Annotated in this window: 57 protein-coding genes (2 of these 57 only partly in view); 22 read left to right on the top strand and 35 right to left on the bottom strand. The window is 33.2% G+C overall.

Annotated features, from left to right (window positions below):
• The 6 genes from QMG60_RS13720 to QMG60_RS13695 all read right to left on the bottom strand — a co-directional run.
• A protein-coding gene (locus QMG60_RS13720) for a bestrophin family ion channel (RefSeq protein ID WP_348773895.1) crosses the window boundary here: on the bottom strand, positions 1 to 82 show its beginning. 866 nt of this gene lie to the left of the window's left edge; only the first 82 of its 948 coding nucleotides appear in the window; its start codon is at positions 80 to 82; its stop codon lies off the left edge, out of view.
• Between the two features lie 211 nt (positions 83 to 293).
• Positions 294 to 1,016 (bottom strand): hypothetical protein, encoded by a 723-nt coding sequence (locus QMG60_RS13715; RefSeq protein WP_057118392.1) that lies wholly within the window; start codon positions 1,014 to 1,016, stop codon positions 294 to 296.
• An 84-nt stretch (positions 1,017 to 1,100) separates the two neighbouring features.
• Entirely contained in the window at positions 1,101 to 2,483 is a 1,383-nt protein-coding gene (locus QMG60_RS13710) for a HAMP domain-containing sensor histidine kinase (protein ID WP_134141722.1), read from the bottom strand.
• Between the two features lies 1 nt (position 2,484).
• Positions 2,485 to 3,159, bottom strand: coding sequence for a response regulator transcription factor (locus tag QMG60_RS13705; protein ID WP_134141724.1), 675 nt, complete (start codon positions 3,157 to 3,159; stop codon positions 2,485 to 2,487).
• Positions 3,160 to 3,311: 152 nt separating this feature from the next.
• Positions 3,312 to 3,929 (bottom strand): outer membrane beta-barrel protein, encoded by a 618-nt coding sequence (locus QMG60_RS13700; protein ID WP_281865285.1) that lies wholly within the window; start codon positions 3,927 to 3,929, stop codon positions 3,312 to 3,314.
• A 127-nt stretch (positions 3,930 to 4,056) separates the two neighbouring features.
• On the bottom strand, positions 4,057 to 5,328 hold the full coding sequence (locus QMG60_RS13695) for a BamA/TamA family outer membrane protein (RefSeq protein WP_281865284.1): 1,272 nt from the start codon (positions 5,326 to 5,328) through the stop codon (positions 4,057 to 4,059).
• Positions 5,329 to 5,571: 243 nt separating this feature from the next.
• Between QMG60_RS13695 and QMG60_RS13690 the strand changes: the two genes are divergently transcribed.
• A complete protein-coding gene (locus tag QMG60_RS13690) occupies positions 5,572 to 6,051 on the top strand; it encodes a hypothetical protein (RefSeq protein ID WP_281865283.1) in 480 nt (159 codons plus the stop codon).
• Between the two features lie 70 nt (positions 6,052 to 6,121).
• On the opposite strand, the gene aspA is transcribed toward QMG60_RS13690, so the two are convergent.
• Positions 6,122 to 7,531, bottom strand: coding sequence for an aspartate ammonia-lyase (gene aspA, locus QMG60_RS13685; RefSeq protein ID WP_057118398.1), 1,410 nt, complete (start codon positions 7,529 to 7,531; stop codon positions 6,122 to 6,124).
• Positions 7,532 to 7,688: 157 nt separating this feature from the next.
• On the opposite strand from aspA, the gene QMG60_RS13680 reads away from it, so the two are divergent.
• Complete coding sequence (locus tag QMG60_RS13680; protein ID WP_281865282.1) at positions 7,689 to 8,267, top strand: pentapeptide repeat-containing protein; 579 nt, start codon at positions 7,689 to 7,691, stop codon at positions 8,265 to 8,267.
• Between the two features lie 145 nt (positions 8,268 to 8,412).
• On the opposite strand, the gene QMG60_RS13675 is transcribed toward QMG60_RS13680, so the two are convergent.
• The 4 genes from QMG60_RS13675 to glyA form a co-directional block, all read right to left on the bottom strand.
• The gene (locus tag QMG60_RS13675; protein ID WP_281865281.1) at positions 8,413 to 8,910 is read right to left on the bottom strand and encodes a GNAT family N-acetyltransferase; all 498 of its coding nucleotides are present in this window, start codon (positions 8,908 to 8,910) and stop codon (positions 8,413 to 8,415) included.
• Between the two features lie 3 nt (positions 8,911 to 8,913).
• Positions 8,914 to 9,954 carry a GMP reductase gene (locus QMG60_RS13670; RefSeq protein ID WP_281865280.1) on the bottom strand — a complete coding sequence of 347 codons (1,041 nt, stop codon included), beginning with the start codon at positions 9,952 to 9,954 and terminating at the stop codon, positions 8,914 to 8,916.
• A gap of 216 nt (positions 9,955 to 10,170) precedes the next feature.
• Complete coding sequence (locus QMG60_RS13665) at positions 10,171 to 10,764, bottom strand: tRNA-(ms[2]io[6]A)-hydroxylase (protein ID WP_113678404.1); 594 nt, start codon at positions 10,762 to 10,764, stop codon at positions 10,171 to 10,173.
• Between the two features lie 130 nt (positions 10,765 to 10,894).
• On the bottom strand, positions 10,895 to 12,169 hold the full coding sequence (gene glyA / locus QMG60_RS13660; RefSeq protein WP_057118403.1) for a serine hydroxymethyltransferase: 1,275 nt from the start codon (positions 12,167 to 12,169) through the stop codon (positions 10,895 to 10,897).
• A 109-nt stretch (positions 12,170 to 12,278) separates the two neighbouring features.
• Between glyA and fahA the strand changes: the two genes are divergently transcribed.
• Positions 12,279 to 13,562: a fumarylacetoacetase gene (gene fahA / locus QMG60_RS13655; protein ID WP_057118404.1), complete on the top strand. Its 1,284-nt coding sequence runs from the start codon at positions 12,279 to 12,281 to the stop codon at positions 13,560 to 13,562.
• 338 nt (positions 13,563 to 13,900) lie between these two features.
• On the opposite strand, the gene QMG60_RS13650 is transcribed toward fahA, so the two are convergent.
• A complete protein-coding gene (locus QMG60_RS13650) occupies positions 13,901 to 14,941 on the bottom strand; it encodes an agmatine deiminase family protein (RefSeq protein ID WP_281865279.1) in 1,041 nt (346 codons plus the stop codon).
• Positions 14,942 to 15,124: 183 nt separating this feature from the next.
• Here QMG60_RS13650 and QMG60_RS13645 point away from each other — a divergent pair, with 183 nt between their 5' ends.
• Both QMG60_RS13645 and QMG60_RS13640 read left to right on the top strand, forming a co-directional pair.
• A complete protein-coding gene (locus QMG60_RS13645; protein ID WP_134141737.1) occupies positions 15,125 to 16,642 on the top strand; it encodes a choice-of-anchor I family protein in 1,518 nt (505 codons plus the stop codon).
• Positions 16,643 to 16,842: 200 nt separating this feature from the next.
• Positions 16,843 to 18,102, top strand: a complete 1,260-nt coding sequence (locus QMG60_RS13640) for an OmpA family protein (RefSeq protein WP_057118407.1) — start codon at positions 16,843 to 16,845, stop codon at positions 18,100 to 18,102.
• Positions 18,103 to 18,223: 121 nt separating this feature from the next.
• Here QMG60_RS13640 and QMG60_RS13635 read toward each other — a convergent pair whose 3' ends face one another.
• From QMG60_RS13635 to clpB, 5 genes are all read right to left on the bottom strand, one after another.
• Complete coding sequence (locus tag QMG60_RS13635; protein WP_057118408.1) at positions 18,224 to 19,114, bottom strand: carbon-nitrogen hydrolase; 891 nt, start codon at positions 19,112 to 19,114, stop codon at positions 18,224 to 18,226.
• Positions 19,115 to 19,505: 391 nt separating this feature from the next.
• Positions 19,506 to 19,775: a hypothetical protein gene (locus QMG60_RS13630; RefSeq protein WP_281865278.1), complete on the bottom strand. Its 270-nt coding sequence runs from the start codon at positions 19,773 to 19,775 to the stop codon at positions 19,506 to 19,508.
• 111 nt (positions 19,776 to 19,886) lie between these two features.
• A complete protein-coding gene (locus QMG60_RS13625) occupies positions 19,887 to 20,297 on the bottom strand; it encodes a hypothetical protein (protein WP_281865277.1) in 411 nt (136 codons plus the stop codon).
• 338 nt (positions 20,298 to 20,635) lie between these two features.
• Positions 20,636 to 21,517 carry a DUF808 domain-containing protein gene (locus tag QMG60_RS13620; protein ID WP_281865276.1) on the bottom strand — a complete coding sequence of 294 codons (882 nt, stop codon included), beginning with the start codon at positions 21,515 to 21,517 and terminating at the stop codon, positions 20,636 to 20,638.
• A gap of 414 nt (positions 21,518 to 21,931) precedes the next feature.
• Entirely contained in the window at positions 21,932 to 24,529 is a 2,598-nt protein-coding gene (clpB, locus tag QMG60_RS13615; protein WP_281865275.1) for an ATP-dependent chaperone ClpB, read from the bottom strand.
• 206 nt (positions 24,530 to 24,735) lie between these two features.
• On the opposite strand from clpB, the gene ytxJ reads away from it, so the two are divergent.
• Positions 24,736 to 25,125, top strand: coding sequence for a bacillithiol system redox-active protein YtxJ (ytxJ, locus tag QMG60_RS13610; RefSeq protein ID WP_134141745.1), 390 nt, complete (start codon positions 24,736 to 24,738; stop codon positions 25,123 to 25,125).
• Positions 25,126 to 25,233: 108 nt separating this feature from the next.
• On the opposite strand, the gene QMG60_RS13605 is transcribed toward ytxJ, so the two are convergent.
• Together QMG60_RS13605 and QMG60_RS13600 are read right to left on the bottom strand one after the other, a co-directional pair.
• Positions 25,234 to 26,400, bottom strand: coding sequence for a hypothetical protein (locus QMG60_RS13605; RefSeq protein WP_281865273.1), 1,167 nt, complete (start codon positions 26,398 to 26,400; stop codon positions 25,234 to 25,236).
• Entirely contained in the window at positions 26,397 to 27,395 is a 999-nt protein-coding gene (locus QMG60_RS13600) for a DUF2157 domain-containing protein (RefSeq protein ID WP_281865272.1), read from the bottom strand. Before QMG60_RS13600 ends, QMG60_RS13605 begins: the two co-directional genes overlap by 4 nt.
• Positions 27,396 to 27,662: 267 nt before the next feature.
• Here QMG60_RS13600 and QMG60_RS13595 point away from each other — a divergent pair, with 267 nt between their 5' ends.
• Entirely contained in the window at positions 27,663 to 28,979 is a 1,317-nt protein-coding gene (locus tag QMG60_RS13595; protein ID WP_281865271.1) for a T9SS type A sorting domain-containing protein, read from the top strand.
• 81 nt (positions 28,980 to 29,060) lie between these two features.
• Here the strand turns inward: QMG60_RS13595 and argH are convergent, their stop codons facing one another.
• The 11 genes from argH to QMG60_RS13540 all read right to left on the bottom strand — a co-directional run bounded on the left by argH (position 29,061) and on the right by QMG60_RS13540 (position 40,629).
• On the bottom strand, positions 29,061 to 30,341 hold the full coding sequence (argH, locus tag QMG60_RS13590; protein WP_281865270.1) for an argininosuccinate lyase: 1,281 nt from the start codon (positions 30,339 to 30,341) through the stop codon (positions 29,061 to 29,063).
• Between the two features lie 229 nt (positions 30,342 to 30,570).
• Positions 30,571 to 31,641, bottom strand: coding sequence for a M20 family metallo-hydrolase (locus QMG60_RS13585; RefSeq protein ID WP_281865269.1), 1,071 nt, complete (start codon positions 31,639 to 31,641; stop codon positions 30,571 to 30,573).
• A gap of 258 nt (positions 31,642 to 31,899) precedes the next feature.
• A complete protein-coding gene (gene argB, locus QMG60_RS13580; protein WP_029269663.1) occupies positions 31,900 to 32,673 on the bottom strand; it encodes an acetylglutamate kinase in 774 nt (257 codons plus the stop codon).
• 102 nt (positions 32,674 to 32,775) lie between these two features.
• Positions 32,776 to 33,723: an N-acetylornithine carbamoyltransferase gene (locus QMG60_RS13575; RefSeq protein WP_281865268.1), complete on the bottom strand. Its 948-nt coding sequence runs from the start codon at positions 33,721 to 33,723 to the stop codon at positions 32,776 to 32,778.
• A gap of 75 nt (positions 33,724 to 33,798) precedes the next feature.
• Complete coding sequence (locus QMG60_RS13570; RefSeq protein WP_281865267.1) at positions 33,799 to 34,200, bottom strand: GxxExxY protein; 402 nt, start codon at positions 34,198 to 34,200, stop codon at positions 33,799 to 33,801.
• Positions 34,201 to 34,270: 70 nt separating this feature from the next.
• The gene (gene proB, locus QMG60_RS13565) at positions 34,271 to 35,032 is read right to left on the bottom strand and encodes a glutamate 5-kinase (protein ID WP_281865266.1); all 762 of its coding nucleotides are present in this window, start codon (positions 35,030 to 35,032) and stop codon (positions 34,271 to 34,273) included.
• Between the two features lie 93 nt (positions 35,033 to 35,125).
• Positions 35,126 to 36,319, bottom strand: coding sequence for a glutamate-5-semialdehyde dehydrogenase (locus tag QMG60_RS13560; protein ID WP_281865265.1), 1,194 nt, complete (start codon positions 36,317 to 36,319; stop codon positions 35,126 to 35,128).
• A gap of 150 nt (positions 36,320 to 36,469) precedes the next feature.
• On the bottom strand, positions 36,470 to 37,609 hold the full coding sequence (locus tag QMG60_RS13555; RefSeq protein WP_281865264.1) for an aminotransferase class III-fold pyridoxal phosphate-dependent enzyme: 1,140 nt from the start codon (positions 37,607 to 37,609) through the stop codon (positions 36,470 to 36,472).
• Between the two features lie 153 nt (positions 37,610 to 37,762).
• The gene (argC, locus tag QMG60_RS13550; RefSeq protein WP_281865263.1) at positions 37,763 to 38,740 is read right to left on the bottom strand and encodes an N-acetyl-gamma-glutamyl-phosphate reductase; all 978 of its coding nucleotides are present in this window, start codon (positions 38,738 to 38,740) and stop codon (positions 37,763 to 37,765) included.
• Positions 38,733 to 39,926: an argininosuccinate synthase domain-containing protein gene (locus QMG60_RS13545; protein ID WP_281865262.1), complete on the bottom strand. Its 1,194-nt coding sequence runs from the start codon at positions 39,924 to 39,926 to the stop codon at positions 38,733 to 38,735. Before QMG60_RS13545 ends, argC begins: the two co-directional genes overlap by 8 nt.
• Before the next feature lie 55 nt (positions 39,927 to 39,981).
• Positions 39,982 to 40,629: a GNAT family N-acetyltransferase gene (locus QMG60_RS13540; protein ID WP_057118427.1), complete on the bottom strand. Its 648-nt coding sequence runs from the start codon at positions 40,627 to 40,629 to the stop codon at positions 39,982 to 39,984.
• Between the two features lie 201 nt (positions 40,630 to 40,830).
• On the opposite strand from QMG60_RS13540, the gene QMG60_RS13535 reads away from it, so the two are divergent.
• The gene (locus QMG60_RS13535) at positions 40,831 to 40,998 is read left to right on the top strand and encodes a hypothetical protein (RefSeq protein ID WP_157848518.1); all 168 of its coding nucleotides are present in this window, start codon (positions 40,831 to 40,833) and stop codon (positions 40,996 to 40,998) included.
• A 100-nt stretch (positions 40,999 to 41,098) separates the two neighbouring features.
• Here the strand turns inward: QMG60_RS13535 and QMG60_RS13530 are convergent, their stop codons facing one another.
• Positions 41,099 to 43,369, bottom strand: a complete 2,271-nt coding sequence (locus QMG60_RS13530) for a M1 family metallopeptidase (RefSeq protein ID WP_281865261.1) — start codon at positions 43,367 to 43,369, stop codon at positions 41,099 to 41,101.
• Between the two features lie 186 nt (positions 43,370 to 43,555).
• Between QMG60_RS13530 and QMG60_RS13525 the strand changes: the two genes are divergently transcribed.
• The 3 genes from QMG60_RS13525 to QMG60_RS13515 all read left to right on the top strand — a co-directional run bounded on the left by QMG60_RS13525 (position 43,556) and on the right by QMG60_RS13515 (position 45,631).
• Positions 43,556 to 44,407: an aldose 1-epimerase family protein gene (locus tag QMG60_RS13525; protein WP_281865260.1), complete on the top strand. Its 852-nt coding sequence runs from the start codon at positions 43,556 to 43,558 to the stop codon at positions 44,405 to 44,407.
• 9 nt (positions 44,408 to 44,416) lie between these two features.
• Positions 44,417 to 44,965 carry a GNAT family N-acetyltransferase gene (locus QMG60_RS13520; protein ID WP_281865259.1) on the top strand — a complete coding sequence of 183 codons (549 nt, stop codon included), beginning with the start codon at positions 44,417 to 44,419 and terminating at the stop codon, positions 44,963 to 44,965.
• A 111-nt stretch (positions 44,966 to 45,076) separates the two neighbouring features.
• Positions 45,077 to 45,631, top strand: a complete 555-nt coding sequence (locus QMG60_RS13515) for a DUF3575 domain-containing protein (protein ID WP_281865258.1) — start codon at positions 45,077 to 45,079, stop codon at positions 45,629 to 45,631.
• On the opposite strand, the gene QMG60_RS13510 is transcribed toward QMG60_RS13515, so the two are convergent.
• On the bottom strand, positions 45,626 to 45,856 hold the full coding sequence (locus QMG60_RS13510) for a VF530 family protein (protein ID WP_057118431.1): 231 nt from the start codon (positions 45,854 to 45,856) through the stop codon (positions 45,626 to 45,628). The genes QMG60_RS13515 and QMG60_RS13510 overlap by 6 nt on opposite strands.
• 105 nt (positions 45,857 to 45,961) lie before the next feature.
• Positions 45,962 to 46,600 carry a hypothetical protein gene (locus QMG60_RS13505; protein ID WP_281865257.1) on the bottom strand — a complete coding sequence of 213 codons (639 nt, stop codon included), beginning with the start codon at positions 46,598 to 46,600 and terminating at the stop codon, positions 45,962 to 45,964.
• Positions 46,601 to 46,740: 140 nt separating this feature from the next.
• On the opposite strand from QMG60_RS13505, the gene smpB reads away from it, so the two are divergent.
• The 3 genes from smpB to QMG60_RS13490 all read left to right on the top strand — a co-directional run bounded on the left by smpB (position 46,741) and on the right by QMG60_RS13490 (position 49,050).
• Positions 46,741 to 47,196 (top strand): SsrA-binding protein SmpB, encoded by a 456-nt coding sequence (gene smpB, locus QMG60_RS13500; protein ID WP_057119835.1) that lies wholly within the window; start codon positions 46,741 to 46,743, stop codon positions 47,194 to 47,196.
• A gap of 81 nt (positions 47,197 to 47,277) precedes the next feature.
• Complete coding sequence (locus QMG60_RS13495) at positions 47,278 to 47,919, top strand: lipoprotein (RefSeq protein WP_134141768.1); 642 nt, start codon at positions 47,278 to 47,280, stop codon at positions 47,917 to 47,919.
• Between the two features lie 81 nt (positions 47,920 to 48,000).
• A complete protein-coding gene (locus QMG60_RS13490; RefSeq protein ID WP_057118434.1) occupies positions 48,001 to 49,050 on the top strand; it encodes a Fic family protein in 1,050 nt (349 codons plus the stop codon).
• A 30-nt stretch (positions 49,051 to 49,080) separates the two neighbouring features.
• Here QMG60_RS13490 and QMG60_RS13485 read toward each other — a convergent pair whose 3' ends face one another.
• Complete coding sequence (locus QMG60_RS13485; protein WP_057118435.1) at positions 49,081 to 49,722, bottom strand: protein-L-isoaspartate(D-aspartate) O-methyltransferase; 642 nt, start codon at positions 49,720 to 49,722, stop codon at positions 49,081 to 49,083.
• A 212-nt stretch (positions 49,723 to 49,934) separates the two neighbouring features.
• On the opposite strand from QMG60_RS13485, the gene QMG60_RS13480 reads away from it, so the two are divergent.
• From QMG60_RS13480 to QMG60_RS13445, 8 genes are all read left to right on the top strand, one after another.
• Positions 49,935 to 50,900: a Gfo/Idh/MocA family oxidoreductase gene (locus tag QMG60_RS13480; protein WP_057118436.1), complete on the top strand. Its 966-nt coding sequence runs from the start codon at positions 49,935 to 49,937 to the stop codon at positions 50,898 to 50,900.
• A 90-nt stretch (positions 50,901 to 50,990) separates the two neighbouring features.
• The gene (locus QMG60_RS13475; RefSeq protein WP_134141771.1) at positions 50,991 to 51,878 is read left to right on the top strand and encodes a 3-hydroxyacyl-CoA dehydrogenase NAD-binding domain-containing protein; all 888 of its coding nucleotides are present in this window, start codon (positions 50,991 to 50,993) and stop codon (positions 51,876 to 51,878) included.
• A 15-nt stretch (positions 51,879 to 51,893) separates the two neighbouring features.
• The gene (locus tag QMG60_RS13470) at positions 51,894 to 52,388 is read left to right on the top strand and encodes a hypothetical protein (protein ID WP_281865256.1); all 495 of its coding nucleotides are present in this window, start codon (positions 51,894 to 51,896) and stop codon (positions 52,386 to 52,388) included.
• 7 nt (positions 52,389 to 52,395) lie between these two features.
• Complete coding sequence (locus QMG60_RS13465) at positions 52,396 to 53,067, top strand: YggS family pyridoxal phosphate-dependent enzyme (protein WP_281865255.1); 672 nt, start codon at positions 52,396 to 52,398, stop codon at positions 53,065 to 53,067.
• An 81-nt stretch (positions 53,068 to 53,148) separates the two neighbouring features.
• Entirely contained in the window at positions 53,149 to 54,510 is a 1,362-nt protein-coding gene (locus QMG60_RS13460) for an exonuclease domain-containing protein (RefSeq protein ID WP_281865254.1), read from the top strand.
• A 29-nt stretch (positions 54,511 to 54,539) separates the two neighbouring features.
• The gene (locus QMG60_RS13455) at positions 54,540 to 55,379 is read left to right on the top strand and encodes an ion transporter (RefSeq protein WP_057118441.1); all 840 of its coding nucleotides are present in this window, start codon (positions 54,540 to 54,542) and stop codon (positions 55,377 to 55,379) included.
• A gap of 153 nt (positions 55,380 to 55,532) precedes the next feature.
• Positions 55,533 to 56,453: a tRNA (adenosine(37)-N6)-dimethylallyltransferase MiaA gene (miaA, locus tag QMG60_RS13450; protein WP_281865253.1), complete on the top strand. Its 921-nt coding sequence runs from the start codon at positions 55,533 to 55,535 to the stop codon at positions 56,451 to 56,453.
• A 58-nt stretch (positions 56,454 to 56,511) separates the two neighbouring features.
• Positions 56,512 to 57,258, top strand: a complete 747-nt coding sequence (locus QMG60_RS13445) for an acyl-ACP thioesterase domain-containing protein (protein ID WP_281865252.1) — start codon at positions 56,512 to 56,514, stop codon at positions 57,256 to 57,258.
• A 195-nt stretch (positions 57,259 to 57,453) separates the two neighbouring features.
• Here the strand turns inward: QMG60_RS13445 and QMG60_RS13440 are convergent, their stop codons facing one another.
• Positions 57,454 to 57,671, bottom strand: the end of a protein-coding gene (locus tag QMG60_RS13440; protein WP_281865251.1) for a hypothetical protein. It continues 316 nt past the right edge of the window; the window shows 218 of its 534 coding nt (coding positions 317-534); its start codon lies off the right edge, out of view; the stop codon is at positions 57,454 to 57,456.

The raw sequence follows: 57,671 nt of genomic DNA, 5'->3' as shown, positions 1-57,671 counted from the left end.
TGGTATAAGCCAATACTAGAACGATTTCTACTTTAATTTTCCCGAGAACGTACTTCATTGGTATTCTTTTCTTTAATAACATATTTTCGGTTTTAAATTAAATATTATAGCTTTTTTTTAGTTCTTAGTGATTAGTAATTAATCCTTAGTAATTAACTGTAGTTTAATAACAGCCTAAAAAAATATATTTCCTATTCTTACAGTACAAAACGGATTAATTATAAGTATTACTAAGAACTAATTACTAAGAGTTAATTACTAAGGACTAAGGACTAATTATTAATCACTAAGAACTAAACAATCTCTTCGTACAATGAAAGAACTGGAAGTCCCAGCTTCTCATTGATGTTTTCTTTTTTTACTTTTTTGAATTTGATTTTTTCGCCTTTTCGAGTTTCTACAAGCATGTCGATATTATGCTTTGAAATGGCTTCTGATAAAAATGGCGCAACATTCTCATAATTGTCTTCAAAATTGGCAGTCTGGCTTACTATTTCGAAAGAGAAATTTTCACTTAAATACTGCTGTACATCTTTTACATGAATGCTTTTGCTTGAATTTTCTACATAAAGAGCTTTGCTGAAAACTTCTTTATTAATTTCTGTGCTTAAATGGAGAATTGGACATTTTTGATTTCCAGCCAGCTGAACCAAATATTGATGAATTCTTTTGGTTTCTTGTTTATAAGAATGTGTTAGAATAACCAATTTCACAGAAAAAGCTTCGATAAGACGCTTGAAAATTGGAGCCGAAAGTCCGTATTGGTTGTGAACTTTCAGTTTTGTATTTGGAGAATGGTCGATAATATATCTGCAGGTTTCCAACACTTCTTCTTGGCTTCTGGTTAGCCCTGATCGCATTTCGCGTAAAAAACTTGAAGTCGAAAATGTATCTGGTGATTCTGAAACTAATACTAAAATAATTTCTGATTCAGTATCTTTTGACTGATTCACCGCAGATTTAACAGCCGAGATTGTGTCATCTTTTAAAGTCGTAGGTATAAGAAAATTTTTCATAAGTATAATTGTTTAGTTTTATACTTACAAAATAACTATCCGCTAATTATACCTTTATTAATTTAAAATTAGAATTTTCTAAGATTAAACATTAGATTTTTTAATCTTCAGTTTTTTAAAGATAATCGTGACGATTGTACCTTTATTCTGCTCAGACTGTACTTGCAATTCTCCATCGTGCATACGGATGATTTTAGAAGCCAGCGGCAATCCTAAACCGTAACCAATATATTTTGCCGCAATTTTACCTCTAAAGAAAGGTTCATACAAATGCGGAATATCTTCTGGCGGAATTCCTATACCGATATCATTAATCGTAATTTTAATCATTTCTTCGTTTGCCGAAAGATTTACGAATACTTCATTATTATCAGAATATTTAACACCATTGGTAATAATATTGTTGATTGCTAATTCCAACAATGGTTTGTTGCACGGAAGCAATAATAAATTAGAATCTTCTGGAGCAAAGTTAAGCTTAATGCTCACTCGGTTTCCTGGAAATATTTTATCCAAATCCGATTTTACATCCATTAGCAATTCGTCAATTCTGGCAATGTCAGATACTTGTTTTTGACCGTCATAACCTGTTTGAGTCAATTTCAAAAGGCTTTCCGTTAAGTTTCCTAATCTAGATGCCTGACTATAAATATTTTCTAAAGACTGTACATATTCTTGAACTTCTCGCTCTTTGAGCAGCATAATTTCTGCTTCGGCAATAATAGTTGTTATGGGCGTTTTTAATTCATGAGAAGCATTATTGATAAAATTAGCCTGGATTTCAAAAGATGTTTCCAGCCTGTCCAGCATATTATTAAAAGTATTGGTCAGATCTGAAATTTCATCAGAGTTTTTAACTTCAGGCAGACGATTATGAAGATTCGACGCACTAATTCTTTTTACTTCTTTGGTAATTCGCGCTACTGGATTAATGACACGTTTGGCTAAAAAACGTCCTAAAAGAAAGGCAAGAATCACAAAACCAATTCCGCCAAAAAGCATAATTTTGACAATATAAATAGTCGTATCTTTTCCTTTACGATCTCTAGCACCTACAATTACAATATATTTTTGTCCGTTTTCTTCAAAAATTTGACCTAAATAATATTTATTATCTTTTTCATATGAGTCTTTTCCTGTGCTTAAAATATTGGTATAAAAAGTATTCGGAAGATTAAGATTTGTATTATAATCAAAACTATTATGGCTGTTGATTTTTAATACATATTCTTCTTCTTCGATTAATTCTTCAAGTCCATTTTTTTGAAGATTCTTATAATATTTTATTTTTTCTGGATCTTTTTGAAAATGTATTGAAGCTACAATTTTTGACCTGTCATCTAAACGTTTTAAAAAGTGATAACGATTGTTTTCTCTAAACAAGAAAAAAACAATGATACACAATAGTGATGTACTAAAGGTAGAAAGGGCAACGTAGTTAAAAGTAATTTTTTTTCTAATGTCCATTTTACGATTTTATAACATAACCCAATCCTTTCATGGTATGAATAAGTTTGGTATCAAAAGGCTTATCAATTTTTCTTCTTAAATAGGTTATATATACATCAACAACGTTCGTATTCATGTCAAAATTAATATCCCAGACATTATCTAAAATCTGATCGCGCGAAACAATTCGACCCGTATTTTTTGCCAGATAATACAATAGTTTGAACTCTTTTGCAGTTAAAACAATGTTTTCTCCACCTCTCTTTACCGATTTAGCGCGTCCGTTGATCTCAAGATCACCAATTGTAATAGTATCAATTTTCTCTGTTTCTTGATGCGATCTTCTATAGAGTGCATTTACACGAGCATCTAATTCTCCAAATTTAAAAGGCTTTACCAAATAATCATCTGCGCCGGCGTTAAGACCAGTCACGATGTTTTCTGAAGTTCCTAGAGCTGTTAAAAGTAAAATAGGTACAAAATTCTTGCTGGCACGAAGTCTTCTGCAGATTTCAATTCCGTTAATATCTGGCAGCATTACATCTAAAACTACAACATCAAAAGTATAATTATGAATCATCTCCAGAGCAGTTTTACCGTCTAGAGCCACACTTACTTCATTATTATTTTCGGCAAATCCTTTACGCAGAATAGATAATAGATTTGGTTCGTCTTCGACTATTAGTAATTTCATCTTGAGAAGTTTGTATATACAACAAAAATAAGAATTGAATTTAACAAAAACGGCACATATTTACAAATTATGATTTAATTATGAAGAATAAAAAAAGCAGACCTAATAGCCTGCTTTTTGATATTTATCTTGCATTTAATGCCTTATAATTACTAATTTTTGAAATTAAAACTAACAACCGCTCCAAGTCCAAACTGATAAGTAGAAATATAATCTTCAAATGCTACTGGACCTACCCAATAGGACCAATAATAACTTTCACCCACTGCTGCCGACATGGATTGTAAATAAGCATTAATATTTACAGAAACAGATGATGCAGTTTTGATTTTTACCCCGCCCTTGACATCCCAGGCAAAATAAGTGCCACTTCCGCCTTGGGGTGATTCTACGATACCAACTCCAGCACCAGCACCCAAATAAGGCAGAAGATTTGAACCTGTATCAAAATAATGGGTGAAATCTGCTAAAATAAAATTAAATGCTCCCTTATCGTTCGTATTTATTTGAGCTCCAGAAGGATTATATAATGGTATTTTAACATCTGATCTTAAATACTTTAACTCCACTGAGTTATTGGTTGAAAAGAAATACTCAAACCCTGCTCCGTATTGAAAACCATCTTCTATTGTTGCAGAATAACCGTCGTAATCCAGCTTATCTGAAAAATTATAACCGCCATACAAATTAAGCGAAAAAGACCTTGCATCCTGAGCCTGCATTCCTATCGCCGACAGAAATACAACTAATAATAAACTGTACTGTTTCATAATTTTTGATTTTGATTGTTAATTGGATAATCAAATTTAGCTTTTTTCTTTCAAAAAAAGAATATTTTTAGAAAGAAAAAACTTAAATATTAAAGCTCAAATAATTGAATATTAAAACCTTAACAACCTAAAAAGTCTCTCCCGCATTTAAATAAAAAGCTTTCGAATTATTACCCCACGCATAATCTAAAATTAAATTTGTCTTTGTCGCTTTATCAATTAAAAGCCTCAAACCAATCCCAGCAGCCGGCTGAATCGATTTAAAAAGCTCCAAATTAGTATCTGAATTACTGGCAGTAACAAAATTGGTAAAAACAGTACCGCTTAATAATTGATTGCAGGTTATTGGAAATCTAAATTCTGTAGATAAATAAACCAAACCATTTCCTCTAAAAAGCCCTTGCGTATAGCCCTCCCCGCTCCTGCTTCGCTGATCCCAGCCAATTGCAGGCAAATTTAAATATGGAACTTTTCCTCGGGTTACAAACTGACCATAAGTCCAAATGGCTAAAATATAATTTGGATTTTTATGCGAAACAGGTATAAAATGCTTATACTCTGCAAACAATACACTACTATATTCCTGATTATTAAACAAAACAGGATTAAATCTATAATTGATATTTGCAAACCAGCCTCGCGAAGCATTTACCTGATTATCACGAGAATCGTGAACCAAATTCAAACTTACTCCATTTAGGAAATACTCTAAATTATCAAATCCGTATTTCTGACTGTAATTGTAATGATAGGTGAATACGCCACTTTCAACATCCAATTTTTTATCGTTAATGCTGGAATACCAGTCAATATTAATTCCTCCGCCTACATAATAATTTTCTTTTACTTCAAATGAAACGGTTTGGTGAAATTTCAAATAATTATAATCCATATCCTGTGCAATAGAATCAATACTAAAACTTGGACTCCTATCGCGTCTTGGCGGAATAATATCTGTTCCAAGTCCATAATTGGGCTGAGAAAACAAGTACAAACGATAATCGCCGCTCAAAAAGATTTTATTATTTTTTAGCAGGATATTGTTTTTGATATTAACCAGCCACTGATCTTTTAATGTATATGTAACCCCAACATTAGCAATGGAATATTTATCTTTCTCTTCTTTTCCTTTGAAAGTATACTGCGCTACAGCACCAAAAAAAAATCCAGTTGCTGGCTGTGAACCAATAGCTGGAATTACTAAAAAGAAATTATTTTTGGTGGGTTTAACGACTAAAGCATCGTCTTGTTTTTTAAAAATATCAAAAATAGTTTTGGGCGGACAGAGCTCTGGATTCGTTATTTCTTCTTGGCAATATAAATTAGATGAAATAAAAAACAATAATCCTAAGATGTTATACTTGTACTGAAAGGCATTATTTTTTAAAAAATTCACCATTTAAGAAAAGTTTATTTTAATAAAAACCAGTAACCTATAGTAAATATAGTATTTATTTTCAACATTTTACACAAAACAAATCTTTAGATTTTTCAGATTTATATAATAAAAAATCTTATTCTATTATTTTTTTGGCTTTTAGAAACATAATTGAAAATCAGCACAGAGTAATTTTGTAAAATATTTATAAAACAAGTATTGATCTCATTTTAAGAACATTAAAAAACAAAAAGCATACATAAAATGAAAAATAATTTTGAATTTACCCTGACAGATTTTCCAAATGACAAATTTGAATATGAAAATAATATATTTTCAGGAAAAGCAACTTTAAAACAAAATGGTGTTCTGGTAGAACAAAGCAAAGAAAAAGGAAAACCATTTTTAATAAAAAGAGCTAATGATGAAATAGTTAAAGCTTTTCCTAAAGCCAATATTCCTGATATTTCTGCACAATGCTTAAATATAAATGGTCAAAAATACCGCATGGCAGCGAAATTAAAATGGTACGAATATATTATCGGCGGACTCCCTATTCTTGTTGTACTTAGTGGTGGAGCAATTGGCGGATTTATTGGCGGGGTTGCGACCGTTATGAATTATACTTTTTTTAGAAGTGATGATACTGCCGTAAAAAAATACTTAAAAGTTTTTGGAGTTAATATATTATGTCTCATTGCATTTGTTTTTATGGCTGGTTTATTTTATAAAATAATCAACTAAGAATAATCACTGAATAAATTAAAAAAGCCGTCAATTAGTAATTGACGGCTTTTTAATGTTATAATAAATATTATTTCGTAATAAACTTTGGATGAATTAAATTTTCTAAAGAATAAATTTCATCCCATTTTTCCTGAGTAATTAATTTTCTTTCCAAAACCGCAATTTGATGTACGCTTTTGTTTGTTTTTAAAGCTTCACCCGCAATACTTGCACTTTCTTCGTAACCAATAATTGGATTTAACTGCGTTACAATTCCGATGCTGTTCATCACCATATTATAACAATGATCAACGTTTGCTGTAATTCCGTTAATACATTTATCAATTAAAGTCTGAATTGCATTTGAAAGATAATCTAAAGACGTAAACATCGCAAAAGCAATAACAGGTTCCATAACGTTTAGCTGTAACTGTCCTGCTTCTGCAGCCATTGTTACCGTTAAATCCTGACCAATTACATAAAAACAAGTCTGGTTTACCACTTCTGGAATTACTGGATTTACTTTCCCAGGCATAATTGATGAACCTGGCTGGCGCGCTGGCAAATTGATTTCATTAAAACCAGTTCTTGGTCCAGAACTCAACAATCGTAAATCGTTACAGATTTTAGAAATCTTAACCGCAGAACGCTTTAATGTTCCCATAATCTGAACGTAAGCGCCTGTATCTACCGTTGCTTCAATCAAATCTGGTGAAAGCGTTAAAGGAATTCCAACTTCTTCAGCTAAATATTTTACGCAAATTTCAGGATATCCTTCTGGAGCGTTAACTTTTGTTCCAATCGCCGTTGCTCCCATATTGATTTCTAATAATAAATCCTGAGCATTTTTTAAGCGTTGAATATCTTCTCCAATTGTTGTGGCATAAGCTTTAAACTCTTGTCCTAAAGTCATTGGCACCGCATCTTGCAGCTGCGTTCTTCCCATTTTTAAAACTTCTTTGAACTCTTCTCCTTTTTTCGCAAAAGCAACTTCAAGACCTGCAAAAGTTTTAATAAAACTTTCCATTTTCAAATACAAAGCAATTCTAAATGCCGAAGGATACGCATCGTTTGTAGACTGTGAACAGTTTACATGATTGTTTGGATGAAGAAAATTGTATTCTCCTTTTTTATGACCTAAATATTCTAATCCGATATTCGCAATAACTTCGTTTGCATTCATATTTACCGAAGTTCCTGCGCCGCCCTGAATTAAATCGCTCACAAATTCCTGATCAAATTTACCAGCAATAACCTGATCGCTTCCGTAGCAGATTGCTTCAGCAATTTTAGGATCAATTGCGCCACAGTCTTTATTGGCAAGAGCTGCAGCTTTTTTCACATAACCTAAAGCTTTGATAAACAAAGGTTCTTTTGAAATCGGAATTCCTGTAATATTGAAATTCTCTACGGCTCTAAAAGTCTGGATTCCGTAGTATAAATGATTCGGAATTTCTAATTCCCCTAAAAAATCATGTTCCTTTCTTGTTGGTTCCATATAATAAAATAATATGTTTTGACTAAAAAAAATAAGCGTAAAGCTACATCAAATTATGGATAAAAATATGAATGAAATCAAAATCATTTACAATTAACGGAGAATATTTTGTGGTAAATTATTACCTTTTCAGCCTCAAATAATTATCACAATACAGTTGAAAAAAGAAAGCGAATATTTTCTTGATAAAGAATACAATACGATTATTTACGACAAAGACGATCTTAATTTTAAAGATTTTGAATGCTGCGTTTTTAATAATTGTAATTTTTCTGCCTGTACTTTTCTTGCTGTAACCTTTATTGACTGCATTTTTAACGATTGTATTTTTAATGAAGCAAAAATTAATTATGTTGCCTTTAGAACAGCCACTTTTAACCGCTGTGAAATTAAAGATGTGAATTTTGCAATGTGTGACAAACTGATTTTTGAAATTGCATTTAATAACTGCATTTTGGATTTCTCTAAATTTTATACCTTAAAACTAAAAGGAACAGTATTTACGAATTGTAGTTTGATAGCAGTTGACTTTATGGCAGTAGATTTAACAAGTGTAATTTTTGCCAACTGCGATTTGTACCGCGCTGAATTTGCAAAAGCCATAGCCAACAAAGCCGATTTTAAAACGAGTTATAATTATACTATTGATCCTTCTAAAACTAAATTAAAGAAAGCTGTTTTTTCTTTGAATGAAGTGAAAGGGTTATTATTTAAACATGATGTGATTGTGAGTTGAATGAGCCAAATAGGTGCAGTTTGTCATTCCGATCCCGAGGCTTCGGGAGAGAAATCACACTCGACAAAGATTGGCGATTTACTTTGCGGAAATACTTGTGTGATTTCTCCTTCGTCGAAATGACAAGATTAAGAAAAAACTACTTTTAAATATTTTTCCCCATCACATAATCTTCCATTAAATACCCATTTCCAATTTCTATATCAACCGTTTCTTTGATTTCGAAACCAAGTTTTTTGTAGAAATTCAACGCCGTATTAAATCGGTTTACATTTAATAAAAGTTCTTTTGAATTATTCTCTAAAGCCATTTTTCCAATTTCTTCAAAAACAATTTTACCATAACCTTTTCCTTGTGTCTCTGGCAAAAGATAGATTTTATGAATTTTGGTAATTGCCTCGTTTTTATAATTATGCTCAATTCCAATGAATCCAATTATGGATTCTGAATCTGAAATTAAATAAAACAACTGTTCTTTATTCTTGATTTGTTTCGATAACGCTTGATCAGAATAAATCAAATCCAGCATATAATCCAACTGCTCTTTTGTTAGAATTTCGCCATAAGTAATTGGCCATGTAATGTTTGCAATCTCTTGAATTTTAGTAATATCTTCAATTGATGCTTCGGTAATTGTAATCATATTTTATTTTGTAAAAACTTGATTTTCCTGTTCGCTTACGCGGATGAAAGTCGTTCGTTTAGTCAATTCTTTTAACCTTGAAGCTCCTACATAAGTACAGGTACTTCTTATTCCTCCTAGTATATCTAAAACAGTATGAATCACATCTCCTTTAAACGGAACCTGAACTGTTTTTCCTTCACTTGCTCTATATTCTGCTACACCACCAGCATGTTTGTCCATTGCGGTTTTAGAACTCATTCCGTAAAATTGTTTGAATTTTTCACCTTTTACTTCGATCAGTTCTCCGCCACTTTCAGAATGTCCTGCAAGCATTCCGCCTAACATTACAAAGTCAGCGCCAGCGCCAAAAGCCTTTGCAACATCACCGGGAGTTGTACATCCGCCATCACTTATAATATGTCCGCCCAAACCATGAGCAGCATCGGCGCATTCGATAATTGCCGATAATTGCGGATAGCCAACACCCGTTTTGACACGAGTTGTACATACAGAACCTGGCCCAATTCCGACTTTTACGATATCAGCACCAGCTAAAAGTAGTTCTTCTGTCATTTCTCCCGTAACTACATTTCCTGCAATAATGATTTTATCCGGATATTGTTTACGGGTTTTCTTTAAAAACTGAACAAAATGCTCCGAATAACCGTTTGCAACATCGATGCAAATGAATTTCAACAACGGATTTGCGGTAATTATCTTTCCAATCTTTTCAAAATCTTCTTTCCCTGTTCCTGTACTTACAGCAATATAATTGTAGAAATCTGGAGTGACGTCTTTCAAGAAACTATTCCATTGTTCTAAAGTATAGTGTTTATGAATTGCAGTAAAGAGCTTTTCTCCCGCTAAGACTTTCGCTATTTCAAAAGTTCCTACGGTATCCATATTGGCAGCCATAATCGGAATTCCTGTCCAAGATGTTGTGCTGTGCAAAAACTTGAAATTTTGCTCTAAAGAAACTTCAGAACGGCTTTTTAGCGTTGATCTTTTAGGTCTAAACATTACATCTTTAAAACCTAGTTTTAAATCCATTTCTATTCTCATATTTCAAGATTTTGGTTACTCTCAAATGTAAGGAATTTTAGAATTTAGATTGTAGATTTTATTAAATTATTGCGTAAATAGAACACGGATTAAACGGATTCGCTTTCGCGAAAACGCTGATTAAAACGGATTTTTTTATTTACAAGATAGTTTCGACTTCTCTCAGCCTGACAAACGTAGAAACTGAAAACTGCAACTGAGACTTAAAACTAAAACTTACCCGTGTATCGTCTCTCCCTTTCCGTAATTGGTAATGATAGATTCTTCAAATTCCAGCCATTCTCTCCAACGTTTTTCAACATCGATTCCTTTTCCGTATTTACGAGCGTATGTGATGAAAGTTGTATAATGTCCCGCTTCGCTTTCCATTAATTCTCTGTAAAACACAGCAAGTTCTTCGTCTTTTATGTTTTCAGAAAGAACTTTGAAACGCTCACAGCTTCTAGCTTCGATCATTGCTGAGAATAATAATCTTTCTACCAATCCAGAAACACGACTTCCGTCACCGCTTCTTTTCATGTATTGGTATAATTCATTTACGTAATCATCTTTACGCTCACGTCCTAGTTTTAGTCCTCTTTTGATGATGATATTATGAACCTGTTCAAAATGATCGATTTCTTCTTTGGCAAGTGCCAATAAATCCTGAACAAGATCTTGATGTTCAGAATTGTTTGTAATAATTGTGATTGCGTTTGTTGCTGCTTTCTGCTCGCACCACGCGTGATCTGTCAAGATTTCTTCTATGTTTTTCTCAACAATATTTACCCATCTTGGATCTGTTGGCAATTGTAATCTTAGTACGCCCATAGTCTTTTGTTATTTTGTTTCAGGTTTCAGGTTTCAGGTTCTTTTAGGAACGAAAAAAGTTTAAAGTTTCAAACTGTCTTTCGAACAGCGTAAAACTTTAAACTTGAAACTTTAAACTTGAAACTATTTCTTAATACGCAAAAATTGGTCTTTCGCTCATTAATTCGTTTACTTCTTCTGCAACTTCTTCAATAAGATCTTCGTTTGTGTGATCAGTAAGAACTTTATCGATAAGAGCTACAATAGTTTCCATATCTTTTTCAACTAAACCACGAGTTGTGATTGCAGCTGTTCCGACGCGGATTCCAGAAGTGATAAATGGAGATTTATCATCAAACGGAACCATGTTTTTATTTACTGTAATTTCAGCTTTTACTAATGCATTTTCAGCTTCTTTCCCAGAAATATTTTTATTTCTTAAGTCAATAAGCATCATGTGGTTATCTGTTCCGCCAGAGATAATATTATAACCTCTTTTTACGAAAGCATCAGCCATTGCGTTTGCATTTTTTTGTAATTGCATTGCATAAGTAAAGAACTCATCTTTAAGTGCTTCACCAAAAGCAACCGCTTTAGCAGCAATAATGTGCATTAAAGGTCCACCTTGGTTTCCAGGGAAAACAGCTAAATCTAATAAGGAAGACATCATTCTGATTTCTCCTTTTGGAGTTTTTAACCCTTGTGGGTTTTCGAAATCTTTCCCCATTAAAATCAAACCTCCACGTGGTCCTCTCAATGTTTTGTGAGTTGTTGTAGAAACAATATGACAATGTGGAATTGGATCGTTTAATAATCCTTTAGCAATAAGACCTGCAGGGTGAGAAATATCAGCAAATAAGATCGCTCCTACGCTGTCAGCAATTTGTCTGAAACGAGCAAAATCCATATCACGAGAATAAGCTGAAGCTCCAGCGATAATTAATTTTGGCTGTTCTTTAGTTGCAATTTCTTGAATTTTATCATAATCCAAACGACCAGTCTCAGCATCTACTCCGTAAAAAACAGGACGGTATAAACGACCTGAGAAGTTTACAGGAGAACCATGAGTTAAGTGACCTCCGTGAGATAAATCGAAACCTAAAATTGTATCACCAGGATTTAGACATGCATGGTAAACAGCAGTATTTGCTTGAGAACCAGAGTGAGGCTGTACGTTTGCATATTCAGCTCCAAATAATTCTTTGGCTCTGTCAATAGCAATCTGCTCAATAACATCAACTACTTCACAACCGCCGTAGTATCTTTTGCCAGGATAGCCCTCTGCATATTTATTAGTTAAAACAGACCCAGCTGCTTGCATTACCTCATCACTTACAAAATTTTCTGAAGCGATAAGTTCTAGTCCGTGAATTTGTCTTTCTTTCTCCTCTTGGATAAGATCAAAAATTTGTTCGTCGCGTTGCATTTCTTTGTTTTTCGTTAATTTCACGCAAAAATACAAAAAAACGTTTGTCAAACTGCTAGATTATGATATATTTGACATGTAATTTTTCAACAAATAATTAACATTAAACATGCCTATAACCGCCAACGACACCAGTAGAAAATCATGGTTAGAAGTGCCAGAAAATAGCGACTTCCCTATTCAGAATATTCCTTTTGGCGTGTTTCTTACCAAAGAAAATGTCGTTACCGTAGGAACAAGAATCGGCGACTATGCTATAGATTTAGGGGCTTTACAACAATTAAACTATTTTGAAGGAATTGATTTAACCGATGATATGTTCATGCAGGATACGCTGAATGATTTTATTTCTGACGGAAAAAAAACATGGCGTCTGGTGCGAAATCGCATCGCTGATATTTTCGACGAAAACAATCCACAGCTAAGAGATTCAACAAAACACAGAGATATTGTTATATTTAAAATCGAAGATGTAGAGATGCAGTTACCAGTTTTGATTGGTGATTATACTGATTTCTATTCTAGTAAAGAGCATGCTACAAACGTAGGAAAGATGTTCCGCGATCCAGAAAATGCTTTATTGCCAAACTGGCTTCATATTCCAGTTGGATATCACGGAAGAAGCTCTACAATTGTTCCATCAGGAATTCCGGTGCACAGACCAATGGGGCAAACGCTTCCGGCTGGAGAAAAATATCCAGTTTTTGGACCGTCTCGTTTAGTAGATTTTGAGCTTGAAACTGCTTTTATTACTACAGATGTAAATGTAATGGGAGAAAATATCCCAACTTATGAAGCCGAAGATTATATTTTCGGAATGGTTTTATTGAACGACTGGAGTGCGCGTGATATTCAAAAATGGGAATATGTACCGCTTGGACCATTCTTGGCTAAAAACTTTGCAACTTCTATTTCTCCATGGATTGTTACTATGGATGCTCTAGAACCTTTTAGAACCAAGGGGCCGAAACAAGACCCATCACCACTTCCTTATCTTCAAACTAAAGGAAAAAAGACTTTTGACATTCATTTAGAAGTATCTCTAAAACCTGAGGATCAAGAAGAAACTATTATTTCAAGATCAAATTTCAAGTATTTATATTGGTCGATGAGTCAGCAATTGGCGCATCACACTTCTAACGGATGCCGTGTAAATTCTGGTGATATGATGGGTTCTGGAACTATTTCTGGACCAACTCCTGATAGTTTTGGTTCTATGTTAGAATTAACATGGGGCGGAAAAAATCCGTTGAAATTAAATGATGGAAGTGAACGTAAATTTATTGAAGATAATGATACTGTAATCATTAGAGGTTTCTGCGAAAATGCAGAAGTAAGAATTGGTTTCGGAGAAGTTTGCAGCCAGCTTTTACCTCCATTTATTAGACCATGAAGAGAAAAGACATTAATTGTTAATGGTTGATTGTTAATGGTTAATGGTTAATTTTTAATTTTTTTAATTGTTGATGGTTAATGGTTGATGGTATCGATAAATTATAAAAAAGCTTGTTAGTTTACTCTAACAAGCTTTTTTTATTTTGAATGTTGCGATAATTTATTCTTGTTTCATTTTATAGTAAACGCAATAAAACCCGACAGGTTTTAAAAACCTTTCGGGTTTAGATTATTATATTATTCAAACTTTGAGAAAAAACTTTGCGTGGGCTTCCACTTCGCTCAGGCCTGACAAAAAAATAAAATTTATACTGTATTGGCTAGTAGCAGTTATTTCTATAAAGGAATCTGCTGGCTTAAGCAATGTAACGTTCCGAATCCCCATATGAAATCAATGCAGCTGATTCCGATTACTTCTCTGTCTGGAAAACATTCTGAAAGTATATTCAAAGCTACGCGATCATTACTGTCATTAAATGTTGGAACTAAAACGCAATTATTCAGAATCAAGAAATTAGCATAACTTGCTGGCAGTCTTAAATCTTCAAAATCAACACGTTTTGGCATTGGTAACGCTACAATAACTGGTGATTTTCCGTTTTCTAATTTTGCATTTTGCAGACGTTTTAAATTATCCTGCAAAGGTTTATAATTAGAATCATTTTTATCTGTTTCTACAATTGTAACGATCGTATCTTCGTTTACAAATCGGCATAAATCATCTATATGTCCGTGTGTATCATCACCTTCGATTCCGTCTCCAAGCCAAATTACATTGGTAACTCCAAGATATTCTTTAAATACGGCTTCGTAATCTTCTTTAGTAAAACCAGGATTTCTAACTTGGATTGTTGGATGCATTAAGCATTCTTCAGAAGTAAGTAATGTTCCTTTTCCGTTTACATCAATAGCGCCGCCTTCAACAATTACTGGTTTTCCTTTGTAAGTAACCTGAGTTAATGGAACATCAATAAAATCAGCAACTTTACCTGGAACAAATTTATCCAGCTGATAGTTTTTATATTTTGCCCAACCGTTGAAGTTAAAATTTAAAGCTTCTCTTTTAGAACCATTTTTTACTATAATTGGTCCAGAATCACGCATCCAGCTTCTGTTTGTTTTATGAATAATAAAAGAAACGTTTTGAATGTTTACACGGGCTCTTTCAAGCATTTCGGCAACTTTTTCTTTTAGCTTTTCATCGGCCACGACTAAAAAAACCGTTTCAAAAGTGGCTACTTTTTTAATGAATTCTACAAAAGCCCATTGAACTGCTTCGTATTTTCCTGGCCAATCGTTGCCATTGTGTGGAAAACACAATACAATTCCTTGCTGCTTTTCCCATTCTGCTGGAAATCTTCTATTATTTGTTGACATAAATAGGTTCTAATTTAGAAAGTGCAAAGATAAGCATTCGCTAGGATTATAAAACTATTGATTAAAATTGATTGGGGTTTCAAAACAAATATCTTCTAAAAATTAAGTTAAAGATTAAATAATACATCCTTAATCTTGAACAGAAATGCTGTAATTACTTTTGCCGGAACTAAAAACTAACACATGAAAAAAGTATCTATTTCTCTATTAACAGCTCTTTTTATAATGGCAAGCTGTAATAATGATGAAAACACAAACAACGAACCTGAAATTGTGGTAAACGAAAACCCTGCAGCTTTTAAAGAAATTGGCTCTATTACTATTGGAGGCGAAGCTGCTGCTGAAATCTCTGCTTACTGCGAAAAAACAAAAAAATTATTTACTGTAAACAATAGTGGTGTAAACCAAATTGATGTTATTGATATTACCGATCCAACAAAACCAACAAAAATTGGAAAAATTGATCTGGTAGCTTACGAAGGTGCAGCAAATAGTGTTTCTGTTTTTGACGGAAAATTAGCTGTGGCTTTAGAATCTACAGCAAACAAACAAGGAAACGGCAAAGTTGCTGTTTTCAATACTTCAGATTACAGTTTAATCAAACAAGTTACAGTTGGAGCCTTGCCTGACATGATTACATTTTCTCCAGACGGAAAATATATTATGACTGCTAATGAGGGTGAACCAAATACAGATTATTCTCAAGATCCAAACGGAACGATTTCAATCATCGAAACTAGTACTTATACTGTAACAACTTTAGATTTCGCTTCTTTCAGCGGTCAGGCTGCTGCATTAGCAAAAGATGGATTTAGAATTTCAAAAGCTGCTAAAAGCTTCGCTCAGGATATTGAGCCAGAATATATTACAATTTCTGACGATTCTAAAACTGCCTGGGTTACTTTACAAGAAAACAACGGTGTAGCAAAAGTTGATTTAACTTCTAAAACAATTACTGCTATTTATCCTTTAGGTTTTAAAGATTTCAATACTGCTGAAAATGCTATTGATGTAAGCGACAGTGATGATAAAATTGCTTTTAATCCTTGGAAAGTAAAAGGAATGTTTATGCCAGATGCTATTAGTCATTTTTCTGCTAATAATGTTCCTTATTTTGTGACTGCAAACGAAGGTGATGCAAGAGAATATACTGCCAACACAGATATCAAACGTATGAAAAGTTTAAAACTTGATGCAACTCTTTTTCCTGATGCAGCTACTTTGAAACTAGACGCTAATTTAGGAAGATTAAATCTTGTTACTGATATGGGAGACACAGATGGCGATGGAGATTTAGACGAAATGGTAAGTTTTGGCGCAAGATCGTTCTCTATTTGGAATGGAAACACTGGAAAAATCGTTTATGACAGTAAAAATGATGTAGATAAAAAAACTAACGAATTAGGAACTTACGATGATAAACGCAGTGACGATAAAGGTTCTGAACCCGAAGCCGTATATGTGGCAAAAATGGGATCTCAAAACATTTTGTTTGTTGGTCTAGAAAGATCTGATGCGTTTATGACTTATGATGTTACTAATCCAAATTCGCCGCAATATTTACAAACTGTAAAAACAGGTGACGCACCAGAAGGCATATTATTCATTCCAGCTTCGAAAAGTCCTACAAAAAGAAGCTTATTAGTAGTAAGCAGTGAAGGTGATGGAACGGTTAAAATTTATCAGCCAGATTTGAAATAATACTATTTTAACAAATACTTAAAAGAACAAAATGTGAATTTTGTTCTTTTTTTTTGGTTTCTATTATACTAATATTAACGTATTTACATAATTAAATGCCAAAAGGTGGGAATTATGTAAGAGCATATAGAACACATTCTGAAACACGTCCTCTAATTTTGTCATGAGTTTAAAATAAAAACAATTTAATTTTTGATATCATGAAAAAGAAATTAGTATCAGTATCTTTATTACTACTATCCATTGCGGCAGGCGCACAAAATATGGCTCCGACTTCTACCACACCAAGTGTAGATCAAGAATATAACAAATGGTCTATCGAACTTAATGGTGGTGTTAACAAACCTACGAGAACAATGACTCCTGGTTACACTACAGAATCTGCGAATTTTTTTCACGGAGATTTGGGTGTGAGATATATGTTTAATCCAAAATTTGGTTTGAAATTAGATGTTGGATACGACCAATTTAAAGAGAAAAAAAATACTCCAGATTTTGAAAGCCGTTACGTTAGAGCGAGTTTACAAGGAGTTATCAATGTTGGACGTGCCTTAAATTTTGAAACTTGGACAAACACTATTGGTGTTTTGGCACATGGTGGTTTTGGAGTTTCTCAAATTAGTACTGAAACAGGATTTGGCGGACAAGATTACATGGCACATGGAATCGCTGGTTTAACTGGACAAATCAAATTAAGCAATAGAGTTGCCTTAACTGGAGATCTTACTGGAATTGTTAACGGAAGACAAAACTGGAACTTCGACGGAATGGGTAATACAACAACTGGATCTTTTGACGGTGTTTTATTAAATGCTTCTGTTGGTTTAACTTTCTACCTAGGTAAAAATGAAAAACATGCTGACTGGGTTGGCGAAGAAGATAGAATTGGTGAATTGGAAAAAAGAGTGGACTTAATCGAAACTGGTCTTATCGATTCAGACAAAGATGGAGTTGCTGACTTATACGATTTAGAACCAAATTCAATTGCAGGAGTAGCTGTTAACACAAAAGGACAATCTATTGATACGAATCAAAATGGTGTGCCGGATGAGTTAGAAAGCTATTTAGATAAAACTTACGAAAAGAAAGGCGCTGGAACAGCTACAAACAATACTGTTGAAGAATTAATTAACGGTGGTTATGTAAACGTTTATTTCGATTTCAATTCGTCTAAACCAACAAACGCTTCTTTATCTGGTGTTGATTTCTTAGTAAAATACTTGAAAAATAATCCTGGTAAATCTGCAGATATCATTGGATATGCTGACGAAATTGGAAGCTCAAGCTACAATACTGAATTATCTAGAAAAAGAGCTGAAGCTGTGAAAAAAGTAGCAACAAATGCTGGAATTGATGCTTCTAGATTAAATGTAATTGCTAACGGTGAAGATACTTCTGTGAACAAAAATTCTAAAGAAGCACGTCAAATCGTGAGAAGAGTTACTTTCCAAGTAAGATAATTCTAAAGAATTTAAATATAGAAAAGGCGGTTTCAAATATTGAAACCGCCTTTTTATTTGCACATAAAAAAAGGACAAAGCATAAAAGCTTTGTCCTTTTCTATTATAAAGATAAATTTAATTATTTATCAATTGCTCTTTTTGTAATGTCGCCAAAAGCATCAATTCTTCTATCTCTAAAGAATGGCCAGTTTTGACGAACATTTTCTTGTAAATCTAAATCAACTTCTGCAATTAAGATTTCTTCTTTATCGTGAGAAGCTTGAGCTAATATTTCTCCTTGAGGTCCAGCGATGAAAGAAGCTCCCCAGAATTGAATTCCTTCTGTTCCTTCAATGTATTTTTCTAAACCAATTCTGTTAGCTGCAGCGACAAAAACACCATTTGCAACGGCATGACCTTTCATTACGTTCATCCAAGCTCCGTATTGGTTTTCTCCGTATTGTTCTTTTTCTTTAGGATGCCATCCAATTGCAGTTGGGTAGAATAAAACCTCTGCTCCTTTTAAAGCTGTAATACGTGCAGCTTCTGGATACCATTGATCCCAGCAGATTAAAGTTCCAACTGTTCCTTTTTTAGTTTCAATTGCTTTAAAACCTAAATCACCTGGCGTAAAATAGAATTTTTCATAGAAATGCGGATCGTCTGGAATATGCATTTTACGGTATAAACCTGCTTCTGTACCATCTGCATCAATGATATATGCACTATTATGATAAATTCCAGCCATTCTTTTTTCGAAGAAAGGAACAATGATTACCACTCCTAATTCTTTTGCCAATTCGCTAAAAGCAATAAATGAAGTACTGTAAAGTGGTTCTGCTAATGCAAAATTATCTACATCTTCGCTTTGGCAGAAATAATGACTGCTATATAATTCAGGTAGTAAAATAACTTCTGCTCCTTGACTTGCAGCGTCTCTTACCCAGCTGATACATTTTTTAAGATTATTTTCAGCAACATCATTAAGGTTTAACTGAATTACTGATATTTTATATTTTCTTTTCGGCATGACATAAAATTTAGAGTGCAAAAATAACACTTTTTAAAGGAATGGCAAAGCGAGTTTACTTTACTTAACTATATGATATACAAAAAGAGCTCTTCAGCTCTTTCGATAATTGTTTATAAATTTCGTTTTGTAGAAAAGATTTTAGAAATATAAATCACTTCATCTTTTACAAAATATAATATTTTATAATCCCTAACTATAATTCTTCGATATTCTGGTTCAATTTCATCTCTTTGATACTGTTCCCTAAAATGTATATTTTTAGTAGTACTTAGAATTTAACTTTTAATATTGTTAGCGCCTTGAATCGATTTTTCTTTATAATAATTAAAAATTGTTTTTAAATGATTCTTGGCAGTATCAGTCCACACTACCTTTAAATTCTTTTCCATTACCAGTTCTCAGATTCTTTTTCTAAATCCTCCTGAGAAGTATATTGTCCTTTTTCAATTTCTAATTTACCATCTGCTAGTTGAGTTTTATATTCACTCCTCGTAATTGGTTTTCCTTCTACTGAAAATGCAACTATTTCTTCTTCCTGATAGCTTTCAATAACTGCTTTTACAACTTTTAAAAGACGCTCATCAGCCGTATTAATATATTCTAACACACTTTCTCTCAACTCTAAAGCTCCCATAATCATATTATTTTGATCTTTCAAAGATAAGTATTTTGAATCAGTTTTTTAAACTATAAAAACCATTTCACAGCAGTTTAAAATTAAACATTTGCAAAATGGTTTTACAACCTAAAAAATCAACTATGCAAGTTGTTACTCGATAACTACTTTTTGAGTTAAGAATTCTGTTTCTGATTTTTTGAATTTAATTTCAAAAGTTCCTTTTACTGTTGATTTAAATTTATAAACTGTTTTCTTAGGTTCTGGAACTTGTTGTGTACAAACTTCTGATGGATATTTTGCAATTACTTGTAATCCTTTTTCTGTTCCAATTGTTACTTCAGAGATTTTGTCGAATTCAGCACAAGCGTTATCTACAATATACGTTACCTCATAGCTCAATTCGTCATTTACTTTTCCTGTCGCTGGTCCTTTAATTTCTGTTACTAATGCTGCCTTTGTATTTTGGTTTACTGGCTTTTCATCGTCGTCGTTGTTGCATGAAACAAATCCAATTGATAAAAATAATACTACCAAAACTGATTTTAATCTAAAACTTTTCATATAAAATAATAATTAATTGTTAATTACTATGAAGATGCGGGTTGGTTGCAATGGTTGCTTTGAAAAAATGTTAAAAATTTTCAACCGGACATTAAACACTTATAAATCAAAAACTTATTTATTAAAAAAAAGTTTTACAATTACCGTTAATTCTTATGAAAATAAAAAGATCTTACTTAGCCCCGATAGAAGCGGCATCCTTTTTCCCGCTTCTTTAGCGGGGAAAAGATATAGCGGATAGCGGGACAAGAAGTACTTTTGAAAACGAATTAGCGTGCTTCTAAACAAAAAAAACACCAGCGTTAACTGATGTTTCTTTTAAATATATTTTCTTTTTTTTATTTAGCTGTTTTCTTTTTAAAAAGCTTTTTGAAGAGATTTACAACTCCCAGAACAATAAATCCCATTACAAGTCCAATGGAAAATTCTTTTACTATTGCGGGCAATGATGGGAAAAGATGATGAAAGAATTCAATGTTGTGAACAAATAAGCCGCCCGCAACTAATATTAATGCAATGGTTCCGATAATAGTTAATGCTTTAATTACTTTTGGAAGCGCTTGAACTAAAATGTTTCCAACAGTTTTTAAAAGGCTGTTTTCTTTTTTACTGTGCTGAATCATTTTGAAACCTACTTCGTCCATGCGAACAATAAGCGCTACAATACCATAAACACCAACTGTTGCAATTACGGCAATAATCGATACTGTAATAATCTGCGACAATAATGGTTTTCCGATCACAGTCCCTAAAGCAATGATCACAATTTCTACAGAAAGAATAAAATCGGTTACAATTGCAGATTTTACTTTTGCTTTTTCTACAACTAGAATTTCTTCTTCGGTTAAAACTTCTTCATTAATTCCTTCTGCTTCTTCGTGTTTGTGCGGAAATATGAATTCGTATATTTTTTCGGCTCCTTCGTAAGCTAAAAACAATCCTCCAAGCACTAAAATTACCATGATTGCGATTGGAAAAAATGCACTTAATAAAAATGCAATTGGAAGAATAATTATTTTATTCAGCAACGAACCTTTACTAATTGCCCATAAAACGGGAAGTTCTCTTGATGAAGCAAATCCTGATGCTTTTTCAGCATTTACTGCTAAATCATCACCCAGAATTCCAGCTGTTTTCTTTGCAGCAACTTTACTCATTACTGCAACGTCATCCATAATTGCTGCGATATCATCTAATAGAACGAAAAAACCTGAAGCCATTTTTTAAATTTATTTTAGTGATGCGAATCTAGACATTTTGACTTAATCTTCCCAACAATATCTTGTCAAAATTTATCGATTTATTCGTAATTTTCTGTATTACAATCTGCAGAAAAATTAACTGCATTGTCCTAAAATAACCCAGATAATAATAAAAACTAAAATAGTTCCGAAACATCCTCCACCTAACTTTTTTGCACCATATCCTGCGATTAAACCTCTAAATATATTATTCATAGCTTTTCTTTTTTTAAATTAATTATTTGAATTTGTTTGATTTATATTAATTATAAAATTCTATGTTTTTAATAAATCTGTTGTTACACAAATGAGGGTAAAAGTTTCAGAATTCACGGATAAAAAAAAGCACCAGTAAAATACTGATGCTTTTAAGATTAACAATGAAAAAAAAAATTAATTAGCTGTCTGGTTTCTAAAAACCAATTTGCCATCGAAAGCGTCTAATAAAATAATGCTCTCTGTTGTTATATTTCCTGCCAGAATTTCTTTTGAAAGCTGGTTTAAAACCTCTCTCTGCACAACACGTTTTACAGGTCTTGCCCCAAATTGAGGATCATATCCTTTGTCTGACAAATAAGCAATTGCTTCTGGGGTTGCATCCATTGTAATTCCTTGTAATGCCAGCATTTTTGTAACGCTCTTAAGCTGTAGGCTTACGATTTTCGAAATATTTTCAACGGTAAGCGGTGTAAACATTACGATTTCATCAATACGGTTGATAAACTCTGGACGAACAGTTTGTTTTAATAATCCTAGAACTTCGTTTTTAGCTGCTTCTGTTGCTGCTTCAACACCGCCTTTTAGGTTCTCAAACTTTTCTTGTATAATCTGGCTTCCCATATTTGAAGTCATGATAATAATTGTGTTTTTGAAATCGGCAAGGCGACCTTTGTTATCTGTTAAACGACCTTCGTCAAGAACCTGCAATAAGATATTGAATGTATCTGGATGCGCTTTCTCAATCTCGTCTAACAGTATTACAGAATAAGGTTTTCTACGAACAGCCTCTGTCAATTGACCTCCTTCATCATAACCCACATATCCTGGAGGCGCTCCAACTAAACGGCTCACACTGTGGCGTTCTTGGTACTCACTCATATCGATACGCGTCATGGCGTTTTCATCATCAAAAAGATATTCGGCCAATGCTTTTGCAAGCTCTGTTTTACCAACTCCTGTTGTTCCCAAAAACAAGAATGTTCCAACTGGTTTTTTCATATCCTGTAAACCAGCACGACTTCTGCGAACAGCATCACTTACGGCTTCAATCGCTTCTTCCTGTCCTACTACACGTTTGTGTAACTCATCTTCAAGATGCAAGAGTTTTTCTCTTTCTGTTTGAAGCATTTTCATTACTGGAATTCCTGTCCATTTTGCTACAACTTCGGCAATATCTTCTCTGGTAACTTCTTCTTTAATCAAAGATGTACCCGATTGGAATTCAAGTAATTGTTTTTGCAAAGCTTCCTGACGTTCCTGTGCTTCTTTTATTTTTCCGTAACGAATTTCGGCCACTTTTCCGTAATCACCATCACGTTCTGCACGTTCTGCTTCATACTTAAAGTCTTCGATTTCAAGTTTTACAGCCTGAATTCCGTCTACAATATCTTTTTCAGATTTCCATCTTGCATAGATTTCGTTGCGTTCTTCTTTCAAATTCGCCAAATCCATGTGAAGAATCTTCAATTTGCTTTCTTCTTTCTCGCGTTTAATGGCTTCGATTTCAATTTCAAGCTGCATTATTTTACGATCCAAAACATCTAATTCTTCTGGTTTTGAATTGATCTCCATACGCAGTTTCGAAGCCGCCTCGTCCATTAAGTCAATCGCCTTGTCTGGTAAAAAACGGTTTGTAATATAACGCTGCGAAAGTTCAACGGCTGCAATAATAGCCTCATCTTTAATCTGTACTTTATGATGCGTTTCGTATTTTTCTTTGATTCCACGTAAGATTGAAATCGCACTTTCTGTATCTGGTTCGTCGATTAGAACTTTTTGGAAACGTCTTTCTAATGCTTTATCTTTTTCAAAATATTTTTGATATTCATCTAAAGTTGTTGCTCCAATTGCTCTTAATTCACCACGAGCCAAAGCTGGTTTCAAAATGTTAGCCGCATCCATTGCACCTTCACCTCCACCCGCACCTACAAGCGTGTGAATCTCATCAATAAAAAGAACGATATCGCCTTCTGCAGAAGTTACTTCTTTTACAACAGATTTTAAACGTTCTTCAAACTCTCCTTTGAATTTTGCGCCGGCGATCAAAGCCCCCATATCTAATGAGAAAACGATCTTATCTTTTAAGTTTTCTGGAACGTCTCCGTCCACAATTCTATGTGCTAAACCTTCTGCAATTGCAGTTTTACCAACTCCTGGCTCCCCAATAAGCATTGGGTTGTTTTTTGTTCTGCGAGTCAGAATCTGCAATACACGACGGATTTCTTCGTCACGGCCAATAACTGGATCTAGTTTTCCTGTACGTGCTAATTCGTTTAAGTTTTTAGCATATTTGTTTAACGAATTATAGGTTTCTTCAGCCGATGCCGAGGTTACTCTTTCGCCTTTACGTAATTCTTCAATTGCAGCTTTTAGACCTTTACCAGTAACTCCCTGATCTTTTAAGATCTGAGAAACTTTACTTTTTGAGTCAAAAATCGCTAAAATTAAATGTTCGATCGAAACATATTCGTCGTTCATTTTTTGTGCAATAATTTCAGCTTCATTCAAAGCTTTATTGGCGTCTCTCGAAAGCAGAATGTCGCCTCCTGAAACTTTTGGAAAACTCTGAATTGTACTGTCTAGAACTTGTAAAAACAAAGGCACATTTACATTTAATTTTTTCAATATAAAAGGCGCCACGTTTTCATCAACTTCAAAAATTGCTTTGAAAATGTGCTCATTTTCAATTTGCTGCTGGCCATTTCGTTGTGCTATTTGCTGTGACAACTGAATGGCTTCCTGCGATTTAATAGTAAACTTATTAATATTCATATTTTTTTCAATTTGATTGATTTTATTTATCTGGTATTCAATAAGATTAAAGTTACAACTTATTGAGATACTTTTTTAGTTCAAATACTCTAACTTTGTACTCGAATAGACAAATTATATTCCATATCAAAAATAAAGACAAAATGACATTTAAAAGATGATTTTTATCATATTTAAATGCCAAAAAGTCATAAAACAAGTCAAATATGAGTTTTTTTAATTCAATCTTCGGAAGTTCAGAGAACTCAGAAGCTCCAAAAAGTAAAGTAAACTGGACAGAATTAACAGATATTGTTCAATTAATGGAAATCGAAGCAATATCAAATGAAAAACCAGTGGTTATCTTTAAACATAGTACAAGATGCAGTATCAGCCGAATGGCATTAAAACAATTTGAAAGAGATTATGATCTTGAAGGAATTGTCGATGCGTATTTCTTAGATTTGATTGCTCATCGCGATATTTCAAATGAAATTGCAAGCCGATTCGGTGTTTATCATGAATCTCCGCAATTAATTTTAATTAAAAATGGAAAAGCAGTTTATAATGTTTCCCACAGCGATATTGATGCACAAGCTTTAAAAAGTAAAGTGTAATTTTTTTTTTTGTAAAATGTGAAATGTGAAATGTAAAATGTAAGACAGTTAAGGAGTAATAGTTATTTCTTCTCACATTTCACATTTCACATTTCACATTTTACATTTCTAAAAACTTCCATCAGAACCTCCTCCACTGAAGCCTCCACCTCCAAACTCCATAGGAGAAGCTTGTGGTTTTACTTCCGGTTTCATTCCAAAAGTAGAAGCTACTACTAAAGCTTCAGCGTTTAAAATAGCATCTGAATGATTGATTCTATCAGGTTTAAAAGTTAAGCCACTTTCCTTTCCTTTTAATTTTTTAATGGAGAAATAGGCAATTGCAAATAAAATAAGCCCGCCAAGAGTCAGCGCAACTTCTATAGGTAAAACTGTGTAATAAAAACGGATTGTATAAATTGAAAATCCAATAGCTAAAAAACTGATCCACAACATTATCCTATCTTTTGTTTTTAAAGCCTGAACCAAATACACAATTGGAACAATAAAAGTAAATCCGTAGAAGAAAAATGCAAATGGAATATCAGTTCCTGGTTTAACTTCTGTTCCTAAAAGTTCTGCAGAAAGCTCTCTAACTACCAGATAATTACAAGAAAGATAAAACAGCACTAAACAAAAACTATTGGCTAATAGAAGTCCATTGTAATAGTAACTTTCGTTTAGATTATTAATTAATTTCTTTGTTACAAAATAAAAAATTGCAGCTAAAATCATTGCTGTAAAAGGCAGAATAGCTTTTCCTAAATCTCCGAATTCAAACATTCCGAAAAATAAAAAAGCTGTTACAGCTAGACAAAACACCAGCATCGATAGTAAATGTAAATATCTCAAAAACATAAAAATGGCCACAACAGCCACAAAGAAAGCAATAACTATTTCATAACCTTCTGTAGTGATTCCGATAGCAAATCCCACATTTAAAAGTGCTCCTAATATAAATGAGTCATCTAAACCGTGGTTATGGAAATTCTGTTTTGCCAATAATTCTGAGCCCACAAAACCAACAGCAGCAAACAAGTAACAGCAAATTTCAAGAAAGATATGTTCTGAACTTAATCCTAAAATAGAAATTGCTCCACATATCGAACTATACAATAAATTCCCCAACAAAAAGAAACCCAGCCTCACCAGAATATTATCTTGACTTTTAAAAACTGGTAATTCTTTTTTTATAAACTTCTTCTGCTCTTTGCTTATAAAACCTCCTTTATATAAAGTATCTGCCTCATCAACTAATGCATCATTCTTTAATATTTGTTTGTCGTATATTATCATTCTGCGATTTCTTTATGAAAGTTTTTGATTAATTTGATGAACATTATAATTGAACCGATAAAATAAGCCGGCAATAAGAAAATAAATAATTCCCAAATATTGGAGAAATCAACATTTTCGAAAATTCTAAATATCAATATATTTATTCCAACATAACCGTACACAATCATAAATACATAGATCGACATTGCTTTGAATTCGTAACTAACTTTATAAAAATAAAATGTTGAACCAATTAAAACACCTGCGAAAATCAGCCAAATTAAAATGTAATGATGCAGTAAATTGCTTATTGCCGCAATACTTATAATGTGCAGAGCAAAAGTTAGAAAGATCAAACTAAAATGAGTTTTGAGTGAAATTCGATTACTATAAATGGTCCATACTATGAGTAAAACTCCCAGCATAACAGCAGAATAGCTCAAACTATCGCTGGCATAAAAATCATTATTTTGTAATAAATCCTGAGGCGTTACCGAAAGTCCGATATAAGCCGCTAAACCCGTTACGGCAATTGTTAATACGCTTTTATTATCAAAATAATAAGCACAAAAGAAACTGACTATCGTTGGAACTAAAGTGGCTAATCCGTAATGTTCTCCAAAAGGTTTGTATTGAAATTGAAGGTAACCAATAAAAATACAGGTTAAAATATTAGCTAATAAAACCAGATATTCTAAAACAGGATGCTCGAAAGTTGTTTCTGTTTTTTGAAAACCTTTTGAATTCTTGAAACAATAATAAAAACAAATTGCTATTACGATTAAAAGAAGGGAAAGAATAGCAATATGACCAATTGTATCTATATTTTCATAGATCAAGATTCCAATTCCTGAAGTAAACAGCAAAACTGATAAATAAAGAAATAACTTTAATTCTGCATTTACCGAAAAGATATTTAAATTTCGATATGCTTTAACTTCTTCAAACTGATTTTCTGTAATTAAACCTTTTTCATAAAGACTTAAAGTAGACTGCTCGTCAAATTTTTTCATTCGAATTGTTTAAAGTGATTATCAAATATATGTATTTGCCATGAATTTTCTCCTTTTACTTCAAAACCTTTTCAATCGCTACTTCAATCTGTCAATCTGATTATTAATACCATGTAATTTTATTAATGTAAGAACAACACTTATAAGTCTTGTAATCAAAACTTTAAATGATAAAAAATTGATAAATTGATTTGAAATAATTTTTATTCTTTTACATTTGTGCAATCGATTACATTAACTATTAAAACCACAAAAAACCACGCTTAAATGAAAACAAAACTTATCCTACTCTCATTGCTTTTGCCTTGCTCTTTTCTTTTTGCTCAAAATTATTTTATGAGCTCACCCGAAGGATTTGGAGCTTCTGCAACTGGCGGAGGAACCTCCACGCCTGTAACAGTTTCTACTTTAACCGATTTAACAGCAAAATTAAAATTAACTACTCCACAAGTAATATTAGTTTCAGGCACTATAAATTGTACCTACACTAGCCTTCAGGTAAATGATAAAACCATTATTGGACTTCCCGGTGCTCGATTAGTTAACCTGGATCAAACAGCAGCAGGTTCTGGAATTTTAAATTTAAAAGCAGGTTCGAATAATATTATTATCAGAAATTTAATTTTTGAAGGTCCTGGGGCTTATGATGTTGACGGACGTGATAATCTAACCTCTGAAGCAACCAATATATGGGTTGATCACTGTGAATTTCAAGATGGAATGGATGGAAATTTTGACAACAAAGGTGCAGCAGATAATGTAACTGTTTCTTGGTGTAAGTTTATTTACTTAAAGGCTCCAAAATCTGGCGGATCCGGCGGTGCAGATGACCACCGTTTTTCAGATTTAGTAGGCTCTTCTAAAAGTGACGCACCTGCTGATGGTCATTACAGCATTACTTTCAAAAATTGTTATTGGGCAGAAGGTTGTAAAGAAAGAATGCCTAGAGCAAGAAATGCAGAACTGCATATTTTAAACTGTTATTATAATACCTCGGTTTCGGGTTCGCTCGCAATTGGATTGGGTGGAGGAAATAATAATACGACTTGTTATGTCGAAGGAACTGACTTTGCTAGAATCGGAACTGCATTTAAAAATTATGTGAGTACAGATGGCGGTACAATTGGCGTTGCTTTTACAGATTGTTTAAATGCGCCTGCAAGCTCAGGAACCGCTGTCATTAAGCCTTCTTACGCTTATACTGTTTTACCAATTGCAAATGTTGCTGGATTCATTTCGAGTTCTTCTTGTGGTGCTGGAGCAACACTTCAAGTTACTGCTCAAGCCGCTTTATCTACAAGCTGCAATAATTTAGGATTGAATGAAAATACAAATAACTTAGATCTAAAATATTATCCATCGGTTATTAATCGTCTTTTAAATATAGATTTTTCAAGTACAGATAATGGATTGGCTCAGGTTAATTTATTTTCATCGAATGGTGCAAAAGTATATTCGCAATCAAAAAATATCTCTGGTGATGAAAAATTAGAACTGAATGTTGGAAATCTTACCAAAGGCCTATATATCTGTAAAGTACAAATAGAAAACCGAAGTAAAACTTTTAAACTGGTAAAAAACTAAATTTACTTTATAAAATAAGGTCATTGAAACAAATCAATGACCTTTTTACTTTTTACATCCAACTTTTTACATTTCACAATATCAAAAAGCTGCCCTCATTTTATCTTTAATCGCATCTAAACATAAATTATTGATACTTCCTTCATGAGTATGTTTTGTTTCTTTTGGAGACTTGTATGTTCCCGCTTCTAATTGCTCAGCAACAGCTTTGTAAGCATCTCTAAACGGCATTCCTGCTACAACCATTTCGTTTAAAGTATCTACAGTAAACAAATAATCGTATTTTTTATCTTCTAAAATATGATCTTTAACTGTAATATCTTTTATAGAAAATATTGCAATATCCAAACAAGATTTTAAAGTCTGAATCGCTGGAAATAAACCTTCTTTTAAAAGCTGTAAATCTCTATGGTAACCGCTTGGCAGATTATTGGTGATTAAAGTGATTTCGTATGGAAGCGCCTGAATCTTATTGCATTTTCCTCTGATTAATTCGAAAACATCAGGATTCTTTTTGTGGGGCATAATGCTTGAACCAGTTGTAAGATGTGCCGGTAAACCAATAAAATCAAAGTTTTGGCTCATATACAAACAAACGTCCATCGCAAATTTTGATAACGTTCCAGCCACGCTTGTCATCGCGAAAGCAACGGTTTTCTCTGCTTTTCCGCGGCTCATTTGTGCAGCAACGGCATTGTACTTTAAGGTTTCAAATCCTAATTCTTTTGTTGTAAAGGTTCTATTGATTGGAAATGAACTTCCATAACCTGCAGCAGATCCTAACGGATTCTGATCTACAATTTTTGAAGCGGCGTTCAACATCGTAATATCATCAATCAAACTTTCCGCGTAAGCAGAAAACCACATTCCGAATGACGACGGCATAGCAATTTGTAAATGCGTATAACCTGGCAATAAAACTTTTTGATGTTTCTCTGCCGATTCCATTAATAAATCAAACAATGTTTTTACTTGTTCTTTTATGGCTTTTAATTCGTCTTTTAGATACAAATGAACGTCTACCAAAACCTGATCATTACGAGAACGCGCGGTGTGGATTTTCTTTCCTGCGTCTCCCAATTTTTCAGTTAACAGATATTCGATTTTAGAATGCACATCTTCGAAACTGTCTTCGATTTCAAAATTACCCACTACAATATCAGCAATGATATCGTTTAATGCATCAACCAATGAAGTAGTTTCTTCTTCAGTCAATAAACCAATTTGTCCCAACATTTTGGCGTGAGCGATTGAACCTAAAGCATCGTATTTTGCCAGAACCAAATCCAGTTCACGGTCGTTTCCAACGGTAAATTGTTCGATTTGTTTATCTGTTGGTATTCCTTTTTCCCAAAGTTTCATAACTTAGATTTTTAGACTTCTTAGATAGTTTAGATTATTAGACTTCTTAGATTTTAGACTTTTAGATTATTCTCTTTGTCGAATCTTTGAAGTTTTTCTCTAATTTACCTCTAGTGTCATTATTTATACTGGTGGTATCTAGCCCCGATAGCAGTGGAAATCCTTTTATTTTTTTTCTTTAAAAAAATAAAAGATTGGAACGGATAGCGGGATTAGCTCCTAAAAAATATTATAATTTAAAGAAATCGGTTAGTATTTTGACATACAAATCGACTCCTTCTTCAATTTCATTTACAAAAATAAATTCGTCTGCTGAATGCGAACGAAGTGTTTCTCCTGGTCCTAATTTTAATGACTGACAGCTTAAAACCGATTGATCTGAAAGTGTTGGAGATCCGTAGGTTGTTCTTCCTAAAGCAATTCCAGCCTGCACTAAACCGTGCGCAACTGGAATAGAAGATGCATTTAAATGCATGGATCTTGGCGTTACTTCGGCATTTACGTTTGCTTTTACAACTTCCAAAATTTCAGCATTTGTATAGCGGTCTGTTACGCGAATATCGACAACCAAATCACATTCTGATGGCACGACATTATGCTGTTTCCCTGCATTGATTTGCGTTACAGTCATTTTTACAGGACCTAAAACGTCTGAGATTTTGTCGAACTTATAGTTTTTAAACCATTCCATTACCGGAATTGATTTGTATAATGCATTATCGTCGTTTTGATGTGCGGCATGGCTTGCAGTTCCTTTTACTTTTACATCCAAAACCAATAAACCTTTTTCGGCAACGGCTAATTGCATTAAAGTTGGTTCTCCCACAATAGCGCAGTCTAATTCTGGCAAATGCTTTAAAACGCTGTTTAAACCGTTTTTTCCGCTGCTTTCTTCTTCGGCGGAAGCCACAATAACAATATTATGCGATAGATTTTGGTTTTCGTAAAAATGAACAAAAGTCGCTAATAATGACACCAGACATCCGCCGGCATCATTACTTCCTAATCCAAATAGTTTTCCGTCTTTTTCGATTGCTTTAAACGGATCGTTGGTGTACGCCTGATTGGGTCTTACGGTATCGTGATGTGAGTTTAGTAAAAGTGTTGGTTTGTTTCCGTCAAAATACTTATTGAAAGCCCACACATTATTGTTTTCCCTCTTGAAAGGAATCTCGTTTTGATTGAACCAATTTTCGATTAAAAGAGCCGTCTGATCTTCTTCACTTGAAAATGAAGGGGTTTCGATTAAGCTTTTTAATAAACTAATTGCTTCTTGGGTAAGCGTATCTATACTTTTCATAAGTTTGGTTTCTTTGCCACGAAGGCGCGAAGTCACAAAGTTTTTTAATTTAAATCTGCGACATTTTTGATTGGCGCAAATTTCTAAAATTAAATCCTAAAAGCACTGCGCAACTCCGTTTTTTTGCCACTACTTGCACGAGTTTTCATAAATTATCTTTTTGTGACAGATTTAAAATCAAAATAAACTTTTTCATGTAAGTCTAAAATTATTTTCTCTTTTAACTAAAAAAAACAGAGTCAAATTGTGGCAACATTTTTATAATGTAATCGTTGTATGCGGAATATTTGAGTTTTGAAGCATTCTGTGATGTCCAATTTTGATTTTCTGCACACCTCTTGACAAACTATTGAAACAGTTATCCAATTTCGGAATCATTCCAGAATGAATTACTTTTTCTTCTTTTAGTTTATTATATAATGTCTCGTTGATTTCTGTTATTACAGAGGAATCGTCTTCTGAATCCTGCAAAACGCCTTGTTTTTCAAAACAATATGTCAGTGTAACATCAAAAACTTCAGATAATGCAATTGATAATTCGCTTGCAATAGTATCTGCATTTGTGTTTAGTAATTGTCCGTTTTTATCGTGTGTAATCGCGCAGAAAACAGGAACAACTCCAGCTTCTAACAAAGTTGCCAATAATTTGGTGTTGACTTGTTTTACATCGCCTACAAATCCGTAATCGATTGTTGGGTGGTTTCTTTTTACCGATTGAATTAAATTCCCATCAGCTCCTGAAAAACCAATGGCATTATTGTCTTTGGCCTGCAATTGCGCTACGATATGTTTGTTGATTTGTCCGGCGTAAATCATTACCACAACATCAAGCATTGGAGCATCTGTAATTCTTCGTCCGTCAATCATTTGCGGAACTAAACCAATACTCTGAGCCATTTTTGTAGCCGATTTTCCACCGCCATGAACTAAAACTTTATAGCCTTCGATCTTAGAAAAATCGGTTAAGAATTGTTCTAATTCTGCTGGATTGTCGATGATGTTTCCACCTATTTTTATTACTGATACGTTCATTTCTTTCAAGGTTCAAAGGGGCAAAGTTTCAGAGGAACAAAGTTTTTTCTCAAGGCTGTAAAACCTTTGAACCTTTGTTGCTTTGATCCTTTGCACCTAAATTTACAATTTCTTAAGAATTTTTTGTAAAACTAATTGTGCCGAATACGTTCTGTTATTCGCTTGTTCAATTACAATTGAATTTTCGCCGTCTAAAACTTCATCGCTAACAATTACGTTACGACGAACTGGAAGACAGTGCATGAATTTTCCATTGTTGGTTAAAGCCATTTTTTCGGCTGTAACGGTCCAGTTTGGATCACTGTTGGTTACTTTTCCGTAATCGTTAAAATTACTCCAGTTTTTTACATAAACAAAATCAGCATTTTCAAACGCTTTGTTTTGATCATATTCGATTGAGCAGTCTTTTGTAATTTCTGGGCTCAATTCGTATCCCTCTGGATGTGTGATTACAAAATCCATATCTTTTTGCATTTGCATCATTTCTACGAATGAATTAGCAACGGCTTGTGGTAACGCTTTTGGATGTGGAGCCCATGAAAGCACTACTTTTGGTTTGTGTTTCGTTTTGAATTCTTCCATTGTGATGGCGTCTGCCAAAGATTGTAACGGGTGACGAACAGCACTTTCCATGTTTACGATTGGCACTGTAGCATATTTCAAGAATCCTGAAATTACTGTTTCTTGGTAATCTTTTTCTTTATCAACTAAACCTGCAAAGGCACGGATTGCGATAATATCACAGTATTGAGAAACTACTTCCGCCGCTTCTTTAATGTGTTCTGAAGCGCCAGAATTCATAACCGCTCCGTCTTCGAATTCTAATGTCCATCCTTCGTTGGTAAAATTCATTACCATTACATTCATTCCTAAGTTTAAAGCCGCTTTTTGTGTACTCAAACGCGTTCTTAAACTCGGATTGAAAAATAACATTCCAAGAGTCTTATTCTTCCCTAAACTTTGATTTTTAAGCGGATTCTTTTTGATTTTTATCGCTTGTTTTACCCATTTTGATAATGAGTTGATGTCTTTTATTGAGATATAGTTCATTTGTTTTTTTTATTTTTGTTAGTTGTCTAAAATTAGACGCTGATTATACTGATTCGCTATCGCGAAGACACTGATTTATACGGATTTTTCTATTCTTACTTTGCGATTGTTTTCGAAAATTTTCCGCCTAAATTCTGGTTTTGCACCAAAATTTAAAAGCAAACCTACTTCGCAATTTGTTCCTCTTAGATAATTCAAAATTTGATTTTCAAATTCTTTCACTATGCAATCTGCTGCTTTTAATTCTAAAATAATTAAATCTTCTACTATTAAGTCGGCATAATATTGTCCAACTTCAATTCCTTTATAATAAACTTCTATTTTCTTTTGAGCTTCAACTTTCAATCCTTTACTTTTTAGTTCTAAGTATAATGAATTTTGATAAACTCTATCTAAAAAACCATATCCCAATTCATTATATACTTCATAAAAAGTTTTAATAATGATTTCGCTTAACTCCTGATGCAATAAATTCATATTTCAACATTTAAAAATCCGTAAAAATCCGCGTTTTCACGAAGTGAATCCGTGTCATCCGCGTATAAATCTACACAATTTTTGTGAAAGAAATTTCTTCCTTTAATGCTTTCAATATAAAATTATCATTTAATCCATTTACAATCCAGGTTTCGATATTTGCTGCTTTTGCGATTCCGGCTGCTTCTATTTTAGATTGCATTCCTCCTGTTCCATGTGATGATTTTGATTCACCGATTTCTTTTTCGAGCGTTTTTAAATCACTTACTAATTTTATCGTTTCTGGATTTTCATCGTGAATTGAATCTTTGGTGTAAATTCCGTTTGTGTTGGTGGCAATTATCAGAATATCAACATTTAAAAGAACTGCCGTTAAAGCCGCTAATTTATCGTTATCTCCAAACCGAATCTCATCTGTTGCAACGGTATCGTTTTCATTGATAATCGGAATGTAATTATTTTTAACTAATACATTAATTGTATTTACAATATTCTTTTTGGTCTGTTCTTTTTCGAAATCAGAATAAGAAAGCAAACACTGGGAAGTATTTAATCCTAAATCCTTAAAGTTTTCATTGTAAATCCGCATTAAATGAGGCTGTCCAATAGAGGCCAAAGCCTGTTTTACAAAAACATCTTTATCCTGATTATCCAATTTTACAAACTGCTTTGCCGCCGCAATTGCTCCAGAACTGACTATAATAAATTCGTATTCGTCGTTTAGAGCCGCAATCTGAATTCCGAGGTCTTCAATCTTTCCCCGCGAAATATGATTGGTTTCTTTGGTTAAAGTATTACTTCCTATTTTTAATAAAATCCGTTTTTTTGCCATGTCTTTTGTTTTTGCCACGAAGGCGCTAAGGCACTAAGTTATTTTTACAATTGAATTTAATTTTCTAATTAATTAATTAGAAAATTATCTCAATTATCTAATTTGCCCTTCTCCGTATACGTACCATTTATTTGTTACGAGATGTTGAAGGCCGATTGGACCGCGTTGATGCAATTTATCAGTGCTTATAGCTAGTTCTCCACCTAAACCAAATTGTCCTCCGTCTGTAAAACGGGTTGAGGCATTTTGATAAACAGCAGCAGCATCGACTGCGTCCATAAATTCTTTTGCTGCTTGGTCGTCTCTGGTAATTATTACTGCCGAATGTCCACCGCAATATTTATTGATCTTTTCGATTGCATGTTCCTCAGAATCAATTGTTCCGATTACAATTTTATAATCCAAAAACTCTTCGTACCAAATATCTTCGTTTTGAAGGGTTTCTGTATCTTCAAAATTTTCCAGAGATTTGTCAACAATTACTTCAACCTTATGTTCTTTTAATTCTTCAATTAAAATGGCTGTAAAACCCTCAAAATTAGGAAGCTTAGAATCTATTAAAACTTTATCAACCGCATTACAAGCTGAAATTTTAGCTGTTTTGGCATTCAAAATTACTTTTAAAGCCAAATCAGTATCTGCATGTTCATGAACGTAAACAAAATTATTACCTCGTCCGCTAACAATTACCGGGCAAGTTGCGTGTGCTTTTACAAACTCAATTAATTTTTCTCCTCCTCTTGGCACAATTAAATCGACTTTTTGAGTTGGTTTTTCTAAGAAAGCTTGAGTTTCTGTACGATTATAATTCAGATATTCCACCCAATCTTTTGAAACTCCGTTTTCTTGTAAAGCTTTATGCCAAAGACTCACAATCTTTAAATTTGATTTTAAAGATTCTTTTCCGCCTTTTAATAAAATCTTATTTCCGGATTTAAAAGCAATTCCGCCCGCTTCAATTGTAACGTCTGGACGTGATTCGTAAATAATTAAAATCGTTCCGAAAGCTGACGTTTTATTAATGACTTTAATTCCATTATCATGTGTAAAATGAAAACGCTCCACTCCAACGGGATCTTCTTGAGAAGCCAATTGGTTTAATGATAAAATCATTTCGTCGACTTTTTTATCATCTACTTTTAAGCGTTCTTCCATCGCTAAATCTGAGCCGTCGTAATCGGCAAGATCTTCCTGATTGGTCAAGATTATCTCATTCCGCTCCTGCTCGACCAGTTTTGCCATAGAACGCAAAACGAGATTGCGTTTTTCAATTGATAATGGATTCATAATTTCTAGTGGTTGGTTGTTTTTTGGTTGTTTCTTTTTTTCGAAACTGTATTGATACCTAACATGTTTTGTAAACCTGTTAGGATACTATACTTTGTCTTTCGAACCCTGACGGGTTTTTAAAACCCGTCAGGGTTAACGTAACGAGAATTAGTTTTTTAATTCTTCTAAACTCTCTTTTAAAGCTTTTACAAACGTATCAATATCAGCTTTTTTCACAGTTAAAGGCGGTAAAATTCTTAACAGATTTTTATTATTTGCACTTCCTGTAAAAATGTGTTTTTCGATGATTAGTTTTTTTCTTAAAGCTGCAACATCAAAATCGAACTCCACTCCAAGCATTAGTCCTTTTCCTTTTACTTGTTTGATGCCCTCAACTTCTTTGATTTTTTCTAAGAAATATTCATACACTTCATTTACATTTTTTTGTAAATCTAGTTTTTCAATTACATCTAAAACTGCGATTCCTGCTGCACAAGATAAATGGCTTCCGCCGAAAGTAGTTCCTAATAATCCGAAACTTGCTTCGAATTTTGGAGAAATTAAAATAGCTCCAACTGGAAAACCGTTCCCCATTCCTTTTGCAACTGAAATAATATCAGCATTAATTCCGTGATGTTGAAACGCAAAGAATTTACCGCTTCTTCCATATCCTGACTGTACTTCGTCTAAAATCAAAACCACATCATGTTTTTTACATGCTTTTTCTAAAGCCTGAAAGAATTCTGTTGTTCCTTGGTCTAAACCTCCAACTCCTTGAATTCCTTCAATAATTACAGCAGTTACATCGCCTTTAGCCAGTTCCGCTTCGACTAATTCGATTTGGTTTAGCGGTAAAAAAGTAACAACTTGCTGTGCATTTATTGGCGCAACAATTTTTTTATTGTCCGTAACCGCAACAGCTGCAGAAGTTCTTCCGTGAAAAGAATTGTTAAAAGCTACCACTCTTGATTTTCCGTTATGGAAAGAGGCTAATTTTAAAGCATTTTCATTGGCTTCGGCTCCAGAACTGCATAAAAACAATTCGTAATCTTCTAAACCTGAAAGCTTTCCTAATTTCTGAGCCAATTCAACCTGTAAAGGATTTTGAATCGCATTGGAATAAAATCCTAAATGGTCTAATTGATTCTTCAATTTTGCTACATAATCAGGCTGTGTGTGTCCGATAGAAATCACACCATGTCCACTGTATAAATCTAAGTATTCTACTCCTTTGTCGTCAATAATTGTACAATCTATTGCTTTTACTGGAGTGATGTCGTATAATGGGTAAACGTTGAATAAGTTCATTTCTTAAAAGTTAATGTTAATTGTTAGAAGTTAGAAGTTCAATGCAATATATTTACATCAACTTACAACTTTTAACCTTGAAAAAAGTTAAATGGATTTGTAAAAAGCTAAAGTAAAAACGTTTAACATCTAACTTTTAACTTCTTACTTCTACTAAAATCCGCTTGGTTTCAAATGTAAACCGGTGGTTTCTTCTAATCCGAACATTAAATTCATGTTTTGAATCGCTTGTCCTGAAGCACCTTTGGTTAAGTTATCTATAATTGATGTTATTAAAACCCGGTTTCCTTTTTTCAATAAACTAATGATACATTTATTCGTTTGCACCACCTGCTTCATGTTGATGTTTGTTGTGGTTACGGTTACGAAAGGTTCATTTTTATAGAAATCTTCGTATTTAGCAACCAATTGCTCCCAACTATCATCAGAAAGTGTGTATAGTGTTGCGAAAATTCCTCTTGGGAAATCTCCTCTATTCGGAATAAAAAGCAATTCGCTTTCAAAATCGTCTTGCAGTTGCACCAAACTTTCTCCGATTTCTCCTAAATGTTGATGCTCAAAAGCTTTGTAATGCGACATATTATTGTTTCTCCAGCTAAAATGAGAAGTTTCAGAAAGACTTATGCCTGCACCTGTACTTCCAGTTGTCGCATTAATATGAACGTCATTATTTAATCCGTTATGTTTGGCTAAAGGCAATAAAGCCAATTGAATAGCCGTTGCAAAACAACCTGGATTTGCGATGTAATTTGCTTTTTTAATTTCAGCTTTGTTCAATTCTGGCAAACCGTAAATAAAGTCTTTTCCTTCGAAATGAGCATCTTTGTTCAATCTGAAATCATTTCCTAAATCGATAATTTTTGTATGGCTTGCGAATTTATTTTCCTGTAAAAATGAAATTGATTTTCCGTGTCCTAAACATAAAAATACCACATTTACGTCAGGATTTATTACATCAGTAAAACTCATTTCAATATCACCCATCAAATCATGGTGCGCCACAGAAAGTGGTTTTCCCGCATTTGTCGTGCTGTAAACAAAATCTATGTTTACTTTGGGATGATACATTAATATTCTGATGAGTTCTCCAGCTGTATAGCCTGAACCACCAATTATTCCGACATTAATCATGATCTAATTGATTTACAGATGAAAATATGTTTTGTGCATTTCCAAGAATTTTGATAAATCCTTTTGCATCTTCAGATGTCCATGCGTTGTTCATTTCTCCATATTGACCAAAACCTGTGTTCATCAAATCGTTTTTAGATTCAATTCCGTCAAGTGAGAAATGATATGGTTTTAGTGAAACCGTTACAGTCCCGTTTACTGTTTTTTGCGTGTCTTGCAAAAACGTTTCGATATTACGCATTACTGGATCTAAGAACTGACCTTCGTGAAATAACATTCCGTACCAGTTTCCTAATTGTTCTTTCCAATATTGCTGCCATTTTCCAAGAGTATGTTTCTCTAATAAATGGTGCGCTTTAATGATAATTAATGGTGCAGCAGCTTCAAAACCAACTCTTCCTTTAATTCCTATAATAGTGTCACCAACGTGAATATCCCTTCCAATCGCATAAGCATTTGCTAGTTTTTCAAGGGCTACAATATTGTTTGAAGGTTTATCTGTTTTTCCGTTAAGTCCAACTAATTCTCCCTGCTCAAAATGAAGCGTTACTTTTTCTTCTCCTTCTTTTTGCAATTGAGAAGGATAAGCTTCACTTGGCAACGGTTGGCTTGAAGTTAAAGTTTCTTTTCCTCCAACACTTGTTCCCCAAAGTCCTTTATTGATAGAATATTGTGCTTTTTCCCAAGAATAGCTCACACCATTTTTTTGAAGGTATTCTACTTCTTCTTGTCTTGAAAGTTTTAAATCTCTAATTGGCGTAATAATTTCGATTTCCGGAGCGATGGTTTGGAAAATTAAATCAAAACGAATTTGGTCATTTCCTGCGCCCGTACTTCCGTGTGCGATTGCATTTGCGCCAACTTTCTTAGCATATTTTATAGCTTCAATTGCTTGAAAAACACGTTCTGCGCTTACAGATAAGGGATAAGTATTGTTTTTTAATACATTTCCGAAAATCAAATATTTTATAGCTTTATCATAATATTTGTCAACGATTGTAAGATTTGCGTGCTGGGCACTTCCTAATTCGTAGGCTCTTTTTTCAATGGCTGATAACTCTTCTGCATCGAATCCTCCTGTATCTACAAGTACAGTATGAACTTCGTATCCTTTTTCATTTTTTAAATATTTCAAACAATACGAGGTATCTAATCCTCCGCTATAAGCTAATACTACTTTTTTCATTTTTTATAATTTTGGCTAATACTTTCGTATTTAGCAGTTTGAGATTTCTTTTTAATTAAATTTTGAATAAAAAAACAAACGACAATAATTTGTTTAAAAATAAAGCCTGTTTAATTTTTTTAAGTCTGCTCAAAACAGCCTCATTAAAAGGGTGTCTCGGCGGTGTTTTTTGTTTTTCTTTTGGGTCGTATAACATCCCCGTACAAAGGCACATTTTGTTTTCTTTGCTTTGTAAAATAGGGAAATTGGTACACGTTTTACAGCCGGCCCAAAAACTTGGATCTGTCGTTAATTCAGAGAAAGGAACAGGTTTGTAACCTAATTCAGAATTAATTTTCATTACAGCAAGGCCAGTGGTAATACCAAATATTTTTGCATCTGGAAATCTCTGTAAAGAATAGTCAAACACTTTCGACTTAATTTTTTTTGCCAAACCTAAACTTCTATAGTCAGGATGTACAATTAATCCCGAATGTGCCACGAATTTTCCGTGCTGCCAGCTTTCGATATAACAAAAACCTGCAAATTTCCCGTCTGCCAGAGCAATCATTGCATCACCATTCGACATTTTTTTCTGAATGTACTCAGGAGTTCTTTTAGCAATCCCCGTACCTCTTAATAAGGCAGATGATTCTATCGTATCGCAGATTTCTTGTGCGAATTTGAAGTGTTCTTCCTGGGTAACAACAATAGAGATCTTCATTTCAATAATTGAAGTTAGAGTTAAAAATTAAAGAATATTGTTTGTTTTGAAATCCAGAATTGAATCCAATAAAATTAATCAAAATAGAAGTAACATATTCAAAATCAAAAAGTTGATTCAGAAAATTTACAAAATAATAAATACTTTTAGGATATGTTTGTCCAATGGACAAATTATGTGATTTCAAAATGAAAAATGAATATGAATAAATATACGGCTATAAAACTCAGTGAATACTATAGAGATAGTATCCGTACTTCGGGAGAAGTAATCGGTGAGTTTGTCCGTGACAAAGAAGTTATATGTAAACTTATTTTATTCATCGGTGCAAAAGTACATTATTTTTTTATTTACAAGACAAAAAAATAAAAAACTAACATTTTTTTTACGTTTTGTGAATAAACACAAAAGCAAAACCCGATAATTATTGCTAATTATCGGGTTTTAATTATTTTATATTTTTACAATTTTACTTTTTCGTAAACGGAATTACTTGACCGTTTCCTAAAAGTATCATATCGAAACCAGTTTTGGCTTCATTAAATTTAAATTTTAATCCAGCTCTTTGCGACTCAAATGTATCTTTTTCGTTTGCAACAGGATCTAAAGCAAATTTTGGATAATTTGGAAGCTCTGCATTTAGCACACTGTTTTTCTCTGTCAATTCAATTGTTAGAGGTGATTTAGAAGTAGTATAATTACCTAAATATCCGTCTAGAATAATATCTTTCTCTAATTTACCTTTTCCCGCTGTCCAAACGTTGTTTGATTCATTATTATCGGGAAAAGCATGATTTGGATCTAATGTTATACTTTCAATTTCTTCAGTAGAATTATGTTTGAAAGACCAAGATTTATTTTTCTGCCAGATTTCTACAGGAAGATTAACCCTTGTCACTTTACCGCTTTTTCCTTTAACATCTAAAACGATCGGCATTGGCATTTTATCAAAGTTTTCAACTGTAATTACAGCTCCTTTTGACGGATCATTTTTCACATATTTAACCGAATTGATTCCTTGGTCAAAACGCCAGTTATTTACAAACCAGCTTCTCCAGAACCAGCTTAAATCTTCACCAGCAACATTTTCCATAGATCTGAAAAAGTCATCTGGCTGTGGATGCTTATAAGCCCAACGTTCGATATAAGTTCTAAAAGCAATATCAAAACGCTCTTTTCCTAAAACTTGTTCTCTTAAAAGAATAAGACCTGCACTTGGCTTGAAGTAACACAACATACCAATATTTGCTTCCTTCATATTATCAGGAGAACTCATAATTGTTTCTAGATCAGGACGAGTAAAAGATTCTGCTGATTCATGTAAATCTGTTGCAGGCTCTTTGTATTCTCCATTATTAAACGCTTCTGTACTTAGTGAATTAATGAAGGTGTTAAATCCTTCATCCATCCATCCGAATAATCTCTCGTTTGAACCAACAATCATTGGGAACCAGATATGACCAAATTCGTGGTCTGTAACTCCCCATAAATCTTGCCCTTTAGATTTCCATCCACAGAAAACAATTCCAGGATATTCCATTCCTCCTTCATTTCCTGCAACGTTTGTCGCCGCTGGATAAGGATATTCAAACCATTGTTTAGAGTAATGCTCAATCGATGCTTTTACATATTCTGTAGAACGTCCATAAGCACCTTGACCAGCACTTTCTACAGGATAAGCAGATAATGCCAAAGATTTTTTACCGCTAGGCAAGTTTATTTTTGCTCCATCTAAAATGAAAGCTGGAGACGATGCCCAAGAAAAATCACGTGCATTTTTTATTTTATAATGCCAAGTTTTTTCTGTTCCAGCGTTTGTATTTGCTGTCGCTGCCACATCTTCTGCTGAACGAATTGTAACTGTTTTATCGCTGTCAGATGCTTCTTTGTATTTTTTGAATTGATCACCAGAAAATACTTCCTGACCATTTAATAATTCTCCAGAAGCTACTACATAATGATTTCCTGGAACAGTCAATTTCACATCAAAATCGCCATATTCTAAGTAAAACTCAGAAGCGCCTAAATAAGGTGCAGTATTCCACCCTCTTACATCATCATACACACACATACGCGGGTACCATTGTGCGATTGTAAAGATTTTTCCGTTTTTAGTTTCTAAAACCCCCATTCTATCAGACCCTTCGAAAGGCGCGATAAAAGAGAATTCGATTTTAATTTTTACAGATGCTCCTTTTGCAGCCAATTCTTCTGGAAGAAAAATCTGCATTCTTGTATCTGTTACAATATATTTTGCATCAACTTCTGTTTTCTTTTTCCCAACAGAAACTATTTTTACTGATTTAATTTTGTTTCCACCGTCAAAAACTTGCCCTTGAGCTCCGTTACGGCTTCCTGTTAATGGCACAACAGCGTTTCCTCTAGAATCCTCCTTAAATAAGTTTTGATCTAAATTCAACCATACAAATGACAATTTATCTGGACTATTATTTGTGTATGTGATTTCGTCTGTACCTACAATCTCATTTGTAGTTGCATTTAATTTTGCCGTAATCTGATAATCGGCTCTATTCTGCCAATATTCCTGCCCAGGCTGACCGCTCGCAGCACGAGTTGTAGTTCCATTTTTTGTATAAAAATTTGGACCAAAGGCATCATGATAATTGTAATTATTGACTGGATTTGCTGTTGTCGCTGACGGAGTTTGCTGCGCCCAAACAGATGAAATCCCAAAAAATAAAGCCGCGGTTAAAATGGCTTTTGCAGATTGCTTTTTCATATTTTTTAGCTGTTTATGTAGCAAATTAATGAAAAAAAAAGCTATTCACAGAGAAAATTTAAAACATAAATTCAATTTTAGCAAAATTTTATCAATAAAATAATTTAAGCCTTTTTCTTAGAAAACTAAATTTTATAAAATATATTTACATCAGTATATAAACACATTCATTTTATCCTTATTATTTTGACTACAACTATATCAAATTCAATATTAAGCGCTTCTGTAAAACATTCTGGAGCTGAGTTATTTTCTATAAAAGACAACCAAAACAATGAGTATATCTGGGAGGGTAATCCAGATTTCTGGGGCAAGCACTCCCCTGTTCTTTTTCCGATTGTTGGTACTTTAAAAAACAATTCTTATAAAATTAACGATAAGGAATATCATTTACCTCGTCATGGTTTTGCCCGTGATATGGTATTCGAATTAATTGATAAAAGCGAAAACAAGGCTGTTTTCTCGCTGCAGTCTTCTACAGAAACATTGACAAAATATCCTTTCGAATTTGAACTACAACTTATTTATACGCTTAACGAAAGTTCACTAACTTTAGAATACAAGGTTATTAATAAAGGAGATACCACTATGCCTTTTTCTATTGGTGCACATCCTGCAATTGCACTTCCTGGAAATTTCGATGATTACGCTCTTGAATTCGAAAAAGAAGAAGCACTAAAATATTATATTCTTGAAAATGATTTGATTTCATCTCAAACCAAAATTCTAGAAACCACTCATAATATTGTGCCTTTGAATTATGAGTTATTTAAAAATGATGCTTTGATCTTTAAAACATTAGAATCAAAATCTTTGACTATTCTTAAAGATTCAAAACCTTATGTAAAAGTAGCTTATAATGATTTCCCAAGTTTAGGAATTTGGACCAAAGAAAATGCACCTTTTATTTGCATTGAACCATGGCTTGGATATTCCGATACTGACGAAAACTCAGGAGATTTATATAAAAAAGAAGGAATTTTGACTTTAGAAGAAAATAAAAACTTCTCTGCAAAATTTAGTATCACAATATTATAACACAACAAAATGTTAGATTTTAATTTTAGTCCGTTCCCAGTCGTAGAAACCGAGCGTTTAATTTTGGATGAAGTCAATGATGGAGACGTAAAAGAAGTTTTTGAACTACGCTCTAATCCTGAAACCATGAAATATATTCCAAGACCTTTGGTAAAGGATCGTGAAGATGCGATGGAACATATTAAAATGATCAAGGAAAAAATTGAAAATAACACTGGAATAAATTGGGCTATTCGATTGAAGGATAATTCTAAACTTCTCGGAATTATTGGTTTTTACAGATTACAGCCAGAAAATTACCGTGCTGAAATTGGCTATATTATTTTACCTGAATTTCAAGGAAAAGGTTTAGTTCCAGAGGCTGTTACTCGACTTATAAAATTCGGATTTGAAGACTTGAGACTGCACTCTATTGAAGCTGTTATTGATCCAGAAAATTATGCTTCAGAAAAAGTACTCCAAAAGTGTGGTTTTACAAAGGAAGCCCATCTTAGAGAAGCTGAATTTTATGAAGGAAAATTTCTTGATAAGGTAATTTATTCATTACTAGAAAGATAAACTTTTCTTCTTGTTAAAGTAACTTTTTACACAATAGTTATATACCATTATACGTTATATTTGCGCTCAAAATTAGCTAAAATTGCTTGTTTTGAATCTGAAAACACTTTTATGAAAAAAATACCTGCCTTATTTGTTCTTTTATTTTGTATACAATTGCAAAGTCAGACTTTTGTAAAATTTAATGGAGCAACTGCTTTGCTTGCAATCCCAAATATTGGAATTGAAACAAGTATTGGCGAAAAAATGACTTTTAGTGCCGATGTAATGGCATCTTTTTGGGAATCATTTAATGGTCATAATCCAATGAAATTTATTACTGTAACTCCAGAAATTCGTTATCATTTTAAAGAAAAATATAATGGCTTTTATGTAGGTGGACATATAGGAGCTGATAAATATGAATTACAGAAATGGAATTACTGGGATAGCAATAAATACGAAGACGGCTTTGGTTATAGGCTTGGTGCTACTATAGGTTACAACTTAAAATTAAACGATAAATTTTTACTAGACTTTTTCGTTGGTGGAGGCTGGCATCAAGGTTTTTATCATGGTTACTACAATGATGGAACTCCAGGAAGATATGAAAAAGCGGTGCATTGGAATAAAAGTGGCGAATGGCTTCCTTACCGTGGTGGCGTAATGATTTCGTATAAATTATAAATTAGAGAATTTAGGCAGCGATTTTACGTAGAGTTCTTCAACTTTTTTTCGAGCCCAATCTGTTTTTCTTAAAAAAGTAAGACTCGATTTAATACTTGGATTTGATTGAAAACACTTAATTGGAATTAACTCTCCTAAAGTATCAAAACCATAATGATCTACTAAAGTTTCTACAATTTTTTGAAGTGTGATTCCGTGTAAAGGATCTTTGGACTGATTTTGCATTTTATACTTTTTAAATTATATAAAAGACCGTACTATAAAAAAGTACGGTCTTTCTTTTTTGCAAAATTACTAAATAGAATTTTACATCAATCAAATAAAAAATAATTAGAACAAGAATTTAAATCCAACAGAAATTGGAGACGTTAAATTAGGATTACTTCCTCCTAAAGCTGTATTGTAAAACGGATCTACATTTGCAACATGAGCTAAACCAAAATTGGTAACTGTTGTTTTTTCTCCCGTTTTTGGATCAATTGTTGTCGATGTAAAGTTGGCCAAGTCATAAGAAAACTCGACAGAGAAATTTTTAGTTACGAAATAATCGAATCCTCCTGATAGCGATACACCAACCTGATTTACTTTTAATTCACTTTCTTTCTCTTTACCAGTAATAATTGGAACTGCCACCTGCCCAAAGAAATAAAGAGAACCCGCAACATTCCAATACTTTCTCACTAAAGGCTGCGCAACAAACAAATCTGCTTTGGCGGCTGTTCCTGCATCAGAATCTGCTTTAATATTAATATATCCAACTCCTGCACCAACAGCTACTGATGGCGTTACAAATGTTCCAACAATTGGCAGTACAGATAAAGTGGTGTTTTTCGCATCAGCCGATTTCGTCTGCTGATAACCAAATTGAGACGTTGCAAACCAAGTACCTTTTAAACCTTGACCTGAATCTTGAGCTTTAGCTGTTAAACTAACTAATACAATACATACCAGTGTTACAATTTTTTTCATTTTAATTTTGTTTTTGAATTATAAAGCAAACTTAAAAGGAAGCATTTTTGTCGCAGCTGATTAAAATCATAGATTAAAAAAAAACTTTAATTATCTTAGCTCTTCATAAAGTTTTTCATTTTTGTCTTACATTTGCACACATGTTAAAATCAGTCAATATATTAAATAAAAGAGCCCGATTTGATTATGAAATAATCGACACGTATACTGCTGGAATTGTTTTAGCGGGTACCGAAATCAAATCGATACGTTTAGGAAAAGCAAACATTACAGAGAGCTTTTGCGAGTTTAGCGGTATGGAGCTTTTTGCTATCAATACTTACATAGAAGAGTATTCATTTGGAAATCAATTCAATCATAAATCTAGAAGCGAAAGAAAATTGCTTTTAAATAAAAAAGAATTAAAAACACTTCACAAAAGTGTTCAGGCTAAAGGACTTACTATCGTTCCGCTAAAATTATTCACAAATGAAAAAGGTTTAGCAAAACTTCAGATTGGTCTTTGTAAAGGAAAGAAAAACTACGACAAGCGAGAATCACTAAAAGAACAAGATACTAAACGTGATTTAGACCGTATTAAAAAAGCTTTTAATTAAAAAGCTTTTTTAATTTAGGTAAATTCCTATTTATTAATATTTTATCGTTATTTTTACTTATAACCAATTTAACTGTAAAATATGAAAAAGTATTTATTTTTGTTTTTCACTGTAGTGGTGTTATCAAGTTGCGGCAGTAATACTTCGATCGTAAACAGCTGGAGAGATCCAAAAATTACCGTTTCTCAAGAAAACTTCAAGAAGGTTTTAGTCGTCGCTTTGGTAAAAGATGAAGCTTCACGAAGAGTTACGGAAAACAGAATTGCTGCTGGTAACGAAATTTTCAAAACTTCTTACCAATACTTAAACGAATCTACCAAAGACCTTACTAAAGAACAAAAGTTAAAAATACTTCAAGATGAAAATTTTGATGGAGTAATAACCATGCGATTAGTTAGTAAAGAAAAAGAAACAACCTATGTTCCTGGAACTTACACTGGAATGTATTATGGAGGTTTTGACGGCATGTATGCAGGAATGTATGGTTATGGTTTTGGGAATTGGTACGGAATGTATTCCCCAAACTTCTACGATCCGGGATATTATCAGGAAACAACATCCTATATGGTAGAGACCAATATTTTTTCATTAAAAGAAAATAAATTAATCTGGACAGGAACTACAGAATCTCAATATGTCACAGATTTAGGACAAACAGTTGATGCTATTATGCAGGCTGTAGTTAAAGAAATGAGAAAAGACGGTTCATTACCTCCAAAATAAAAGATATAAAAAAGCGACTTTAAGGTCGCTTTTTTTACAAACAAAAAATTGACTAAATTTGTCAAGACTAAATTTTTCATAATGAAATCGCTTTTAAAAAACGCAAGAGAACAAAAAGGTTTAAAAACCCGTGAACTGGCACAGCTTGCAGGAATAGATCAGGCATTAATTAGCAAATTTGAGTCGGGAACCCGCAAACCAACCAAAGAACAGATTTCAAAATTAGCGCAGCTTTTAGAAATTGATTATGAAACTTTAATGATTGCCTGGCTTAAAGAAAAAATTCTTTATGAAATTGGTGATGATGAGCTTGCATTAAAAGCTTTAAAAGTTGCAGAAGATGAAATCAAGTATAATAAAACAGTATCTAACCTTAAGCTGTCTACTTCTTTAGAAAAAATTTTAAAAGAGATAGATTTGTTAAAACAAAAATTAGATTCTTACAGGCAGTTTGATAGTTTTAAAATTAAACAAGCTTTAGAGCTTGAGTATACCTTTGAAAGTAATAGAATTGAAGGAAATACAATGACACTTCGAGAAACTGACATGGTTATTAATGAAGGTTTAACAATTTCAGGCAAAAGCATGCGGGAACATCTTGAAGCTATAAATCATCAGGAAGCTATTGGATTTATTAAAGAATTAATGAATAAAAACAATTCATTAAACGAACGCGATCTTTTGTCAATTCATAATTTAATTTTAAGAGGAATTATACCTGAAGACGCAGGACGTTATCGAAAAGTTCAAGTTATGATTCAGGGAAGCAGTCATATGCCTCCACAACCTTTAATTGTGCCGCAAGAAATGGAAGAATATTTTACTTGGTACGAAATCAATAAAAATAAATTACATCCGATTATTCTGGCTGCTGAAATGCACGAACGATTAGTAACGATACATCCGTTTATAGATGGAAACGGCAGAACTTCTAGGTTAATTATGAATTTGATTCTAATGCAAAAAGGATATCCAATTGCCAATATCAAAGGAGATTATGAAACTAGAATGCAATATTATCAGTCTTTAGAAATTGCTCAAACTAAAAAAAACAAAGAAGACTTTTTTCTATTTATAGCTCAAAAAGAGAAAGAAAGTCTGGAAAGATATATCTCGATTCTTACTCAATAAAAGAAGCCCAGTATAAATTGGGCTTTCTCTTTAATTTTTATCTTCTAATAAAGGAACAAACCTAAATTCTCCAAACTCATGTTTTTCAAATTGCGTTTCATTCTTTCTAATTAATAAAGTCATAATCTGAACATCTTCTCCAAGCGGAATCACAAGCCTTCCTCCAATTTTAAGCTGAGCCATTAACGGTTTCGGGATAAATGGTGCACCAGCTGTAACTATAATACTGTCAAAGGGAGCATAATTTGGTAACCCTTTGTAGCCATCACCAAAAGATACATGTTTAGGACGAATATTTAGTTTTGGAAACAAAATAGAAGTCTGTTTAAACAATTCTTTTTGTCTTTCTACAGTATAAACTTTTGCTCCAAGATTAAACAAAACAGCAGTTTGGTATCCAGAACCAGTTCCAATTTCTAGAATTTTGTGATCTTTTTTTACTTCTAACAACTGCGATTGAAAAGCAACTGTGTAAGGCTGCGAAATAGTTTGACCCGCTCCAATAGGAAAAGCCTTATCTTGATAAGCATAATCTTCAAAACTTGAATTCAAAAAAAGGTGTCTTGGGATTTTTTTTATCGCCTCTAAAACCGCTCTATCAGTAATTCCCTTTTGCTCTAAAGTGCTTACTAATTGATTACGAAGTCCTTGATGTTTGGCAGTGTCTTTCAAAATGGGTAGGTTTTATTTTCGCAAAAGTAAAGAATCTAAAAAGGAAATCAAATATTGATTTTTAATTATTAAATTAATAATATCGAAAGTCAAAAGCCGAAAATCAAAAGCCCTAGCTGATAATTTACAATTCATAACTCACAACTCACAATTAGTTAAATTCATTTTCACTTTCGACAAATAAATTATATTTTTGTTTAAAATACATTCTCATGTTAAAAGTAGGAGTTTTAGGTGCTGGTCATCTTGGTAAAATACATTTACGCTTATTACAACAATCTGACAAATACGAATTAGTTGGATTTTACGACGAAAATCAAGAAAATGCCGAAAGAATCTCTAAAGAATTTGGCTATAAAAACTTCAGCACAATTGCAAAACTTATTCATGCTGTCGATGTAATCGATATTGTGACTCCAACGCTTTCGCATTATAAATGTGCAAAAGTGGCAATCAAATCAGGAAAACATATTTTTATAGAAAAACCAATTGCCAATACTGTAGCAGAAGCTGAAGAAATCATAGCTTTAGCTAAAGAGTACAATGTAAAAGGTCAAGTTGGTCATGTTGAGCGTTTTAATCCTGCTTTTATCGCAACAAAAAACATGATCGAAAACCCGATGTTTATAGAAACTCATCGTTTGGCAGAATTTAATCCGCGTGGTACAGACGTTCCTGTGGTTTTGGATTTAATGATTCACGATATTGATGCCATTTTGAGTGTTGTTAATTCAAAGGTAAAAGATATTCATGCAAGCGGAGTCTCTGTTATCAGCGATACTCCAGATATTGCCAATGCTAGAATTGAATTTGAAAATGGCTGTGTTGCCAACTTAACAGCAAGCAGAATCTCGATGAAGAATATGAGAAAATCTCGTTTTTTCCAAAAAGATGCTTACATTTCAGTTGACTTTTTAGAAAAAAAATGTGAAGTAGTTCGTATGAAAGATGCCCCAGAAGTTCCTGGAGATTTTGATATGATTCTGCAAAATGCAGAAGGTGTAAAAAAACAAATCTATTTCACTAATCCAGATGTTGAACAAAACAACGCTATTCTGGACGAGTTAGAATCTTTTGCACATGCAATTAATACAGATACAACGCCGGTTGTAACACTAGAACAAGCAACAGATGCTTTGCGTGTAGCCTACCAGATTATTGATTGTTTCGATAAATAATAAAAAATATAACTCATTATTTTTAAGGTTTAAAGCTGGCAGAAAAGTCACTTTAAACCTTAACTTTTAAAATTTAAATACCAAAATTAAATGAAAACTATAGCTGTAATTGGTGCAGGAACAATGGGTAACGGAATTGCTCATACATTTGCACAAAGTGGTTTTACCGTAAAACTAATCGACGTTTCAGAAAAATCATTAGATAAAGGAATGGCAACTATTGCGGCCAATTTAGACCGTATGCTTGCAAAAGGTACAATTACACAAGAAGACGTCGCTAAAACTATTACCAATATTATTACCTATACAGATATTAAAGATGGTGTTGTGGGTGTTGATTTAGTAGTTGAAGCTGCAACAGAAAATGTAGAATTAAAACTAAATATTTTCAAGCAATTAAACGAAGCTTGTTCTCATAATACTATTTTAGCAACTAATACTTCCTCTATATCGATTACACAAATTGGTTCTGTTGTAACTCATCCTGAACGTGTTATTGGAATGCATTTTATGAACCCAGTGCCAATTATGAAATTAGTTGAAATCATCCGCGGTTATAACACAAGCGATGAAGTCACAAAGATCATCATGGATTTATCTGAGAAATTAGGAAAAGTTCCTGTTGAAGTAAACGATTATCCTGGTTTCGTAGCCAACAGAATTTTAATGCCTATGCTAAACGAAGCAATTGAAACGTTATACAATAAAGTTGCGGGAGTTTACGAAATTGATACTGTAATGAAATTAGGAATGGGACACCCTATGGGGCCACTTCAATTAGCTGATTTTATTGGTCTTGATGTTTGCCTTGCCATTTTAAATGTAATGTACGAAGGTTTCAAAAACCCTAAATATGCTCCTTGCCCATTATTGGTTAATATGGTAAGAGCAGGAAAACTAGGCGTAAAATCTGGTGAAGGTTTTTATGATTATAGTGAAAGTAAAAAAGCAGAGAAAATCTCTAAGCAGTTTTTGTAAAATCTCGCTTATTCAATGAAAAAAATATTTTTATTAGTCATTTTAATAATTTTTAGTTTAGTTGCTCTTTATTATTACAAACCAGTGACTATTAATTATTTCTTTGGAATAGCCCGAATTTTAAAACAAGAAAACGGTTATCAATTAGATATCAATAACAAAAAGTATGATAATTGTGTCTTTAAAAGCACCGAAAGTTTTGATAAAAAACGAAAACACAATTTTTTAATTTTATATTTAAGAGATTTAGATATAAAATCAAACTTTGAAATAATAGTTGTAAATCTTGATGAAAAAGTAGTAGGTTATACTTGTGGTTCCTTTGATTGCTATGATAAAGTATTCGGGAGTCTTTTTCAAAGTGATATGGGATCGTTTTATACACCTTTAGAAGATGATGCAAAAGGTCCTGGATTCGATACTCAATTAAAAATGGAAAACAAAAAGATCGATTTTTACATTCCATCTGAAAGAAAGGAAAGATTACATATTCTGCTTTCAAAAAAATAAAATAAAAATGTCAATAGCATCAAACTTAAATACAATAAAAACAAGTTTACCTGAACATGTAACTCTTGTTGCCGTTTCTAAAACAAAACCTATTTCAGACTTGATGCAGGCTTATGAAACCGGCCAGCGTATTTTTGGAGAAAACAAAATCCAAGAAATGACTGAAAAATGGGAAGAAATGCCAAAAGATATTCAGTGGCATATGATTGGTCATGTTCAAACGAATAAAGTAAAATTTATGGCACCATTTGTGAGTTTAATTCATGGTGTAGATAGTTTGAAATTATTACAGGAAATCAATAAACAAGCTTTAAAAAATAATAGAACTATAGATTGTCTTCTTCAAATGTATATTGCCGAAGAAGAAACTAAATTTGGTCTTGACGAAAACGAATTAAACGAACTTTTAACTTCTTCAGCATTCAAAGAGTTAAAAAATATTCGTATCTTAGGTTTAATGGGAATGGCAACTTTCACAGAAGATCAAAACCAAATTAAAAAAGAATTTACCCATTTAAAATCCATTTTTGACTCATTAAAAAACATTGACGGATATGGTAAAGATGCATTGCAATGCGTCTCTACAATTTCTATGGGAATGTCTGGAGATTATCAGCTTGCAATAGAATGCGGCAGCACAATGGTTCGCATTGGAAGCAGCATTTTTGGAGTCCGTTGATTATCAAAAACCACATTTCGTAAGGACGGATACGCGCCTATACAAAAACTGAATACTAAAAACTGAGACCGAACACTAAATTTGTACGCAATACTAGACATAGAAACAACTGGAGGGCAGTTTAACGAAGAAGGAATTACTGAAATCGCCATCTATAAATTTGATGGACACGAAGTAATTGACCAATTCATAAGCCTTGTCAATCCTGAAATTCCGATTCAGCCTTTCGTAGTAAAGCTAACCGGAATCAATAATGCTATGCTGCGTTCTGCACCAAAGTTTTATGAAGTCGCCAAACGTATTATCGAAATAACTTCTGACTGCGTTATTGTGGCTCACAATGCCTCTTTCGATTACCGAATTTTAAGAACAGAATTCAGACGTTTAGGCTACGATTTTGAAGCCAGAACGCTTTGTACTGTCGAACTAGCCAAAAAACTAATTCCAGAACAACCTTCTTACAGTTTAGGAAAATTGGTTCGTGCACTTGGAATTCCAATGGCAGACAGACATCGTGCCAGCGGAGACGCAATGGCTACGACAAAACTGTTTAAAATGCTCTTAGAAAAAGACGTAGAAAAAACAATCGTAAAAGATTTTATAAAACTCGAAGTCGAAAAAGGAATTGCTCCTAAATTCTTAGATCTTTTAAGTCAAATGCCGGCTAAAACTGGTGTTTATTATATTTATAATGAAAGCGGTACTTTAATTTATATTGGTAAAAGCCATAACATAAAAAAGAGAGTCAATCAGCATTTTACAGGAATTACAACCAAAAGCAAAAGAATCCAGGCTGAAGTTTTTACCATAACTTATGATGAAACCGGAAGTGAATTAATTGCACTTTTAAAAGAAAGTCAGGAAGTTAAAATTAATCGTCCAAGACATAACCGTTCTCAGAAAAAAACAGTATTTCCTTTTGCATTATATGCCGAGAAAGACTCGAATGGTTATCTCAATTTAAAACTTGAAAAAGCTGACGGCCGAAAAAAAGACATCACATCGTTTGTTTCTGTGCAAGAAGGCAAAAATGCACTTTTTAAATTCACGGCAAAATACCATTTATGCCAAAAGTTAACAGGGTTGTATAATAGCAAGAAAGAGTGTTTTCAATATTCAATCAAAGAATGTGACGGCGCCTGTATTGGTGAAATAACTCCTGAAGTCTACAATTTAAGAGTTCAGCAATTTATTTCTGAAAATAGTTTTGAAAATAAAAGCATGATCCTGATTGACAAAGGCCGTAATGTAAACGAACGAAGTGCTATTTTAATCGAAAATGGAATCTACAAAGGTTATGCTTACTACGATCTTAATTATCAAATTACCAACATTGAGATTCTTAAAAACATTTTGATCCCAATGGAGCACAACCGCGATGTAAAAAACATTCTTCAAAGCTACCTCCGTAAAAGTAAATCTATTAAGATTTTAAATTTTTAACAATATAAAACTTTCATTATCTTAGAGATATGAAAAATAAAAAATCACAATACGAAATCTTTAGAGAAAAAGTCAAGGTAGTTCTATATGGCACCGATACCATTTTAGGGCGCATGTTTGATTTAGTCCTGCTAGGTTTGATTTTATTGAGCGTTCTTTTAATCATGCTGGATACAGTTAGAGGAATAAGTTTAAAATACCATGAACAACTTCTTATCTGCGAATGGGTTATCACAGTATTTTTTACAATCGAATATATTTTAAGAATCATATCCATTCAAAAACCCGTTAGATATATCTTCAGTTTTTACGGAATTATAGACTTGCTTGCAGTCTTACCCATGTATCTATCTATATTTTTCCCTGGAGCAAGTATTTTGTCAATCGTAAGAGCTTTACGTTTTTTGCGATTATTCAAAATCTTACATATTCCGCAAATTTCACATCAATCCTTGCAATTAAAAGAGGCAATAGAAGCTAGCAAAGAAAAAATCTTGGTTTTTATATATTTTGTACTCATTAGCACTGTAATTATCGGTACGATTATGTATTTAGTCGAGGGCCGAGAATCTGGTTTTACAAGCATTCCAATGGGAATCTATTGGACGATTGTAACTTTAACGACGGTGGGTTATGGTGACATTTCGCCGCAAACTCCTTTAGGACAATTTATTGCAGCATTAGTAATGATTTTAGGATATGGAATAATTGCGGTTCCAACCGGAATTGTTACCGCAGAATTCGCCAAAAGCAGTTTGAGAAACAGTGCAGTAAGCACCAAAAAAACATGCAAAAACTGCAATTCCCAAGTCCATTTTGACAGCGCAAAATATTGCTACGAATGTGGAACAGAATTGCCAAATAATTAATTTTAGAAGCTAATCCAGCTGTACATTGCAACTCCTCCTTATCTTTGTTGTTTTTTTAAGGCATAAAAGGAGCTTCCGCTGGTCGCTCTTTTACACCAAAAAAAACGAACAAATATAAGTCCGGGGTTTTCATTTCCATCTGGGCTAAAAAATATGAAATACCTAATAACCATTGTCGGACCAACAGCCATAGGCAAAACAGCCTTAAGTATTGCTTTGGCACAACATTTTAAATGCGAGATTGTTTCTTGCGACAGCCGTCAATTTTTTAAAGAAATGACTATTGGTACAGCCGTTCCCAATCAAGAAGAATTGAATTCTGCCAAACATCATTTCATTCAAAATAAATCCATTTTTGAAAATTACACCGTTGGCGATTACGAAAAAGAAGCTTTAGTAAAAATCGAAGAACTTTTTCAAACCAACGATTATGCAATTCTTATTGGCGGATCAGGATTATATGTAGATGCAATTTTAAAAGGTTTTGATGAATTTCCAGAAATCAATCCAGAAGTTCGCTCAGAAGTAAATTTAAATTACGAAAAACTCGGAATTGAATATCTTCAGGAGCAACTAAAAAATCTAGATCCAGATTATTACCAAAAAATAACTATCGAAAATCCTCAAACTCTACAAAATCCGCAGCGAATGATGCGATTTGTAGAAGTTTGCATTGGAACAGGAAAACCATATTCTTCATTCTTAAATCAAAAGAAAAATAATCGAGGCTTCACTCCTATTCTAATTGGTTTAGATGCCGAAAGAGAAATCATTTACAACCGAATCAACCAGCGTGTTGATATTATGATGAACGAAGGTTTACTTGAAGAAGCCAAAACCTTGTATCCTAATAAAGCGTTAAATGCTCTGCAAACGGTCGGTTATAGAGAATTATTTAGTTATTTTGACGGAGAATTTACATTGCCTTTTGCAATAGAAGAAATCAAGAAAAATACTCGAAGATTTTCTAAAAGACAATTAACGTGGTTCAAACGTAATGAAAACACTAAATGGTTTGATTACGCGGCAGATAGAAAGGAAATTATAAGCTATATAGAAAATCTTCTAAAGTAAAAATCTATTTTCTTTCATCTTTCTTCTATTTTCTAAAATAAAAATCTAAAATCAAAAAATGCCAATATCTCCAAATTTCACATCAGTTTTAAGTAAAGACTGGGAAATCAATTTCACACAATGCACGCCCGCTGGTTATTTAAAGTATACCGATTTGTGTAATATTTTACAATTAACTGCTGCAGCACATTCAGAAGTTGGCGGCATTAGTTTTTATGATATGCAGGAATTTCACCAAGCGTGGGTTTTAAGCCGAATGCGCGTTGAAGTGCATGCTTTACCAAAATGGCAGGATGTCGTAACTGTAAAAACATGGATCAATAGTCTGGAAAATTCACGTTCTGTTCGTGCGTTGGAGATGTATGTAAATGGAAAGAAAATAGTGGGCTGCGAAACCTATTGGGCTGTTTTCAATACGCAGGCGCGCCGTCCAGAAGCGTTAGCTTTACCATATGAACATTTTGAATTATTTCCCGAAAATAGAGCTACAGAAGAAGGTTTTTCTAAAATAAACATCAACCACGAAAAAGAAGCTGTTTTTGAAAAAACAGTTTATTTATCAGATCTGGATATTGTAAATCATGTTAATAACGTAAAATATCTGGAATGGTGCCTAGATCACGTTGATCCGAAAAGAATTTTAAAACAAGAAGTGAAAAGTTTCGAAATGAATTTCATGAAAGAGCTTTCATTACAAGATAATGTTGTCATTCACGAAAGTGAAGATGATGATCATACAAAGGCAACTTTCAGTATTACAAAAGGAGAAAAAACATGTTTCGCTTTGGAATTGCATTGGAAATAAAGGTTTTTTAAATCTGACATTCCTCAATATTGTCATTTCGACGAAGGAGAAATCTTCGCCAGAAGCTCTGCAAAGATTGACTATTTTGATTGTGGAATTACTTACGAAGATTTCTCCTTCGTCGAAATGACAAACTTTGTTTGTAACTTAATTAAACAAAAAACGATGCAAAATTGCATCGTTTTTTGTTTAAAATTATTTCGATTTCTTTTTAGAATCTTTTTTTGTTTTTTTATCTTTCTTCTTTTTCAACAAATCAAGTTTACCTTTAATTCTTTTCTCAACTTCACTAATTCCAGAGTCATAATCATGTTGAATAGAATGTAATTTTGCTTGCTTAATTTCTTTTAAAGCATCTTTAAATTTATGCTGTACTTCTAATAAAATTGCTTTTTTGACATAAATTTCAGACT

The organism is Flavobacterium sp. GSB-24, from assembly GCF_027924665.1.
Classification (GTDB): Bacteria; Bacteroidota; Bacteroidia; order Flavobacteriales; family Flavobacteriaceae; genus Flavobacterium.
The sequence above is the reverse complement of the archived record's forward strand: the minus strand, read 5'-3'. Positions and strand labels throughout refer to the sequence as shown.

Excerpts from the sequence above, each read along its gene's own strand:
- QMG60_RS13715 (WP_057118392.1), bottom strand. The coding sequence starts at position 1,016 with ATGAAAAATTTTCTTATACCTACGACTTTAAAAGATGACACAATCTCG.
- QMG60_RS13710 (WP_134141722.1), bottom strand. The coding sequence starts at position 2,483 with ATGGACATTAGAAAAAAAATTACTTTTAACTACGTTGCCCTTTCTACC.
- QMG60_RS13705 (WP_134141724.1), bottom strand. The coding sequence starts at position 3,159 with ATGAAATTACTAATAGTCGAAGACGAACCAAATCTATTATCTATTCTG.
- QMG60_RS13700 (WP_281865285.1), bottom strand. The coding sequence starts at position 3,929 with ATGAAACAGTACAGTTTATTATTAGTTGTATTTCTGTCGGCGATAGGA.
- QMG60_RS13695 (WP_281865284.1), bottom strand. The coding sequence starts at position 5,328 with ATGGTGAATTTTTTAAAAAATAATGCCTTTCAGTACAAGTATAACATC.
- QMG60_RS13690 (WP_281865283.1), top strand. The coding sequence starts at position 5,572 with ATGAAAAATAATTTTGAATTTACCCTGACAGATTTTCCAAATGACAAA.
- aspA (WP_057118398.1), bottom strand. The coding sequence starts at position 7,531 with ATGGAACCAACAAGAAAGGAACATGATTTTTTAGGGGAATTAGAAATT.
- QMG60_RS13675 (WP_281865281.1), bottom strand. The coding sequence starts at position 8,910 with ATGATTACAATTACCGAAGCATCAATTGAAGATATTACTAAAATTCAA.
- QMG60_RS13670 (WP_281865280.1), bottom strand. The coding sequence starts at position 9,954 with ATGAGAATAGAAATGGATTTAAAACTAGGTTTTAAAGATGTAATGTTT.
- QMG60_RS13665 (WP_113678404.1), bottom strand. The coding sequence starts at position 10,764 with ATGGGCGTACTAAGATTACAATTGCCAACAGATCCAAGATGGGTAAAT.
- glyA (WP_057118403.1), bottom strand. The coding sequence starts at position 12,169 with ATGCAACGCGACGAACAAATTTTTGATCTTATCCAAGAGGAGAAAGAA.
- fahA (WP_057118404.1), top strand. The coding sequence starts at position 12,279 with ATGCCTATAACCGCCAACGACACCAGTAGAAAATCATGGTTAGAAGTG.
- QMG60_RS13650 (WP_281865279.1), bottom strand. The coding sequence starts at position 14,941 with ATGTCAACAAATAATAGAAGATTTCCAGCAGAATGGGAAAAGCAGCAA.
- QMG60_RS13645 (WP_134141737.1), top strand. The coding sequence starts at position 15,125 with ATGAAAAAAGTATCTATTTCTCTATTAACAGCTCTTTTTATAATGGCA.
- QMG60_RS13640 (WP_057118407.1), top strand. The coding sequence starts at position 16,843 with ATGAAAAAGAAATTAGTATCAGTATCTTTATTACTACTATCCATTGCG.
- QMG60_RS13635 (WP_057118408.1), bottom strand. The coding sequence starts at position 19,114 with ATGCCGAAAAGAAAATATAAAATATCAGTAATTCAGTTAAACCTTAAT.
- QMG60_RS13625 (WP_281865277.1), bottom strand. The coding sequence starts at position 20,297 with ATGAAAAGTTTTAGATTAAAATCAGTTTTGGTAGTATTATTTTTATCA.
- QMG60_RS13620 (WP_281865276.1), bottom strand. The coding sequence starts at position 21,517 with ATGGCTTCAGGTTTTTTCGTTCTATTAGATGATATCGCAGCAATTATG.
- clpB (WP_281865275.1), bottom strand. The coding sequence starts at position 24,529 with ATGAATATTAATAAGTTTACTATTAAATCGCAGGAAGCCATTCAGTTG.
- ytxJ (WP_134141745.1), top strand. The coding sequence starts at position 24,736 with ATGAGTTTTTTTAATTCAATCTTCGGAAGTTCAGAGAACTCAGAAGCT.
- QMG60_RS13605 (WP_281865273.1), bottom strand. The coding sequence starts at position 26,400 with ATGATAATATACGACAAACAAATATTAAAGAATGATGCATTAGTTGAT.
- QMG60_RS13600 (WP_281865272.1), bottom strand. The coding sequence starts at position 27,395 with ATGAAAAAATTTGACGAGCAGTCTACTTTAAGTCTTTATGAAAAAGGT.
- QMG60_RS13595 (WP_281865271.1), top strand. The coding sequence starts at position 27,663 with ATGAAAACAAAACTTATCCTACTCTCATTGCTTTTGCCTTGCTCTTTT.
- argH (WP_281865270.1), bottom strand. The coding sequence starts at position 30,341 with ATGAAACTTTGGGAAAAAGGAATACCAACAGATAAACAAATCGAACAA.
- QMG60_RS13585 (WP_281865269.1), bottom strand. The coding sequence starts at position 31,641 with ATGAAAAGTATAGATACGCTTACCCAAGAAGCAATTAGTTTATTAAAA.
- argB (WP_029269663.1), bottom strand. The coding sequence starts at position 32,673 with ATGAACGTATCAGTAATAAAAATAGGTGGAAACATCATCGACAATCCA.
- QMG60_RS13575 (WP_281865268.1), bottom strand. The coding sequence starts at position 33,723 with ATGAACTATATCTCAATAAAAGACATCAACTCATTATCAAAATGGGTA.
- QMG60_RS13570 (WP_281865267.1), bottom strand. The coding sequence starts at position 34,200 with ATGAATTTATTGCATCAGGAGTTAAGCGAAATCATTATTAAAACTTTT.
- proB (WP_281865266.1), bottom strand. The coding sequence starts at position 35,032 with ATGGCAAAAAAACGGATTTTATTAAAAATAGGAAGTAATACTTTAACC.
- QMG60_RS13560 (WP_281865265.1), bottom strand. The coding sequence starts at position 36,319 with ATGAATCCATTATCAATTGAAAAACGCAATCTCGTTTTGCGTTCTATG.
- QMG60_RS13555 (WP_281865264.1), bottom strand. The coding sequence starts at position 37,609 with ATGAACTTATTCAACGTTTACCCATTATACGACATCACTCCAGTAAAA.
- argC (WP_281865263.1), bottom strand. The coding sequence starts at position 38,740 with ATGATTAATGTCGGAATAATTGGTGGTTCAGGCTATACAGCTGGAGAA.
- QMG60_RS13545 (WP_281865262.1), bottom strand. The coding sequence starts at position 39,926 with ATGAAAAAAGTAGTATTAGCTTATAGCGGAGGATTAGATACCTCGTAT.
- QMG60_RS13540 (WP_057118427.1), bottom strand. The coding sequence starts at position 40,629 with ATGAAGATCTCTATTGTTGTTACCCAGGAAGAACACTTCAAATTCGCA.
- QMG60_RS13535 (WP_157848518.1), top strand. The coding sequence starts at position 40,831 with ATGAATAAATATACGGCTATAAAACTCAGTGAATACTATAGAGATAGT.
- QMG60_RS13530 (WP_281865261.1), bottom strand. The coding sequence starts at position 43,369 with ATGAAAAAGCAATCTGCAAAAGCCATTTTAACCGCGGCTTTATTTTTT.
- QMG60_RS13520 (WP_281865259.1), top strand. The coding sequence starts at position 44,417 with ATGTTAGATTTTAATTTTAGTCCGTTCCCAGTCGTAGAAACCGAGCGT.
- QMG60_RS13515 (WP_281865258.1), top strand. The coding sequence starts at position 45,077 with ATGAAAAAAATACCTGCCTTATTTGTTCTTTTATTTTGTATACAATTG.
- QMG60_RS13510 (WP_057118431.1), bottom strand. The coding sequence starts at position 45,856 with ATGCAAAATCAGTCCAAAGATCCTTTACACGGAATCACACTTCAAAAA.
- QMG60_RS13505 (WP_281865257.1), bottom strand. The coding sequence starts at position 46,600 with ATGAAAAAAATTGTAACACTGGTATGTATTGTATTAGTTAGTTTAACA.
- smpB (WP_057119835.1), top strand. The coding sequence starts at position 46,741 with ATGTTAAAATCAGTCAATATATTAAATAAAAGAGCCCGATTTGATTAT.
- QMG60_RS13495 (WP_134141768.1), top strand. The coding sequence starts at position 47,278 with ATGAAAAAGTATTTATTTTTGTTTTTCACTGTAGTGGTGTTATCAAGT.
- QMG60_RS13490 (WP_057118434.1), top strand. The coding sequence starts at position 48,001 with ATGAAATCGCTTTTAAAAAACGCAAGAGAACAAAAAGGTTTAAAAACC.
- QMG60_RS13480 (WP_057118436.1), top strand. The coding sequence starts at position 49,935 with ATGTTAAAAGTAGGAGTTTTAGGTGCTGGTCATCTTGGTAAAATACAT.
- QMG60_RS13475 (WP_134141771.1), top strand. The coding sequence starts at position 50,991 with ATGAAAACTATAGCTGTAATTGGTGCAGGAACAATGGGTAACGGAATT.
- QMG60_RS13470 (WP_281865256.1), top strand. The coding sequence starts at position 51,894 with ATGAAAAAAATATTTTTATTAGTCATTTTAATAATTTTTAGTTTAGTT.
- QMG60_RS13465 (WP_281865255.1), top strand. The coding sequence starts at position 52,396 with ATGTCAATAGCATCAAACTTAAATACAATAAAAACAAGTTTACCTGAA.
- QMG60_RS13455 (WP_057118441.1), top strand. The coding sequence starts at position 54,540 with ATGAAAAATAAAAAATCACAATACGAAATCTTTAGAGAAAAAGTCAAG.
- miaA (WP_281865253.1), top strand. The coding sequence starts at position 55,533 with ATGAAATACCTAATAACCATTGTCGGACCAACAGCCATAGGCAAAACA.
- QMG60_RS13445 (WP_281865252.1), top strand. The coding sequence starts at position 56,512 with ATGCCAATATCTCCAAATTTCACATCAGTTTTAAGTAAAGACTGGGAA.